The organism is Haladaptatus sp. QDMS2 (assembly GCF_029338295.1).
Classification (GTDB): Archaea; Halobacteriota; Halobacteria; order Halobacteriales; family Halococcaceae; genus QDMS2.
The window spans coordinates 2858770-2915234 of record NZ_CP119791.1; the positions used below are offsets into that span (position 1 = coordinate 2858770).

The following is a 56465-nucleotide window of genomic DNA, read 5'->3' on the forward strand; positions in this document are numbered from 1 at the left end:
CGTCGTCCAGGGGATAGAGCAGTACGAAGATGGTATCATCCTCCACGACACGGGCGACCTCGTGGACGATTTCGGCATCAAAGACGACCTCGGGAACGACAAGAGTTTCCTCTTCGAGATGACCTTCGAGGGCGACGAACCGACGAAAATCCGGCTCGTCCCACTCCACATCGACGACGGCGTCCGTCCGCCGACCGACGACGAGGCCGAGTGGCTGAGAGAGACGATGCACGACCGCGCTGAACCGTTCGATACGACCTATGAACGGGCTGGCGATGGTCTCGTGGTCCATCTCTGAGCCGACATCGTAACCGCCGGCTTCACGGCCCTTCACAACCCTCTCATTTCGCCTGGAAACCGACGGTAGAGAGGCCAATCGAGAGCCACTTTCTGCGAACGAAACGCACCACTTTCGGGTACATAGTCATGTATAGTCACGCTGACGGCACCCCACGGTCGCCACTCTGACCCGTCTATTTCGTGTGGAAACACGAATAGGGAAGCCCAATTGGAAACGAAATATCGCTCGCGAAACAGACCTTTCCTGCGTCGTTGGCGATTCGGCTTTCAGCCTATATGCGCTGATTCGGGCACGCTCTGGGACTGAAACGCCGGGTATCGAATCCGATTCGAACTGCGTTCTGTGCCGACTCGACGTCTATATAGTTCAGATACTGGTTGTTCATCAATCAGTAAATATTGCCAGTGAGTGACACCGATTACCATTGTTCCTGATACTATCTCTTCATATATCCGACACAGTACGGGTACCGCACCGTTTCTATAGCGGCTAACATAATTATCCGTCAATCTATAGCGAAGAACAACTAGTCAGCATGATTGAATAAGTTTTTCATGCAGAGTGACCAAGGAGGTGGTATGGTAGACAGTGACCAGACAAAAGGTTCGAACACAAGCCGCCGCACGTTCATGCAGGTGGCTGGTGCAGCAGGACTCGCCGCGCTCGCCGGTTGTACCGGTGGCGATGGCGGGGACGGTGGCAACAACGGGACCGACGGTGGCAACGGTGATGGCGGCGGCGACACCCGTCTCTCGTGGCACGCAGGCGGTACGGGTGGGACGTACTTCCCACTCTCCAACGAGTTCAAGAACATCATCGAGGACAACACCGACTTCACGGTAAACGTCCAGTCCACCGGCGCGTCCGTCGAAAACGTCGGGTCGCTCGCGAACGGCAACGCCGATTTCGCGCTCATCCAGAACGACGTCGCGTTCTTCGCGAAGAACGGGACGGGTATCGACGTCTTCCAGGACAACCCAATCGAAAACCTCCGTGGTGTCGCGACGCTCTACCCGGAGACCATCCACGTCATCACGCAGGCGAACTCCGGTATTAGCGCCCTCGCCGACCTCGAAGGCAAAGTCGTGAACACCGGCGACCTCGGGTCGGGGACGCAGGTCAACGCGCTGACCATCCTCGAAACCGTCGGCATCACGACGGACGACTTCGAAGAGCAGAACACCGGGTTCTCCCAGGCGTCCGACCAACTCAAAAACGGCGACATCGACGCCGCGTTCGTCGTCGGTGGCTGGCCGGTCGGTGCCGTCGCGGACATCGCGACGACCAACGACATCTCGATCGTCCCAATCGACGGCGATACCCGCGCGAGCATCAAGGAAGCCGGTTCCTGGTTCGCAGACGACACCATCCCTGCCGGGACGTACGACGGTATCGACGAAGACACTCCAACCGTCTCCGTGCAGGCGATGATTGCCACGGCAGCGGAGGTCGAAGCCGACACCGTCGAACAGATTACGGCCGCAATCTTCGACAACACCGACGCGCTGACCATCAAGAAGGACTTCATCACCAAAGACACCGCCCAGGACGGCATGTCCATCGAACTCCACGAGGGGGCAGCGGCGTACTTCGGTGCGTAACCGAGGTCGAAACGCCTACGTAAGCACCCGACTATTTATCATTCACAAAGGCTGCAAATGGTAGAGCGCAGGTCGCTCCGTATCGTGGCGGTCGTGTTGGTCCTCTTGGTTCTTCTTTCGGGAGGAGCGGCGGCCGTGCCGGTCGGCACAGAACTCGTCGTCGAGGACGCAGACACCGGGCAGGTGTACTATTCGATTCCCGTCGAGAACGGGACTGCCTTTAGCATCGAGTACACCCACAGTGTCGAGAAAACCCGCGTCCTCGACGCCTACGTCGTCGATGGCGACCGAATCGTCATGACCCACATGGAGTTCGAATCCTATGGGTGGGGACTTCCCGCCCGGGCGGACGTCCGTCAGGAAAATGGCGTGTTCGTCTTCGAACCCGAGTGGGCCGACGATGAACTTTATGTCAAGGCGGGACGAATAGCAGGTCATCGTCTGAATGTCAACAGTCATACGTATGACCTCGTTGCACCGTCTGACGCGAGCTCGGTGAAAATCACAGTCGAGAAACGATCTGCGCTGGCAGTCGCGGTAGATTCCCTGAAACTATGACAGAAAATCCAACCCCCGGAACTGCGACGCCTCCGGATGACGACGACGTCATCTCGGAAGAAGAGCAGCAGGAACTCCTGCAGAAGCTCGAACGGCGTCGCACCGTCAGAGGCACAGCAGCGATACTCGTATCGGCCGTGGCCATCCTCTTTTCCGCATTCCAGATGTGGATTGCCGCACGCGGATTCGCGTTCGCCATCCCACTCCCCTTCGTCGGTGAAATCAACCTCGGAGCACTCCAATTGCTCACGGTGAACGCCGTCCACGTGACGTTCGCTCTCGTGCTGGCGTTCTTGCTATTCCCGCCGTCGACAGGCGAGGGATTCCTCTCGAATCGATTTGCCAAGATAGAACGCGCCGTCATTCGCTCGTCGGGTGACGGCAGTCCGCTCGCCCGTGTCGTCTCTCGCACTGGTGGTTTCTTCCACTGGTTTGCGGTAGACGACACGCGCGACCGAATCACTCCTCTCGACCTCCTGATGATTATCTTCGCACTGCTGGCAGGTCTTTACCACCTGACGCAGTTCGACGAAATCCGTCGAATGCGCGCACTCGGCCTCAATTCTGGTCGAACCATCGGTGACGTGCTTCCCTTCCTCGAAGGCCCTGCGCAGGCACTCGGCGCGATTGGGATTCCGTTCGACTCGATGTCCATCGCGTTCATCCTCGGTGTCATCGGCGTCCTGCTCGTTTTAGACGCGACTCGACGGGCACTCGGCATTTACTTGATGCTCATCGTATCCGCGTTCATCGTCTACGCCCGCTTCGGGTTCCTCATCCCGCAGAACGCAGAGCTCATCGGTATCCTGTCTATCGAGCAACTCGGCTGGGACGTCATCATCCAGAACCTCTGGTACAACACCGAAAACGGTGTGTTCGGGATTCCAGTCACCGTCTCTGTGCAGTTCATCTACATCTTCATCCTGTTTGGGGCGTTCCTCGAGATGTCCGGGGCGGGCCAGTGGTTCATCGACCTCGCGTACTCCGCAACTGGGACGCGAAAAGGTGGCCCTGCGAAGGCGTCCATCCTGGCGTCCGGGTTCATGGGAACCATCAGCGGGTCGTCGATTGCAAACACGGTGACGACCGGTGCGTTCACCATCCCGCTGATGAAGCGCTCCGGGTATCGTTCTGAATTCGCCGGTGCAGTCGAAGCGTCCGCGTCCTCCGGCGGCCAGATTCTCCCGCCGGTCATGGGTGCGGCGGCGTTCCTCATCGTCGAGTACACGCTGACGCCGTTCGCGGACGTCATCGTTGCCGCCGCCATCCCGGCTATCGTGTTCTTCTTCGGCGTCTGGGTGATGGTCCACCTCGAAGCCTCGCGCGTGGACATCGGTGGCTTAGACCCATCCGAAATCGTGAACACCCGAAAGCACATGGGACGTGGCTGGTTCTACCTCGTGCCGCTCGCACTGTTGCTCTACTACCTCATCATCGCGCGCCTCTCCGTGGCCCGCTCTGCGTGGTTCACGCTCGTCGCTATCATGGCGCTCGTCGCGTTTATCGCGGCGTACAACGAAAAGACGCGCATCCCGCTCATCGGCGTGATTCTCGCGCTCTTCGTCGCCGAATTCGCGGCGTACTTCGTCGCAGGCGTCGGCGTCACGTCCGCCATCACCGGCGCGGGTAGCGCCGGACTGCCAGCAACCGAGGCGTTCTCGGCCGCCGCCGGCGTCCTCGGCTGGATTATCATGGGCGTGAGCATCGCCACGTTACTCCTCCGCCCGCGCAACGAATCGCCGTTGCTCAACTACGACGACGAAATCGACGAAACTGCAGAACGCACCGCAGCGGGTCTCGGCCGGCCGTCGCTTGCGACCAATCAGGTGTACCGCTTCGGAACGTTCGTCCTCCGGTCGATGGACTCCGGGGCACGCACGGCGACGACCGTGGTCATCGCCGTCGCCGCTGCGGGTATCATCCCCGGCGTCATCAGCGCGACCGGTCTCGGACCGAACCTGACGCGCCTCATCCTGACCGTCGCCGGGAGTTCGCTCGTCTTGCTGTTGTTGCTCACCGCCGTCTCTTCGATTATCCTGGGGATGGGGATGCCGACCACCGTCACCTACATCATTCTGGTGTCGATGCTCGGGCCGGCAATCGCCGAATTCGGGATTCCGATTCTGGCAGCCCACCTGTTCATCCTCTACTTCGGCGTCATCGCGGACATCACGCCACCGGTGGCCGTGGCCGCGTACGCCGCATCCGGGATTGCAAAGTCCGACCAGTTCGAGACGGGTGTCCAAGCCTTCTCGCTCTCGCTGAACAAGGCCATCGTGCCGTTCGCGTTCGTCCTCACGCCAGGTATCCTGCTCATTCGCGGGGTCGGCACGGGTGAGGATGTTCGCGTCATCAACGCCGCGGACGTGCTCGACGTTGGCTGGTTCATCCCTGAAGTCGTCTTGCCGATTCTCGCCGTATTCGTCGGCGTCGTCGGTCTCGGCGCGACGGTCATCGGCTACCTCTACACCGACGTGAGCCGGATGAACCGCGGCTTGTTCGCCATCTCTGCGCTGTTACTCATGGCACCGGGAATGGTCACGGACATCGCCAACACACTGGCTGGCACGGGCGAACTCGAAACGGTACAACTCGCCCTCCGTGGCGTTGGTCTCGCATTGTTCGTCCTGCTCGTCGTCGCGAACCGCCGCGCTGCTGGTCCTCGCGCCGAGGGCACTGGGACGGTTGCCGACACCGACACGACGGCATAATCTCACTCCTCGATTTTTGCTCGCCCGCTCGTCGCACTTCGAATTCTGTCCTTGAGCGACGCCGACTGCGCGACGGGAATGCGGACCGAGAAAGAGACGTCAGCGTCGTAGGATGCGTCGAACTCCGCGCCGGTCGATTCGATGATGCCGCGCACGGTGCCCGAGTCGTCGTACTCGACGGTGACCGACACCTGTTCGTGTGGCACCTCTTCGACGATACCCGCAGCCGCAACAGCCTCCTTCGCAGCCTTCGAGTAGGCGCGAACGAGGCCACCGACGCCGAGGTTCGTCCCGCCGTAGTACCGCGTAATCACGACGGCGACGTTTTCGAGTTCCTCGTGAGTGAGCACCGACAGGGCAGGTTTACCCGCAGAGTTCGACGGTTCGCCGTCGTCGCTCGACCACTCGCGCAGCGGGTCGGCCCGCACGCGGTATGCGGGGACATTGTGCGTGGCGTCTGCGAACTCCTGCGAAATCTCGTCGATGAACTGCTCCGCCGCCTCGACGGAGGTCACGGGCAGGGCGTGGCCGATGAATTCGGACCCTCGCACGGTGAAGCGCGCCTCGCCGCGGCCGCGAATCGTTCGGTAGGGGTCCGGTGTCATTACTCGAAGGTTCGAGAGCCGCGCCTAAACAGGTTACGAGCGCCGAGAGAAACGAGGGCAGGGGCGCGCCCTCTTCGGGAGAGAATGTGGTTCGATGAGTGCCTCTGACTGCGACGGTGGGAAATGGGCGTAACGCCGCTACATCTCAGTCCGTCGCCATGTGAACCTTCACGGGGCCGCTAATCAATCCATCGACCGAAAGTACGATACGTTGACAGCTAGCCGTCGTGTACTGTCATTTGGTTACGTCGATGTCCTTGCCGATGCGGACGATGGCCTCCAGGTCGAAGCCACCGTCTTGGAGATTTTCGACCGCACCCTGATTTCGGTCCACGACCACGATGAGACGGGAGATGGTTGCGCCGAGGTCGTTTTCGACGAACTGTGCGGTCTCTAAGATGGTGCCGCCGGTCGTCGTCACGTCTTCGAGCAGGGCCACCTTGTCGCCCTCATCGATGGTACCTTCGACGCGGGTATCCGTGCCGTAGCCCTTCGCCTCCTTGCGGATGAACGCCCCGCGGATGCCCGTCTTCATCGTCACGGCGGCGACGAGCGGAACCGCACCCAGTTCCGGTCCCGCAATCACGTCGATGTCGCTGCCTTCGAGTCGCGCTGCGATTTCCTCGGCGATGGCTTCGAGCACCTTCGGCTGGGTCTCGAAGACGTACTTGTCCACGTAGTACGACGAGGTTTCGCCGCTCGCGAGTTCGAACTCTCCGTACTTCACGGCGCCACACTCCTCGATGAGCGAAGCAATGTCAGCCATTGGCCAATCGACTGCGAGAGGCGGCAAAAACGTTGTCTATTCCAGTTCGATTTTTCGGACGAACGGCAGGCGCCGAATCTCGTTTATCAAGTCCCCCGGTAACTCGTCGTCCATGATGATGTAGAGGCGCGGTTCGTCGGTGAACTCGGGGTCCTCGCTGATGGTCTGGCGAATCGAGATGCCGTTGTCCGCGAGGAGGCCCGTGACCTTCGCGACGATGCCCGGTTCGTCAGCGTCAGCGACTTCGACGGTCAGCACGGTCAAATCGAGCACCGGCGCGAGGTCGCGCAGACTCGGAATCGCCGAGATGTTCTGGAAGATGCGCTTTAACTCCTCGTCCGCGAGAATCGCGTCCGTCGTCGCGTCCACGACACGCCGGTCCACGTCGATTTCGCGGGCGATGCCCGTATTCGGAATCTCGATGCCGCCCGACACCACGCGTCCCTGTTCGTTCACCGAAAAGCCGCGTTCGAGCAGGAGGCGGATGACGGCCTGCTGGCTCGGGCTTCCCTCGAACTTCTGCATGATTTCGTCGAACATTCAGAGCGCTCCCTTCGTGCTCGGGGTGTCCGTCCGGCGCTCGTCGATTCGGGTGGCGTCGTCGAGACTCCGGGCGAGACACTTGAACAGCGCCTCCACTTCGTGGTGGGCGTTGTCGCCCTTGACGCTCGCGTGGAGCGTGAGGCCGGCGTTCATCGCGAGCGACATGGCAAAGTGCTCTGCCATGTGACTCGTGAAGTCACCGATGTGGTCCTGCGAGAAGTCGCCCTCGAACTCGAAGTACGGGCGTCCGGAGATGTCCACGACGACCGAGGCGACGGCCTCGTCCAGTGGCACTTTGCGGTCGGCGTAGCGGACGATTCCGCGCTTGTCCCCGAGTGCCTCCGTGAAGGCCTCTCCGAGGGTGATGGCCACGTCCTCGACCGTGTGGTGGTCGTCGATTTCTACGTCCCCGTCACAGCGCACCGTCAGGTCGAACAGGCCGTGGGTGGCGAATGCGTCGAGCATGTGGTCGAAAAAGCCGATGCCCGTGTCCACGACGGACTCGCCCTCGCCGTCTACGTCGAGGATGACTTCGATGTCCGTCTCGGCCGTCTCGCGGGTCACGGCCGCCGAGCGCTCACTCATAGGATATGAGAGAGGGGCCACCTACATGGTGGTTCCGCTTGTGGGAATTTAGTCGAGGGCCGCCTGCGCTTCTTCGAGCGAGAATCGCCCCTCGTACAGCGCACTCCCGACCACGACGGCGTCAGCACCCCCATCGCGCAGGGCCACGACGTCCTCGATGGTCGCCACGCCCCCACTCGCCACAATCGGAATCTCGACTGCTTCCGCAAGCCGTTTCACCGGCTCTGTCTGCACGCCCTCAAGCCGCCCTTCTACGTCCACGTCAGTAAAGAGAATCGCGCCAGCACCCAACTCCTCGTAGCGTTTGGCCGCCTCCGCGGGGTCGAGGCCCGTGCCCTCGGTCCATCCCGACACCACGACTTCGCCGCCTTTCGCGTCGAGCGAGACCATCACGCTGCCCGGATAGCGTTCGCTAATCTCCTCGACAATCTCCGGGTTCTCGATGGCCGCCGTCCCGAGAATCACCCGATTGACGCCCCGCGAGAGCAGGTCGAAGGCGTCTTCTGCGGTGCGAATCCCGCCGCCCAGTTGCACGTCCACGTCCACGGCGTCGAGGATGGCTTCCACGGCGTTCGCGTTCTGCCGTTCGCCCTCGAACGCGCCGTCTAAGTCCACGAGGTGGAGCGTCGTCGCGCCCGCCGCAATCCACTTCTGGGCTGCCTCTACCGGGTCGCCATAGGTCTTTTCGGTGCCGCGCTCGCCGCCGACGAGTTGGACGACTTGCCCGTCTTGCATATCGACCGCCGGAATCACCCGAAACTCGGGAAATGCGCTCATTGCCCGCAGTTGGTGGCGACTTCGCCTAAAGGACTCGGCTTCGGCAGGTACTGCTCAGTCGATTGGCTCGTCGGGTTCGACGAGCAGCAGCGGGTTGCCGTAGAGGTCCTCGATGACTGCTTCCAGCCCGAACCGGCGCTCGACCGGTCGCTGGCGGATTGTCACGTTGCCCTTCGCGAGTCGCTCGACCGTGCCCCGGCAGTCGTGGACGGTGTAGGCCCACGGCGTGCCGTTCCCGATTTGTTGGCGCATTCGCGCGGCCGTCTCCGGCCCGTGAAAGTTGTCGTTCGGTTGTTCGAGTGCGATTGCGACCTCCTGCTGTGCCCATGGTGTGACCGTCACCCAGCGGACGCCCGGTGCGACTTCCACGTCCTCGCGCGGGACGAACCCGAGCGTGTTAGTGTAGAAGTCGAGCGCGTCGTCCTGGTCTTCGACGTAGACCGTGACGAACGCGAGCCGTTCTATCATGCGAGCGCTAGCGACTTCGCCGATATAGATGCGTTGGCCGATTCGGAGGCCGACACCGTTTAACCGACTCGTCCCGTGGTTCGGGACGTGTTCAGCGCGCTGCTCATCGTCGGCTTGCTCGTCGCCGCCTTCGTCGGATTCAACATCGGGGGCTCCTCTACGGGCGTGGCCTTCGGCCCGGCCGTCGGCAGCCGCGTCGTCTCGAAACTCGCCGCCGCCGGGCTGATGACGGGCTTTGCCCTGCTCGGGGGCTGGACCGTCGGGCGCAACGTCGTGGAGACGATGGGCGGGCAAATCGTCCCCCAGGACTACTTCACCCTCGCTGCGAGCGTCGCCATCTTGTTCTTCATCGGCCTCGCGCTCCTCATCTCGAACCTCTTTGGCGTGCCCGCTTCCACCTCGATGACCGCCGTCGGAGCTATCGCCGGCCTCGGCGTCGCCACCGGAAGCATCGACTGGGCGGTGATGGGCCGCATCGTGAGTTGGTGGCTCGTCTCCCCCATCCTCGCTTTCTGGGTGTGTGCGGTCATCGGCCGCTACCTCTACCCGTATCTCGACCACTGGTTCGCCTTAGACCGCAGTGACGGGGCGTTCATCGAACTCGACCGCTCCGGTACGTTCCCCTGGCCCCGCCTCGGCGAGAACGTGAGCAGGCGAAATCTCATCGGCGGTCTGCTCGTCATCGCCATCGGCTGTTACATGGCCTTCTCTGCGGGCGCGTCGAACGTCGCGAACGCCATCGCGCCGCTGTACGGCAATGGCGCTATCACGATGAATCAGGGCATCCTGCTCGCGGGCGCGGCCATCGGTCTCGGTGCGTTCACCATCGCCCGGCGCACCCTCGACACGGTCGGCAACGACCTCACGGACCTCCCGATTCTCGCCGCGCTCATCGTCGAAGTCGTGAGCGCGAGTCTCATCACCGGCCTCTCGTATCTCGGCATTCCGGCCAGTCTGGCCGTGAGCGCGACGATGTGCATCATCGGCCTCGGCTGGGGGCGAGCGACCCGGACGGTGACGATTTCGAAGGTGGCGAGTGCGGCGGTTCGCGGCACGTCGAAGACGCCTACCGCCGAGGACGGCGGCGTCTCGGTGAACGCCCTCGCGGCGCGTCGTGAACGCCGTTCGGTTCCACGAATCGGAGAGGAACAACCCGGCGAAATCTCCGCGAGCGAGCTGTTCGACCCCCAGGCGACGGGGAAGGTGATGATGCTCTGGCTGTTGACGCCGACGCTCGCTGGCGTCGCCTCTTACCTGCTGTTCCGGTTCGCGCCGTTCGTCTGAGGCGAACGTTCCCGATTTTTGATGACCGCCGAAACAGCAAGGTCTAACAAGCAGGCCACCCAACCGAGGCTTGATGCCCACGGTAGAATACCTCAATTACGAAGTACTGGACGACCAGGGCTGGGACATTGACGACGACGATCTCTTCGAGAACGCCGCAGACGCCGGTCTCGACGCAGAGGACTACGGCACCCTCGACGTAAACGAAGGCGAGTACGTCCTCGAGGCTGCTGAGGCCCAGGGCTACGACTGGCCATTCTCGTGCCGCGCTGGTGCCTGTGCAAACTGCGCAGCAATCATCATGGAAGGCGAAATCGAGATGGACATGCAGCAGATTCTCTCCGACGAAGAAGTCGAAGAGAAAGGCGTCCGCCTGACCTGCATCGGCAGCCCAGCTGCTGACGACATCAAAATCGTCTACAACGCAAAGCACCTCGACTACCTGCAGAACCGCGTCATTTAAACGCCCCTCTGCAACCTTTTCGCGACGCTGCTGCCGTGAGCGCCAGCTACCCCACCTCGCTGACCGGAACTGCTAACTCGTTTCAGTGAGCGTTTCCTGTCAGTGTTTGCTTCGACTCCAGACCTCCTGCGACTTCTCATCATCCCGATTCTCGGGTGGGCGGCGTGGCGCGACATCAAGACGCGCCGGGTGCCAAACGAGACGTGGATTCCGCTCGCGATTCTCGCGGTCTCGCTGTTCGCGTGGGACGCCTCCGTCGCTTACACGGCCAGCGAATTCGCCCGCCAACTGTTCACGATTCGGGCCGGACTCAGCGTCGGCATCGTCATCCCACTCAGCTACCTGTTCTGGCGCATTGGCGGCTTTGGCGGCGCGGACGCGAAGGCGCTGTTCGTTATCGCCGTGTTGTTCCCGACGTTCCCCGTCTACCGCATCGCCGACACCGTACTCCCGTCCGTCTGGACGCCACTCGGCGTGTTCTCGCTCACGATTCTCACGAACGCCGTCCTCATCGGTATCGCCTACCCAGTCGTCCTGACGCTCAGCAACGCCCTCTCCGGGGACATCTCGAAGGTGATGTTCGTCGGCAAGCGCATCACTTGGGACGAGGTCACGCGCTCGTACGGTCGCATTCTCGAAACCTCGTCGGGATTCACCCGCGGTGGCCTCGACATCGACGCCCTTCGGATGTACCTGCGCTATCGCGGCCTCACCCTCGAAGAACTCAGAGCGAACCCGAACGCCTTCCGCGACCCGGCGACGCTCCCCGCGGAACCGAATCATCCGGGTGACGGCGCGCTCGCAGACGGCGGTGTCGAACTCGAACAGTCGCCGAAACCCGACCCGGCAGACCCCGCCGCCGCCGACCCCTGGGGCGCACAGGCCTTCCTCGACGACATCGACCACTGGGCGTATGGAACCACGCCACAGCAACTCCGCGAAGGGCTCGACTTGCTCGTCACCGCAGAGAACGTCTGGATTTCGCCTGGCATCCCGTTCATCGTCCCGCTGTTCGTCGGCCTGCTCGTCGCGCTCTCCTACGGCGACGTGCTGTTCGCCATCCTCGAAGCGATTGGCCTCGCGTGAAAAGACTCAAAGCCACCTCCTCCCTTCTCCCGACTATGACGATTGCCCTCGCGTTCGACGAACAGGACCTGCTGCCGGCCATCGCGCAGGACGACGAGACGGGCGAAGTGCTGATGCTCGCCTACGTCACCGAAGAAGCAGTCGAGCAGACCAAAGAGACGGGCCTCGCCCACTACTACTCGCGCTCTCGTGACGAACTCTGGAAGAAAGGAGGAACCAGTGGTCACGTCCAGCACGTCTCGGAAATTCGCGTCGATTGCGACGGCGACACCCTCCTCTACCTCGTCCAGCAGGAGGGCGGCGGCGCGTGCCACACGGGCTACCGGTCGTGTTTCTACCGGACGATAGACGGCGAGGTGGTCGACGAAAAAGCGTTCGACCCGGACGACGTGTACTGACTACTCCTCTTCTGCTTCGCTCGTGGCTTCCAGTTTTGCCTCCACGAGCGCCTCGTACATTCCGTCGACGAGTTCCTGGGCGCGGTGTTTGCCGTGGGCCTCGGCGTAGATGCGGATGAGCGGTTCGGTCCCACTCGGGCGGACGAGCACCCACGCGTCGCCGTGGTCGAGGCGGAAGCCGTCGATGGTCGAGAGTTCCGCGGACGCCTTCTCTGCGTGCTGTTCTGCGGCAAATAACATCGCGTCGTACTCGGCGTCGGTGTCGTAGTGAATCTTCGTCCGGATGTTCTCGTACCCCTCGAACTGCTTGACCACCTCGCTCGCCTGTCGGTCTGCGAGGAGTTCGAGGAACTTCGCGGCGGTGTAGGCCCCGTCGCGGGCGAGGCGGTAGTCGGGGAACAGTACCCCACCGTTGCCCTCCCCGGCGATTGGGACGTGGACGTCCCCGCGCTGGAGTTCCTCGATGCGGGTGATGATGTTCGTACTTCCCACAGGCGTGAGTTCGAGCGATGCGCCCACCTCGGCGGTCAAGTCGACGAGGCGCTGGGAGACGTTCACCGCGGAGACGGTGGCGTCCTCGGGTTTGAGTTCGGCCGCAGCAAGAGCGGCGAGCGTCGCGTCACCCTCGATGTAGCGCCCGTTCTCGTCGTAGAAGATGGCCCGGTCTGCGTCGCCGTCGTGGGCGATGCCGATGTCGGCGTCCGCCGCCCGGACGAGTCGCCCGAGGTCAGCGAGGTTCTCTGGAATCGGTTCGGGGTCTCGACCCGGGAAGTGGCCGTCCGGTTGGGCGTTGACCGTCACGACGTCGCAGCCGAGTTCGCGGAAGAAGTCGGGGCTGGTGAGCGACCCTGCGCCGTGGCCGGGGTCGAGGGCGACGGTCAGGTTCGCGTCGGCGATTTTCTCGCGGTCGACGGCTTCGAGGAGTTCTTCGACGTACGCTTTCCGTGCCCCCTCGACGATGCGGGTGTTTCCCGTCTCGTCCCACGGGATTTTGTCGAACTTCTCACCGAGGATGGTGCCTTCGACGCGTTCGAGCTGGTGTTTCGAGAGTTCGACGCCGTCGTCGCCGACGAGTTTGATGCCGTTGTACTCGGGCGGGTTGTGGCTCGCCGTAATCATGAGCGCAGGGATGCACTCGCGTTCTGCGTATGCCTGGAGGCCCGGCGTTGGGATGACGCCGATGCGGTCTACGTCTGCGCCCGTACTCGCGAGGCCGCTCGCGGCGGCGTCGGCCAGCATTCGCCCGGTGGTTCGTGTGTCGCGCCCGACCGCGACGCGGTCTGCGTTCCAGACCGTTCCAGCGGCCGCCGCGACGCGCAGGGCGAACGACGGCGTGAGTTCGATGTTCGCCACACCGCGGGTGCCACTCGACCCGAATACTTTCATTAACAGAAATGTAGCGCGGGTTGATTGAAAGCCTTCCGACGTTCTCCGGCGGGTGTGTGGCAGTCTCGGGCAGGATTGCTGGATTTGTTGAGTATGGGTTCCAGGTATGAGCAGTATGCTGGTATATATGTTTGGTCATTAATATTCAAAATTGGTTTAATAAAACTATCTAAATCCAAACCAAAAACAATCTATATAATTTGGTTAATTCAATCATCAACTGGCGTATTAAGTCCTAAACGCCCATCTTCGTGAATATCAACCAAAATGAACCCCCCAGTGACCTGTTCTCCGCTTGGCCCTCCTGGTCCGAGTCCAAGCCATGTACTTGCGTTTATTCCTATCTCTAATTGAACTACTATATGGAATGCACCTGTTTCGGAGATGAAGGTTGATTTACGCACTCGGCCGCCTGCTGCCACGTCAAATTCATCCGTTCGATCCCAAATTGATGGAGCTTCGGGTGGCTGGGTGTCATCTCTGAAGGGGGCATCATTGTCGTCTTCACTCGTTTTTGAGACAGTTACTGTGACTGTATGCGGTTGGTCGTGGTCGTTCGCAATGACCAGCGTTCCTGATTGGATTGGATCTTGGTCAAGGGTGCATCCGCTCAATGGCACAGTTATTGTGGTAATCGCTCCAAAAATAAACGCCCGTCTACGAAGTTGAACCCTGGCAATTTTATGTTCTATTCTGTCATACGTTTTATGGAATTGTCCATTGGGGGAAGTCATTAGTAAGCAAAGAGTTTCCTCAATGAGTTCCAATAAATCCACCGTAAAAAATTAGCTTCTTCCTTTTTAGTCGTCCGCGCTCACCGACTCATTCCTCCCACTCCCTAATGCCTCACCAACCGTACCCCTCGTCTGCTTCAAGATGCCCCGGAACGCCTTCCGGCGGGTGAAGAACAGAAGCGCGCCGATGACGATGTAGAGCACCGAGTAGGCGAGAAGGAGTTCGTAGCTCGAAATCGCGAGCGAGATGTACTCGCGGATGAGCAGGAACTCGATGACGACCTGCGAGACGAACAGCGTGAGCAGGACGACCGCTTCGCGGGCGGAGATTTCGAAGTTCACCAGAATCGAGATGGCGAAGAAGGACTGGGCTGCGGTGAGCCAGATTTCGCCGGATTGCTTCTGGTCGAACGGGAGCGCACCGTAGGTGCCAAGTGCGATGGAGTAGACCACCACGAGCGTCCCGATGAGGAGCGTCCACTGGTTGAGTTTCGAGGAGATGAGCGCGTTGAATCCGGCGGTCGAGCGCGCCTTGTTCACCAGGTAGGCGACGACGATGAGTTCCGGCGACTCGGAGGCCAGCGGCGCGACCCACTGAATCATGAAGAACGACGGAATGCCAACATTCTTGCCGAGTTCTTCGAGGCCATGTGCGAAGGGTTCGACGGCGGTGAAAATCATCAGTCCGGAGAAGGCGAACAGCGCGATGACGGTGGCAATCCGCTTGCCTTTTGGAAATCGCTGGAGGTAGGCGGGAACGCCCACGTTGTGTTCTTCGTGTTCGATGTCGCCCTTGAGAATGATGGCGATGTAGGCGACGTAGAGGCCGACGAGGAACAGCATGTCGAGGATGTCGATGCCGCCACCGAGTGGGACGAGGAACGCCCACAGCGTGGCGACGAGCAAGAAGACGATCTCGAGACCGATATCGCGGTCGAGTTTGACCACGTCTGCGAGGAAACCAGTCCGTCGCTCGACGGAGGAGTCTTTCGACGACCCGGAACGATAGAGGGTGAACAGCGTGATGCCGGCCCAGCCGATGCCGATGAGGATGCGGTTCGCGCCGGTCATGTTCGCGATGGCGAGGTTACCGGCTTCGACGCCGCGTTCTGTGCCGGCGAAGACCCCTGCGTTCCAGGCGTAGAGTGCGTCAACCGCATATTCGGGTGCAACGGCGAGCACCGCCAAAACAGCGATGGCGAACGCTCGCGGCACGTCCTTCTCTGCGGTCTCTGCCCCCCACGCGAGCAAGAACGACGCGCCGAGAACGGCGAGACCGCTCACGACGACCGTCGCGCCCGTCGAGAGCGACGGCACGAGGCCAAGCCACACGGCAATCCACGGCAGCGTCAGCACGACCGTTGCCGCGATTGCGCCGAGCGATTTTTGTCTCATCTGTCGATTCGCCCCTCCGTCAAGTGGCCCGTCGATACGCGGGCCGGTGATAGGTCGTCCATGTGTACGAACTGCTCGTTCACGTAGGCAAACGAGGGACGGATATTTAATTCACAAGCTATCGTCTCATGCGCGGAATTCTCGGGGTAGACGGCGTGAAGGGCACGAAAACGCGTTCGAGCGGGTCTGTGGGAATTCAACTCGCAGACCGGCTGAAGACGCCGAAATCGGCTCTTTCGGGGTTAGATAGCTCTCGCTCGCCACCGTGACGGTCAGTCGAGGAACTCGACGGTCGCGCTGGCGGCGTTCTTTTTGACGCTCTCGATGCCGCGCTCGACGCCCTGTTTGGTCTGGTAGCCTTCGCCGCTGTCTGCGATGATGTTGCCGTTCGAGGCGACGAGTCGCCAGCGCCACTGGTCTGCGTTGTCCTGGAACACTTCGAACGTTGCGCGCGTTGCCATATTTGACACCTCGCACGACCGGTACAAAGAACGCGTGGATTGTCCCGAAAGCTTATCACATCAGTGATTTGACCAGAACCATGTCCCTCCGCGAACGAATCGGTGCGCTGCAGGTTCCTGTCGCCTTGCTGGCGGTGATGAGTCTCGTGAGCATCCTCGGCGAGATGCACACGCTGGTGACCGGCCCCGACCAGGGGTTTCCCGGTGGCCTCGCATTACTCCTCGCCTACGCCATCGCGTGGGTGAGTTTCGTCGCTCTCGCGTTCATCTTCGCAGTTCCGACCACGCACCCATGGGCAATCCAGTTTTCGCGGCCCCAGCGATTGCTGTTTCTCACGTCGGGAATTGCGTCGATTGCGAGTCTCCTCCTTCCGTTCTCGATGTTCACCATCGCCCTCGCGCTCGGTCTCTCCGACCTCTCGCTCGTCGGGAACGCGTGGCTGCTCGCGATGGTCGTCGCTGTGGGAACGTTTGTTGGCGGCCTGTGTTGGCGGTTGGGGGAGGCAGTCTGGCGCGTCGCTCGCCCTGCCTGACCGCTGTCATTTTTGTCCGGCACGGGTCGCCTTTCTATCCCGCAACACTTTCACCTGCCCCGTTCCGTGTGTCAGCCATGCAAAGCCTCGAGGAAAAACGAGTGTTCGGCGAAAAGACGGGAAAGACCGTCGTCCTCGCGGCCACCGACGTTGGCGTCGCGGCCGTCTCGATTGCGGGAGCACAGGTCGGCCAGACTGAACTGCTCGTCCAGTGTGCGGCACGGGACGTCGCGGCGAACGACGAACAGGTCGCCGTCGCCACCGAAGAGGATGTGCTTGTCCACGACGGCGAGGAATTCGTGGAGACGGGTTTCGGCCCGGCGACGGCCGTCGAGTTCAACGACGGCGTCTTGCTCGCGGGCGGGCCAGCGGGTACCCTTGCTCGCTATGCCACCGACTGGTCTGCGATTACGAGCCTTTCAGGGCGGGTGAATGCCATCTCCGGCAACCTCGTGGCTACCGACGACGGCGTCTGTCAGGTCACCACCGCGGACTGCATCGAGGCGGGTCTCGAATCTGTCCGCGACGTGAGTACGGCGGGGACGCCCCACGCAGCCACCGCCGACGGACTCTACTACCTCGGCAACGGCTGGATGCAGGCACTGGAGGGCGACTTTACGATGGTCGCCACCGCCGAGGACGGCCGGGCACACGCCGCCACCGCGGACAAGTTCTACGCTGCCGACGAGGAGTGGGACGCAGTCTCACTCCCGACCTCCGGACAGGTGGCCGACGCCGCCTACGACGCGGCCACCTACGCGGCGACGGTAGACGGCACGTTCCTCGCGGATGCGGGCGAGAGCTGGCGGACTCACCCGCTTGGACTGCGTGACGTGCACGCACTCTGCGTGCTGTAGTGGGACCGAAAATGGGTTTACACCCTGCGTACACCGTTCTCATATGATTGTAAGTGGGTCCGCGTCGCAGGCGCTCGCGGCGGCACTCGCCGCCGAGACGGGCCACGACCTTGCGATGGCCGCGACCGAACACTTCCCGGACGGCGAACTGCTCGCGTCCGTCGGCGACTTCGACGACGACCACGCCATCGTCATCTCCTCGACCGTCTCGAGCGACGCGCACGTCGAACTCCTCCAGCTCCAAGACGCCGCCCGCGAGGCCGGCGCCGAGGAGATTACGACCGTCATTCCCTACATGGGCTACGGCCGCCAGGACCGGTCGTTCAAGCGGGGCGAACCCGTCTCCGCACGGGCGATGGCGCGGGCAATCTCCACCGGAACCGATGGGGTCGTGACGGTGAATCCTCACGAAGAACTGCTCTGTGACTTCTTCTCCGTCCCTTGCGCGTCGGTGGACGCCGCCCACCGCCTCGCGACGCCCCTTCCCGACGACCTCACCGACCCCCTCTTTCTCGCGCCCGACGAGGGAGCCATCGACCTAGCGGGAACCGTCCGCGACGCCTACGGCGCGGGCGACACCGACTTCTTCGTGAAAAAGCGTCTCTCGGGCAGCGAAGTGGAAATCACGCCGAGCGACGCTGAAGTCTCTGGGCGCGACGTGGTGCTCGTCGACGACATCATCGCCACCGGCTCGACGATGAGCGAGTCCATCCAGATTCTCCAGGGGCGTGAGCCAAACCGGGTGTTCGTCACCTGCATCCACCCGATGCTCGCGAGCAACGCCCAGACGAAACTCGCTCGTGCGGGCGTGGAAGCCATCTACGGCACCGACACAATCGAACGTGCGGTGAGCGCGGTGAGTGTGGCCCCGGCGATTGCCGAGGCACTTGAAAACTGAGTTTTTGGCGCTGTTGAAATCTTAGAAGTTTGCCAGCATTGGCTTGCTGAGCATCTCTCATGGTGATCATGTCAGTCGATTCAGGACAACGAATTACAGTCCGCTTTCGGATAGAAATATAATTCAGTTTACATTTATCTTCCACCGTGGCGTCGATAACGAAGAGGAGAGATGACCAGAACCGATACAGTCGACCGAAGAAGTGAGACTCAACAGCCCGGTGGTGTGTTGCGCCGTACCGTGTTGAAGGCCAGTGCCCTGACCATCGCAGCACTCGGGACGAGTGTCCCCGTTGCCGCCGATCCGATGAATCACGACGGCGAACCGGGAGATGACCGCAAGGTCGACAGCCCCGTGGGATTCTACGTCGAAGTCCTCGCCGGGCACTCGACATTCCTCGACGGGGTCGCCGCGAAGTTTCAGATGAAGTACGACGGTGAAGGCGGAACCGTCGTTTCCAATTTGTCACGGGACGCGTCGACGACTGTCGTCGCCAAAGTGACGTGGGACCCAGAAGGGACCTCCGGATGGCACACCCACCCTGGACCAGTAATCGTCAGCGTCGTTGAAGGCGAACTCGAACTCGTCAACGAACGGGACTGTATCGTTCGGTCCTACTCGGCGGGCGAGGCCTTCATCGACCCCGGGCAGGGAAACGTCCATATCGCGTCGAATCCGAGCCATAGCCACAGTGCCGTGGCATACGCGACGTTCCTCGGTGTGCCCGACGGCGCGCCGCCGACGGTGTTCGTTCCACCGGTGAACTGCGAATTCCCGCTCCATCGGACGGCAAAACTGGCCGAGGTAATCGACCCGAAAACATAGGCCTGTTGATAATTGTTATGATTCACCGGCACCTATTGGTGTACCCTATGACCTCCGACGAAGAGCAGGAACACGAACTCACGCCGGATCGGGCTTTCGCTGTACTCGGCCACGAGACGCGACTCGCCATCCTGTTCGAACTCTGGAAACAACGCCGTCCCGACGAACACGTTCCGCAGCACCCGATAGCGTTCTCAGAGTTGCGAAAGTCCCTCGGGATGCGGGACGGCTCGCAGTTCAACTACCACCTCAAGCCTCTTCTGGGCCGGTTCGTTCACCAATCAGCGGATGGGTACATCCTCCGACGGGAGGGTGAGCGCGTGGTCAGCGCGATCCTCGCTGGGGCATTCACCGACGAAGTCGTGTTCGAGACGGTCCCGAACGACAAGCCGTGCGAAATCTGTGGGGGACAGACCGTCTTCGAGTGCAACACCGACCTGACCCGTGGATACTTTGCGATCAGGTGCACCGAGTGCGAGGGAGCGTTCGGTGGCACTGGGTTCGATGGGGCATTGAGCCTGACCGATTCGCTCTCGCCGGTCGGCACCCGCAGCCGGGACCCAGAGGAGTTCTACCGGGCACTGGATGTCAGGGTGAAACACCAAATCATGTCCGCAGTGGAGGGGGTCTGTCCCGACTGCACCGGAACCACGAGCGCGACGCCCCATGTCTGTGAGGACCACCATGTCGAACCGGGCCGTCGCTGTGAGTCGTGTGACACCATCTTCGAGGTTCAGTACGTCATCGTGTGTGATGTCTGTCAACAGATGTTCGGTATTCCGAGCAACCGGTGTCTACTCACCGAACCGAGAGTGCTCGTGTTTCTCGACGATCATGGCTACGACCCCTGGTACGACTGGCTCCTGATCGAACTGGAATTGGTCCAACGCCAGACGGTTCGCTCCGAAGACCCGTTCGAATTGGAGATGGTCCTCGAGGCCGACGGGGACCGACTGGTGGCGACCCTCGACGAGAAGGGGGCTGTTTCAACCCTCAACCGGGTGCCTCGATAGGCGTGTAGAATGTCGTGAGGAGCCGCCCGCTTGATGCTATTCCCTGTCTGCCTTAGCCGGACGAGAGGTCCGGTGTGACCGACTTGCGCCTTCTATTCACCAGGGCCGCAACAACCTATACGTAGAACGAGATCTTCGACAGAAGAGGGGTTTTCTGTATTAGGCTGCCTTCTCGATTGCGAGCGTCATCGTGACGCCTTCGACGTCCCATTCCTTGCGGTGGCCATCTTCGACCGCACCGACGTCGGTGGCCCGAACCTCGGATGCGATGAGTTCCTCGTGCGCCGAGACGAGATCAGCCACGCGCTCGTCTGCGATGTCGTAGGCGAGGCGGATGGAGGCGTCTAAGTCGAGGTCCAGATCTTTGCGCATCTCCTGGACGCGGCGGATGACCTCGCGAGCGTAGCCCTCGCTCTCGATGTCCTCGGTGAGCGTGGTGTCCACGTAGACGGTGCCCTGTGCGCCACCTTCGAGCGAGAACGAGGCAGCACTCGTCCCCTCCGGCGTCTTCGTGACGAAAGTGACCATGTCCTCCTCCAGTTCGATGTCCTCGCCGAGTTGCTCGCTCACGGCGTCTTCGAGCGCGGAGAGCGACGGCGCTTCGATGCGGGCCTCGTTGAGCGCGTTCATGACTTTCCCGGCGTCACCGCCGAAGGCGGGGCCGAGCAGGCTCATGTCGGCTTCTGCGCTGTAGTAGAGTTCGCCCCACGAGTCCTCGGGGTCGATGACCTCGATGGTGCGGGCGTTGAGCCGGTCTGCGACGAGTGTGGCCTGCGACCGGACGGCCGCTGCCACCCGGTCATCTGTGGCGTCGACGACGATGCGCGTGACCGGCCAGCGGAGTTTGCGCTCTGCCTGTTGGCGGGCGTTCGACCCGGCTTCCTCGACGGCGCGGACGACCGTCATCTCCCACTCTAACTGCTCGTTGTGGAGTGCCCGGTCGTACTCAGGCCAGTCGCACATGTGGACCGTGTCGTAGCCTGCGTCACCGGTGAGGTTCTGGTAGATTTCCTCGGTGATGAACGGTGCGAACGGCGCGAGCAGCGCGACGACTTCCGAGAGGACGTGGTAGAACGTCGTGTACGCGGACGTCTTGGAGTCGGATTCGGCCTCCTCCCACATGCGCTCGCGGACGACCTGGATGTAGAATCGTGAGACGTCCTCAACGACGAAGTCGACGAGCGTCCCGACGGCGCGGTCGTAGCGGAAGTCGTCCATCGACGCGGTCATGGACTGCTTGACCGTCTGGAGTCGCGAGAGCAGCCAGCGGTCTTCCTGGTCGAGGGTCACGTCGTCTACGGTCTGGGCTTCGGGGTCGAAGCCGTCCATGCGCATGTACGGCAGCGGGAACCGGAAGACGTTCCAGAGGATGTTGAGGTGGCGCTGCATGGTCGCCATCTCGTCCCACGAGAAGCGCATGTCCTCACCCTGTGGGTTCACCGAGAGGAGAAACAGACGCATCGCGTCCGAACCGTGCTTGTCGATTGCCTCGTGGGGTTCGACGACGTTGCCAACTGATTTGGACATCTTGCGACCGTCCTTGTCGTTCGCGAAGCCGTGCATGAGAACCTCCTTGTACGGAATCTCGCCGAGTGCGGCGGTGCCCATGCCCAGTTGCGACCAGAACCACCCGCGCGTCTGGTCGTGGGCCTCGATGATGAGGTCTGCCGGCCAGAGTTCGTCGAATCGCTCTGTCTCCGATGGGTAGTCGAGCGTGCCCCACGAGGCGACCGAGGAGTCGAGCCACACGTCGAACACGTCGGGGACGCGGTGGGCGTCCGCGCCACACTCCGCACACGACATGGTGAGTGGGTCGACGGCCGGGCGGTGGAGGTCCACCTTGTTCGGGTCGACGTCCTCGTGGACGCGTGCGGCGAGTTCCTCGCGCGTGCCGACGACGTTCAGGTGGCCACAGGAGGCGTCGTCGCACATCCAGATTGGGATGGGGATGCCCCAGTAACGCTGCCGGGAGACGTTCCAGTCGCGGGCGTTCTCGACCCAGTCGCGGAAGCGGTTGTCGCGTGCCCAGTCTGGATGCCACTCGGAATTCTCGATGTTGTCGAGGAGTTCGTCTTTGATGTCGCTGACCGTGATGAACCACTGGTCGGTGGCGAGGAAGACGATGTCCGTGTCACAGCGCCAACAGTGGCCGTAGCGGTGGCGGTGTCGACCCGAGGCGAGGAGCAGGTCCTTCGCCTCTAGGTCGGCGATGACGTTCTCGTTCGCGTCGCGGACGAACTGGCCTTCGTACTTGCCACCCTGTTCGGTGAACGTTCCGTCACCGGCGACGGGGCAGAAGATGTCGAGACCGAGTTCTGTCCCGCGCTCGAAGTCCTCTTGCCCGTGGCCGGGTGCGGAGTGGACGAGGCCCGTGCGGTCTGCTTCGACGTAGTCCGCGGTGTAGACCTGTCCGGCACCCTCGAATGCGGCGTGGTCTGGCACTTCGTCTGCGAGCGGGTGGTCGTACTCCCAACCGACCATGTCCGCGCCCGTGACTTCTTCGAGGATTTCGAAGTCGTCGTAGCGCCCCTCTTTGAGCGCGCCTTCGACGCACGGTTCGGCGAGGTAGAGTACCTCGCTCTCACCGTCTTTCGTCGCCTTCACGGCCTGATAGGTCATGTCCTCGCCGACCGCGACGAACGTGTTCGCCGGGATGGTCCACGGGGTGGTCGTCCAGATGACGAGCGAGCCCTCGCGGTCGCGGAGCGGGAACTTCACGTAGATAGATGGCGACTCGATTTCGTCGTATTCGACCTCGGCATCGGCGATGGCCGTCTCACAGCGTGGACACTGGTTGATGGAGCGTTTGCCGAGTTCGACGAGGCCGCGCTCGTGGGCCTGCTTGAAGCCCCACCACGCGGCTTCCATGTATTCGGGGGAGACGGTTCGGTAGGGGTTTTCCCAGTCCATCCAGACGCCGAAGGACTTGAAGTCAGACTGGAGGCCCTCCAGGTTGTCGTCGGCGAACTGCTTGCACTCGTCGATGAAGTTCTCGATGCCGAACGCCTCGATGTCCTTCTTGTTCTCGAAGCCGAGTTTCTCCTCGACTTTCGTCTCGATGGGGAGGCCGTGCATGTCGTAGCCCGGACGGTCGGTGACGTTCCACCCCTGCATCCGCTTGTAGCGGATGGTCGCGTCTTTCAGCGTCTTGTTCCAGGTGGTGCCCATGTGGGCGGCCCCGGAGGTGTACGGGGGGCCGTCGACGAAGAAGAACGTCTCGGCCTCCTGTCGGTGTTGTTTCGTCTGCTCGTAGGCGTCGACGTCGTCCCAGTAGTCGAACACCCGCTCCTCTACGGCGTCGGGGTCGTACTGGTCGTCGACGTCAGCAAACCTGCTCATACAGTGGTGAACCCTCTCAGGGATTAAAGGAGAATCGGTTAGACTGTCGGTTCAATTGTCGCTCGTGCCGAGGGCGAACAGTGCGGGCAGCAACTTTCCGCGGCCGATGAGAACGATGCCGAAGTAGCCGAGGACGACGCCCATGAACGCGAACCAGAGGCCCATCGTCAGGTCGCCCGTGGCAATCGTTTCGAAGCCGGTGAGTTCGGCGGCCACACTCAGTGTGGTGAGTGCGCCAGCGCCCACGGCGTACACGAGCACCGCGAACAGCTCCGCGCCGAGGTCGACGAGTAGTTCTCTCATACTCCCACTCATTTGACCGCTCGTTATCTACTTTTCGTGATACTGTGTCACACTCGGTCGCAGAACATTTTAGCTATCCGCCGGGAAACGACGTGTCATGGGACGCTACGGAAACATCGACTACGCTGCGGTGACGAAACTGGGCTTTCTGTTGAGCCTCGGCCTGTTCGCAATCGGCGCGGGCGGTGAACTCATCGGGCACGCGCTGTACTCGTCGCTGCCCGCCTGGGAGGAAACGCTCTTTTTCGACCTCGAAGTGATCGGCGTCCTCGGGGCGCTGCTCGTGCCGCTGTTTTTCGGTATCATCCTCCCTTTGACGGAGTGACTCTGCCACCGCGACTATCAGAAATCACAAATATTCCAGATACATTGATATTCTCTTGTGTTGTTATTCAGCTGGGGAAATGAAGACTGAGATGGGGATTGGGGGACTTACTGAACAGAGCGCAGCACAGGCGAAGCACGCGAACAGACACCGAGAGCGCACGCTGGAACTCGTCGAATTTCTCGGCGGGCGGGCCGGCGACGCGCTGTGCTGGGTCGCGTACTACGATGCCACCGTCTACGAGTTACTCTATACGCGGACCGACCTCGAAGGGTCCGTAGACGACGGCGATGTGACCGGTATCATCTCTCACTTACGATTCGAAGCACCGCTTTCAGAGGAATCTATCTTCCCGTACGAGTCGCTGCGGGCGACCGTCCGGCTCTTCGACGACGCAGTCGTGATACACATGCCACAGGGTTGTGCCTGTGGCGTCGTCGTCTCGCTCGACCAGAGCGCGGCACGAAACCTCAAATCGTTCATCACCGACTGCGAAGTCTACCTGTAGCCCGCTTCGTTAAGCCGTCACCGCCGCAACACTGCGGATATGGTGCCGTTTCCTGACCCGACGACGCGCAATGAACTCGTTGCCGACTGTCGCCGCTGTCCGGCCCTGGTCGAGGCACGCGAGTGCATCGCCTGGGGGAACGGGCCGCTCGACGCGACGCTCGTCGTTATCGGCGAAGCGCCCGCTGCGGGCGACTCGACCGCGGACACGTGGAAGGGTGGAAACTGGACGGGCATGGCCTACACGTCTCGCCACTCTGGGCGAACGGTTCGCCGGCTCATGGCAGACCTCGGGTACGGACCCGAAGACTGCTACTACACAAACGCGGCCAAGTGCTACCCGAAAGACGGGGAGTCGAACCGCGCACCTCGAGACACCGAGCTTGCGAACTGTCGCTCGCATCTCGTAGACGAACTCTCGGCCATCCGTCCGCACGCCGTCCTCACGACCGGGAAACACGCGACGCGGTCCGTCCTCGCGATGGAATCCATCGCACTCGACGGCTTCCTCGACGCGGTCCTCACACCCATCGACTGTCCAACCCTGGAAGTCACCCTTCTGCCGCTGTTACATCCGTCCTACCAGGCGGTCTGGCTCTCGCGACTCGATTTCACCTACGAGTCGTATCTGGAGGCGATTCGGACGCAGTTAGACGGGTTCGAAGCCTAACTCGTCGGCCACGTATTTTATATGAAATTCTTCCTATATGACAAGTGGGCCGATGTACAAGGACAATGCGAAGGAGTTGGTGTCGTTTCTCGAGCAAAGAGTAGGCGGGTCGCTCCGGGCCGTTGCCTTCTACTCGTCTGACACGATTGAACTGTTACACCTCCGCGACGACCTCGACCGCGAGCGAATCCGACGGTCTGTGGAACCCGGACTCGAAATCCTCCGACAAGAGTCTCAGCTCGAGGGCATCGGTGCCCTCCCCTTCGAGGACCTGAACGCAACTGTGCACTTGTTCGGCCAAGGTGTCCTCCTTCACTTCCCACAGGGGGTGGATCACGGCACTGTCGTGACCCTCGATAGCGGGGTGGCGCGTCAACTCAACGGATTCGTCAAAGAGTGCGCGGCGTATCTGAAATAGTCATGCGCCAGCGCCTGCTGTCGATTATCTGTCGGGCATGACTATTCCACCCTTTTTGTTTTCATCGTCCACGAGAATTGTCAAAAGGGGCTATGTCATTTCGACACGCGAAAGATCTCGTGCCGTTTCTGAAACGGAAGGCGAGAGAAAGTCTTCGAGGGGTCGTGTACTACGATGCGGAGGGGTCGCAGTTTCTGTATTTCAGAGACGACGTCGACAGAACCAAACTCGAACAGAGATACCCACACGCGATGCGTCGGTTGCGCGAGGAGTCGACCGAATCGGAGGTTTACAACTATCCGTTTTCGAATCTCCACGCCACAATTCGACTGTTCGAAGAGGCGACGCTCGTCCACCTCATCCAGGGTGAACAGACGGGGACCGTGTTCTCGCTCGAACCCGAGAGCACGCAGGTAGTCCGTGGCTTCGTCCACGAGTGTCTCGACCGCCTCAAACACACCAACTTTTCTTTCGGCCCTGCGTCTCGTCGACAATGTCCGTCGACCGCGACGCGCTGGCCAGACTCCGTGACCAGTCCGTCACGCACACCCGCCGGTTCATCGTTGAGCGCCGCCACACGACGAATGTCTTCGGCGAGCAGGACGACCCAGCCGGGAAACCCGCCGCCGCCGACGCTTCCCCCGAGGAAGCAGTGCGCGTCCTGGGGTCGCCGTTCGTCGTCTCCTTCGCCGAGTTCACCGGCCGCGAATCGCTCCGAGGCCACCTCCCCGAGGGGACCGGGACGGTCGGCGAGTACGTCGGTCTCGACCACCGCAGCGCCGCACCGCTCGGGGCGACCGTCACCGTCGAAACCCTACTTACCGGCGTGGAGGGGCCGAAACTCTCCCTCGAAGCCACCGTCTCGCACGACGGACGACTCGTCGGTGAGGTGGCTCTCGTGTTTCGCGTCGTCGACCGGGCGCGCTTTCGCGCCGCCCTCTGATTTTATGCAGTGTGGCAACACACCTCTCAGTATGTACGACGACGAGACACTCGGCGCGGTTCGCGCTCAGCTCGAACGGGTCGCAGCGTACGACTTCTACGGAGCGAAGTTCGACAAAGCGGGCATCGACCCCGCGGCGATAGACTCGTGGGAGGATTTTCGCGACGTTCCGTTCACGACCGCCGACGAACTCGAAGCCGACTTCGAGGCGAATCCACCGGAGGGCTCCTGCTACCCCGGCGAGTCGATGATTTGCTTCACCCCGATGGGCGACGACCTCAAGCCGGTCTTCGACACGCAACCGGATTTAGAACACATGGCGGCGGTGAACGCGACCGTCTTCGAACGCGCCAGCATCAGGCGCGGTGACCGGGTGCTCAACACGTTCGGCTACCACCTATTCGGGACAGGCCTGCTCATCCATCGCGGCTTAGAACAACTCGGCGCGGAGGTCATCCCGCTCGGCCCCGGCGATTCCGAGCAGGCGGCGAGCGTCATCGACGAATTCGACGTCGACGCCCTCATCGGGAATCCAAGCTACGCGCTGAAAATCGGTGCTGCGGGCGGGCACGTGAACCGCTTTGTCGGCGCGGGCGAACCGTTCACCTCGATTCCCGGCCTCCGCGAGGAAGTGAAGGAAGCACTCGGCTGTGAGACGGCGTGTGACTACTTCGGGTCGCGTCAGATTCTCCCGGTCGCCGCCGAGACCACCGCCGAGGACGGCCTGTACGTCACCACCGACTACGCGCTCGTCGAGGTCGTAGACCCGGACACGGGCGAAGTGGTCGGCCCCGGAAACCGCGGCGAACTCGTCGTCACGCACGTCAAAAAGGAGGGTGCACCGCTCGTCCGCTACCGCACCGGCGACCTCGCGGACGTGGGCGTGCGCGACGGCCGCGTCGTCCTGCCGAACGGCGTGATTGGGCGAACCGACGGCCGCCTGAAAGTGAAAGGCGTGAAGCTCTATCCCGAGGCTGTCGGCCTCGTCCTCGCTGGATTCGACGGTCTCACGGGCAACTACCGACTCACCGTCTCCCGGCCCGACGCGACCGACCACCTCGCCATCGTCTGCGAGGGGGAGGCAGACCGCGAGGAACTGCGGGACGCCCTCGCAGAGCGTCTGCTCATCAAACCGAACGAGGTCGAACTCGTCGCAGAACTCGAAGACGGTCCCTCGGTCGTGGACGAACGCTACTGAGCGACCGTCCACACCGCGAACCGTGCGACCCAGCCGCTACCCGTTCATCGTCAGACCGCCCGACACAGAGAGCACCTGTCCGGTGACGAATCCCGCGTCGTCAGAGGCGAAGTAGGCCACCGCCGCGGCCACGTCTTCGGGTTCGGTCATTCGCCCGAGGGGAATCTGTTTGGCCATGCTGCCGAGAATCTTTTCTGCGAGTTCTGACTCCTCGCGCATCGCTCGCGTCAGGGGCGTGTCCGCGGGACCCGGCGCGACGACGTTGCAGGTAATCCCGTCACGGGCGAGTTCCCGGGCGAGCGTCTTCGTGAACCCGATGACGCCGCCTTTTGCCCCCGAGTAGACGGCCTCGCCGGAACTGCCGACCCGGCCTGCGTCCGAGGCGATGTTGACGATGCGCCCACCCTCGTCGCGGTCGGTCATAATTTCCGCTGCCGCTCGCGAGCAGTAGAGTTGCCCCTTCAGGTTGATGTCGATGATGCGGTCCCAGACGCCGGGGTCCTGTTTGAGGAACCACTCCATGCGGTCCCACCCGGCGTTGTTCACGAGCACGTCGAGGCGACCTGTCTCCTCGACCGTCGCCGCCATCGCGGCCCGCACGTCTTCTAAGTCGGTCACATCTGCAACGGCGGCGAACGCCTCGTCGCCACCTTCCCGAATCGCCGCGACTGTCTCTGCGGCCCGGTCTGCGTCGATGTCGTTTACCGCCACGGTCGCCCCTTCCTCGGCGAGTCGCGTTGCGATAGCCGCGCCGATACCCCCGCCGCTGCCGGTGACGAACGCCGTCTTTCCTGCGAGTCCGCGCATGGCCGAATCGACTCCCGCAGAGGAGTTATACTATTGGGGTGTGTTTCCACGGAACATGTCCTACGAGCGAATCGTCCACGAGACCCTCGCGGCAGACGACCGAATCGCCGCCGTCCGCCTCGACAACCCGGACCGACACAACGTCTTGGACGAGCGGATGGTGCTCGAACTCTACGACGCCTTCGACCGGGCCGACCAGGATGCCGCTGTGCAGGGCATCCTCCTGACTTCGACGAGCGACACGTTTTGCGCCGGGGCTGATTTGGGCGAACTCAACGGCCTCACGTTCGAGGAAGGCGCGCGCTGGCTCACCACCTACTTCGAGGCAATCGACATGCTTCGGGACACGGGCAAACCCGCCGTCGCCGCCATCGAGGGCACCTGCGTCGCCGGCGGCAACGAACTCGTGATGGGGTGTGACCTCATCGTCGCCGGTGAGTCTGCCCGCTTTGGCCAGCCAGAGGTCGGCGTCGGCTCGACTGCCGCGGGGGGTGGGGTCCAACTGCTCCCGCTCATCGTCGGCGAGAAGCGCGCCCGGGAGATGCTTCTGACTGGCTCCCTGCTCTCTGCAGTCGAAGCAGAACGTATCGGCCTCATCAATCGGACGGTCGAGGACGGAACCGCCGAGGACGCGGCCGTCGAACTGCTCCAGACCATCGTGGACACGAAGAGTCCACAGGCCTACCGTACCATCAAGACCATCCTCAAGCCGTGGACGAACTTCGGCCTGCTCGCAGAGGAGATGGCCCGCGACATGACCGCGAACGTCTGGGCCTCAGCAGAGTTCACAGAGCGCGCCGACGCCTTCCTGAAGCGCGAGGAACTGAAACCCCGCGAGTTCACCGGCACCCAACCCCGGACGCGAGACTGACTGCGACGCAAACACTCTTCTCACTGCTCTGTGGAGGATTACTGTTGATGACAGCTCTGACTTCGGTTTTCGAAACCTTAGCCACCCGGGAAGCGCGTGACTCGTCTCCACTCTACGAATCACTCGCACATTCTGTCGCCGCCGACCCCAAACTCCTCGCCCTCGCCGGACACTCACCTGCCGACCAACCAGCACCGAACCTGCTGTTCGCCGCCGTCCAGTATCTCTTGTTCAACCGGCCCGACCACCCGCTCGCGGCGTACTTTTCGAGCATCGTCGACGACCCAGCATCGCCCGCCGAGGAAGCTGACCAACTGTTCAGAGAATTCTGCCTGGAGAATCGAGCGACACTCGTCGCCCTCCTCGGGTCACGCCGGGTGCAGACGAACGTTCTCGGCCGCAGTTCGATTCTCCTCCCCGTGTTCGAACACGTCTCCCACCGAACCGACCAAACCCCGCTCGGCCTCGTCGAAATCGGCTGTAGCGCCGGCCTGAACCTGCTCTGGGACCGCTACGGCTACGAGTACGGCGGGCAGTGGCGAGTGGGCGACCCAGCCGCTCCGCTCCAGTTGTCCTGCGACGTCCGAAACGACGGCGTCCCACCACTCCCAGAATCGCTTCCTGCGGTCGGGTCGCGTCTCGGTATCAACCTCAACACGCTCTCGGTGGAGAACGAAGCGGACGTCAAGTGGCTCCGTGCGCTCATCTGGCCGGAACATGAGTCCCGTCGCGAACGAATCGAGGCCGCCGTCTCTGTGGCTCGCGAGTCACCACCGGAACTCGTCGAAGGCGACGCGCTCGCCGACCTGAAAACGCTCTGCAACCGCGTCCCAGAAGACGAACACCTCTGCATATACAACACGCACGTCCTCTACCAGTTCACCGAAGAACAGCAAGCTGACTTCGCGGCCCTCGTCGCCGACATCGGCCAGTCACGAGACCTGTTCTGGGCGAACTGGGAGTGGCACGGCGAGACGCCCGAAGTCCGGTACGTTGCGTACGAAAATGGCGAGAAATCGGCTGGCACGCTCGCGGCCTACGAGGCGCACGGTCGGTGGATCGACTGGCACGAATAGGCTGACGACGCTGGGCCTATACGCTTTTCACGGTACGTCGAGTCGGCCGAGACGATGGACTTCGAGACCTGTGAGGCACGCTACGAACAGGAGGAGTACTACTGGGGAACCGAGCCGAACGACCTGGCTCGCAAAACTGCGTCCCTCGTTTCGACAGCGAACACGACGCCCACGGTCATCGACATCGGAGCAGGCGAAGGCCGTGACGTGGTGTACTTCGCAAAACAGGGCTTCGACGCCTACGCTACAGACGTCTCCCCGAACGGCCTCGAAAAGGCGCGTCAACTGGCTGCCGCCCACGGTGTGGCTATCGAGACGCTCGAAGCCGACGCGAACGAACTGGCACTCCCAGAACCCGTCGACGTGGTCTATTCGTGTGGCGCGATTCAGTACATCCAGCCAGAAAATCGCGACGCACAGTTCCAGCACTTCCAGGAGATGACGAATCCCGGTGGCATCCACACGATGTTCGCGTTCGTAGACCACCCAGCCGTTCCGACGGCTCCCGACTGGACCGAGAACGAATATTTCTACGAACAGGGTGAATTGGAATCGTACTACTCGTCGTGGAACGTTCTCGAACGCGACACCCTCATCTTCGAGAACGAATCGGGCGGTGAATCCCACCAACACGCCGCAGAAATCGTCATCGCGAAGAACCCGACGGCGTAACGCTTACCCGAGGAACCGCTCTGCGGCCCCCCGGAACAACTGGTCGAATGCCTCGTCAGAGAGGTCGCGTTCGAGCAACAGCGCCCGTTCGTCGTCGTAGGGATACGGGATGTTCGGGTAATCAGAGCCGTACATAATCGACCCGGCGAGGTCCTCGATCACCGAATCGGGAATCGTCGCCGGGTCGAAGTCCATGAATCGCTGGGCCCCAGCGGACATCGCGAACGTCGTGTCGAGGAACACCTGTTCGTTCTCGCGGGCGCACTCGATGAACGCCTCGTGTTCGTAGGTTCCCATGTGGGCACAGCACGCCCGCACCTCGGGATAGTTCTCCACGAACTGGGCGAACTGGTCGTAACCGACGTGTGGGTTGTCGTGGAACATCGGCGCGGTACCGGCGTGGAACATGATGGGCCGGTCGTACTCGGCGGCCAACTCGAAGGCGGGGTCGAGGCGCGGGTCGGCGGGGCCACAGCCCTGGACCGGGCACTGGAATTTGAGGCCGCGTGCGCCGTTCTCGAACGCCCGTCTGACCACCGCGTCCACCTCGTCGTCGCCGTGGACGGTTGCAAAGGGCACGGCCATCTCGGAGTCGGCACACCGGGCGAGCACCCAGTCGTTGAGGTCGTCAGCGATGCCAGGCTTGTGGGCGTAAGGCAGGGCGATGTATCGGGAGACGCCTGCCTCCGTGAGTTCTGCCTCCATCGACTCGCGGTCGGTCGGGTGGTCGAACTCCCACGCGGCGGCGTCGTGGAGCGCATCGCGGATGGCAGCCATCAGCGTGTCCGGCATCAGGTGGACGTGGCAGTCGGTTGCTGGTGCGAAGGTCATGGCGAGAGTTTGTACGTGCCGACCCCGGTGGCACAGAGCGTGTCTCCGGCGCGAATCTCGATGTCGGCGACGCCAATCGACCCGCCCTTTCGGCGGAGCCTCGCGTTCCCGACGAGCGTCTCTTCGCCGGCGTGGCTGAGGTAATCGACGCGCATGTCGATGGTCGGCGTGTACCGGCCCAGATTTCCGACGAACAGCGCCGCGCCGGTCAGGTCCACGAGCGCCGAGAGGACGCCGCCGTGGATGGCGGGCACGTCGGGGTTGCCGACGAGGTCCTCGTCGAACGGAATGCGCGTCGTGGCCGTGTCTTCGGTAACCTCGACGATTTCGATGCCGTGGGATTTGTGGAACGGCAAAATATCGAGAAGAGAGCGGGCGGTTTGCGTCCGGTCCATGGGGTCAGTTGTGGCCATCCGCTAATAGGCGTATGGCCACTTCCTGAGATATTCCTTGAGCTGGCCGAGCGCAGCCAGCACCCCCTTTGGCTCGACGGCCAGCACGATGATGATGACCGCGCCGAAGATGACGGGAATCAGCGCCGTCGCGTCGCCGGCGTACGCCGTGAAGAAGTTCCGCAGGTAATCGAGCAGGAACGACACGACGGCCACGCCGAGCAGCGCGCCCCAGACCCGTCCGAGGCCGCCAAACAGCAACATGACGTAGTGTTCCAGCGTCAGCTCGATGGTGAAGAAGCCGGGGTCCAAGAAGCCAATCCAGATGGCGTAGAGGCCCCCGGAGAAGCCAATCATGAACCCGCCGATGGCGAACGCGAGCAGTTTGTTCTGGAACACGTTGATGCCCAGCACGGCGGCCGCGAGGTCGTTCTCGTGGACCGCACGGAACGACCGGCCGATGCCCGTCCGACTCAGGTTGAGCGAGAGCATCGCAAAGAGAAGCATCGAGACGAGCGCGACGAAGTAGATGTCCGTCCGCGAACTCACCGAGACGAACCCGCCGATGAGGCCGACGTCCACGGGAATCGACTGCTGGACGCCGCCGTGGATAAACGTCGCCTTGTCGTTCAGGAAGAACCACTCGGCGATGAACTGCAGGGCGAGCGTCGAAATGGCGATGTAGAAGCCCTTGACGCGGAAGGCGGGCAGGCCGAAGGCCACCGCGACGCCCGCGGCGACGAGGCCGCCAATGACCATCGAGGGCAGCAGTCCCGCCCCCGTCCCGAGCATCCGCGAGGTGCTGTACGCGCCGATCGCCATGAACGCCCCCTGCGCGAGGACGATTTCCCCGGCGTAGCCGAGGATGACGTTCAGGCCGAGCACCGCGATGGCGAAGATGTAAATCTTCGACAGCAGCGACACCGTCCCGCCGCCCAGCACGAACGGGAGCAAGAACGGAATCGGCAGGGCGAGTGCCAGCGCGATGCGCTGGGTTCGCCAGCGGAACAGGCCCATCCGTGACCCGTAGTCCGTGAAGTACTCACCGCAGGGCATGGGACACCTCCGCGATGGAAACGAGCGACCGGTTGAGTGAAGTGCAGAACATGGTCAAATCCTCTCGATGCGTTCGGTGCCGAACAGGCCGTAGGGTAACACGACGATGATGAACAGCAGGAAGATGAGCGGCAGGACGGGGCCAAAGCCCGGCCCCACGATTGGCTCGACGTAGAACGTCCCCAGCTCCTGGAGGAGGCCAACGACGATTGCGCCGATGAACGCTCCCGGCACGCTGTCCAACCCGCCGAACACGACGGCGACGAAGATGATGATGCCGGTGGTTTCGATGTTGAACCCGGCCCCACCGTTGGCCATCGCGAGCAGGATGCCGCCGATTGCGGTGATGGCAATCGACAGCGTCCACGCGATGATGATGGTGCGCTCGATGGAGACGCCGAGGGCCATCGCGGCCTGCTGGTCTGACGCCGCCGCCCGGAGAATCGACCCCGTGACGGTGTAACGGAAGAACAGCATGAGCGCGATGACGACGGCCAGCGAGAGCACGACGCCGATGGCGAACGGTCCGCTTATCTCCGCGCCGAGCGGGAGCGGAACGTTCCAGTCGGGTAGAATCGAGGCGGGATACGCCCGGAAGTTCGGCCCGACGAGGAAGCGGATGAACCCGCTGAAGATGCCACCCAGCGCGAGGGTGACGATGATGACCGACAGCACGGGTTCGCCGATGAAAAAGCGGAAGATGGCGCGTTCTAACAGGATGCCGAGCAAGATGCCGACCAGAATGGTCGCCACTAGCGCGCCAATGCCGCCAAGTCCGGCCACCGACCCCGATGGGACGAACCAGACGATGCTCGGCGCGGCGAAGATAGCGACGAAGTACGCGCCGACGAGCGCCAACTGCCCCTGGGCGAAGTTGAGCACGCCGGTCACCTTGTAGATGAGCGAAAACCCCATCGCGATGAGCGCGTAGATTGCGCCGATACCGATGCCCGCGACGATGGTCGCGAAGAGGTTGCCAGCGTCAACCATCAATTTTCACCTCCGTCGGTGGCGACGGCTTCGCCGGGTGATTCGAGGTCGATAATCGCCATTTCGCCGTGTTCGCGCGTCTCGCGGCCGTCCTGATACGTGATGGTGATGTCGATTTCGCATGCTTCTTTGTCGCTGTAGATGTCCTCGACGAGCGAGGCGTAGCGTTCGCCGACGACTTTGCGGCGAATCTTCCCCGTCCGCGTGAGTTCGCCGTCGTCGGGGTCGAACTCCTTGAACAGGACGATGAACTTTCGAATCTCGTTGCCTTCGAGGCGTTCGTTGGTCTCTTCGACCACCTCGGTGATGAGGTCGAGCACCTCGGGTTTCTGGGTCAGGTCGCGATAGCCGGTGTACTGGATGTCGCGCTGGTCTGCCCACTCCGCGACGTTGTCGTAGCGGATGTTGAGCACCGCAGCGAGGTAGTCGCGGCTGTCGCCGACGACCATCGCCTCCTTGATGTACGGGTTGAATTTCAGCTTCGTCTCGACGCTGATGGGTGCGATTGCCGTTCCGTCGGCGAGTTCGAGCACGTCGTCCATCCGGTCGAACACCTTCACGTGACCGTCCTCGGTGATGTCGCCGAAGTCGTCGGTGTGGAGCCAGCCGTCCTCGATGGCCGAAGCCGTCTTCTCGGGCTGGTTGTAGTAGCCGGAGGTGACCACGGGGCCGCGAACCACGAGTTCGCCACCCGGCGTGAGGCCTACTTCCACGTTCGGGAACACCTGCCCGACGGTGTCGGGTTGGATGTCGCCGTCGCGGTGCATCGTCACGAACCCACAGACCTCGGACTGGCCCCAGATTTGCTTGAGGCGCACCCCGAGGGCGTGGTAGTACTGGAAGTGTTCTTCGCCGAGCGGGCCGCCGCCGGTGTAGACGTTCTTCGCGCGCTTCAGCCCGATTTTGTCGAGAATCGGGCGGTAGACCAGCCAGTAGGCGAGCCAGTTTTTCGCCCGCAGCGTCGCGGGTGGGTCCTGGTCTGCCTTCTCGCCGGTGACGTACTCGGCGTAGGCCCGACCCCAGTCCATCGCCTTCTCGTAGGACCACCGCTTGAGGCGGGTCGTGTTCTCGATTTTCGCCTTGATGTCCGCGACCCACGCCTCGTAGGTGCGCGGCGAGGAGAAGATGATTTCCGGGCCGATTTCTCGCAGGTCTTCGCGCTCGGTATCGGGCTGTTCGGGGAAGTTCGCCGTCCAGCCGCCGACGAACGCGGCGGCGATGAGAATCATCTGCTCGCCGACCCACGCCATCGGCAGGTACGAGAAGTAGTCCGATTCCTTCGGAAGCGGGTCGATTTCGATGGCCGCGTTCGCGAGGTTGACGAAGTTGAAGTGCGACAGTTGCACCCGCTTTGGCGTGCCCGTCGTTCCACTCGTTGGCGAGAGCATCGCCGGCGACTGTGGGTTCACGGCGCGAATTCGCTCTTCGAGGTAGTCCCCATCGACCTCGCCGCTCTCCAGTCGTTCGCGGCCACGTGCCTCCACGTCGGCGTAGCTGACGATTTGTGGGTCGTCCTGCTCGTAGCGGAACATCCCGCGTTCGTCGCGGTAGATGATGGTCTCTAAGCCTGGGGCGTCGTCCGCGACGGAGAGCACCTTGTCCACCATCTCCTGGTCCTCCGCGAAGACGATGCGCGGGGAAAGGAGTTCGAGTTGCTTCCCGATTTCTTCGGGCAGCATGTCCTGGTAGTTCGGCGCGGCCATCCCGCCGAGGGACATCGCGCCGAGCCACGCCCACAGCTGGTGGGGGCGGTTGTAGCCAATCGTGAACAGTACGTCACCGTCGCCGAATCCGTACTCCTCCAGGCCGAGGGCGAACCACCGGACGCGGTCGTAGTAGGCCGTCCAGGTGAACTCTTGCCAGATGCCGAACTGCTTCCAGCGAAGTGCGACGTCGTCGCCGTGTTTCGCGACGTGGTCTATCAGAATCTCGGGCAGCGACCGGTCGGAAACGATGTCGATGTCGCCCTCGGGGGCGTTCGCCACGCGGTCTACGGTCACGCCGGTTGCCATCTCGTCCTGGGCCATCAGTCGACCCCCGTGTACACTTCCGCGACGAGTGGGTCCGCGGTAACTGCCTCGGGTGGCCCACGGGCGATAACCGCGCCCTCTTGTAAGACGATCATTCGGTCTGAGACGTCCGTGACGACTTCGAGGTCGTGTTCGATCATAACGACGGTCAGGCCTCGCTCCTCGTAGAGGTCGGTCAGGAACCGCACCATGTCGTACTTTTCCTCGAACGTGAGACCGCTCATGGCTTCGTCCAGAAGGATGACGTCGGGGTCGAGCGCGAGCGCCCGCGCGAGGTCGACACGGCGGCGAATCCCGAGCGGGAGGCTCGAAATCGGGCTATGGCGGTACTCCCAGAGTTCGAGATAGTCGATTATCTCCTCGACCTCTCGCATATTTTTCTCCTCTATGTCTCTGCCACCCCAGTAGAACAACATCGCCTCCAGCAGGTTCGGGCGACGGCTGATGGACTTGACCGTGATGATGTTCTCGATAACGTCCTCGCTCTCGAACAGTTCGAGACCCTGGAAGGTGCGCCCGAGACCGTTTCGCGCCCGCTGGTGGGACTTCATGGTCGTCACGTCCTGCCCGCCGAGGAACACCTGGCCGCCGGGGTCGGGTTCGTAAAAGCCGTTGATGACGTTGAGCAGGCTCGTTTTGCCAGCCCCGTTCGGGCCGACGATGGAGACCCACTCGCCTTTTTGGATGGAAATCGAAACGTCGTCGACGGCCGTCACCGCGCCGAAGGTTTTGGTGATGTTCTTACAGCCGAGGGCGGCTTCCTCCGGTGGAACCGGCGGCTCGCCCCGCACGTCGAAGGTCGATTGGCTCACAGTTCACCTCTCATCAGGTCCACCGTTTGCGGATCTTGTAGTGGCGAATGTCGGTGTAGCGCCCTTCTTCACGACTCGTTCCGAGGTAGAACTCCTTGATTTCCTCGCGATTCTTGAGCTTGTCCGCGGGGTCGTGGAGTTCGATTTGCCCGTTTTCCATGACGTAGCCGTAGTCTGCGATGTCGAGTGTGCGTTTGGCGTTCTGGTCTGCGATAATCATCGTGATATCCTCCTTGTGGTTGATTTCGACGAGTGTCTCGAAGATGTCGCGCACCAGTTTCGGCGCGAGACCGAGCGACGGTTCGTCGAGCAACAAGAGCCGCGGCCGGTGGAGCAGGGCGCGTGCGATGACGAGCATCTGCTGTTCGCCGCCGGAGGCGTACCCCGCCTTCAGATTCATGATATCGTTGAGTTGCGGGAAGTAGGAGAACGCGAGTTCGTAGTCCTCCTCGCTGAAGTTGAGGCGACGGCCCTGTCGGTAGAGGCCACACCGGAGGTTCTCCTCGACCGTCAGGTCGCGAAACGACCGTCTGCCTTCGAGAATGTGGGTCACGCCGCGAGAGACCATCTCGTTCGTCCCGAAGTTGGTGACGTCCTCGCCGTCGAAGTAGATGCGACCGCGAGACACCTCGCCGCGTTCGGTCCGGCCGATGCCGGAAATCATCTTGAGGATGGTACTTTTGCCCGCGCCGTTGGGGCCGAGCAGGGCGATGATATCGCCCTCGTTGGCCGCCATCGACACTCCCTGTACTGCGAGGAAGTGGCGGTCGTAGACGATTTCTGCGTTGTCGAGTTCGACAACCGGTGGGGTTTCTGGCTGGTCGCCCACTCCCGATTCAGTCGTCTGTGACTCGCTCTGGGTCATGATTAGAGCCCGATCCAGTCGTCGCGGCGGGGGAGTTCTGCCTTCGAGTCGAACTTCATCTCGCCACCTTCGACCTGGTAGATGCGGCCCGTCATGGTCGGGCGGCGGTCAGCCTCTTCGTAGCTGAACGGTTCTGCGAGGCCGAACACGTCCCAGTCTTGGGTTTCGAACAGTCCTTCGCGAATGTTCGCACCCGCCGAGGGGTCTAAGTCGAGGTTGTTTGCCTCTTGGATGCCCTTGAGCGCAAGCATCGCGTGGATGACCCCGCGGACGTAGTTCAGGTTCGCCACGCTCGGGTCGTTCATGTCACGACCCTCGCGCTCGAAGGAGGCTTCGATGGCAGCCTTGCCGTCGCCGCTTCCCTCCATGACCTCGCCGAACGTTTTGAACCCACTCACGTAGCGCACGCCCTCGAAGGTCTCCGGGGATTCCTGGACGCGCAGTTCGTCTACGGTGTAGGTCAGCCCCATGACGTTGACCTCGGGGTAGACGTCCTGTCGGTCCTTCAGCAACACCTGCATCGGCGCGGCCGTGTTCTGGTGGATGAGGTAGTCGATGCTGTCGTCTCTCGCCTTGCGCAGCTGGCTCGTCGCGGAGTTGGCAGTGAGCGGCAGGTCGATGTCGTCGCCAACTTCGAGGCCGAGTTCCTCGGCGTAGGCCTTCCCGCCCTCGACGGGAGCCTTCCCGAACGGGTTGTTCGAGAAGATGAAGGCGATCTTGCCTGGATCGTTGTCCGCAATCCACTTGAGGTGGGCGCGGGCCTGACTCGTGTAGTCGAGGTTACCGAAGAAGTTGTACGGCGCTTCCTCCGTGAGCAGATTCGCCGAGTACGATGCAGAAATGTAGACGATTTCGTCGCGGGCGACTCGTTGGGACAGGGCCTCCGTGTCGGCGGTCCCCCAGCCAATGATGATTGGCGGCAGGTCTCCAGAGGTAAACTCGTCGTAATTCTGTTGGGCCTGTGCCACGTCGTAGGCGTAGTCCACCCCGTTGTGGTTGATTTGCTGTTCGAGCAATCCTTCCTCGTTTATCCATTTGAAGGCGTCGCGGGACCCGAGTGCCGTCGGACGGCCCACGTCTGAGGTCGCCCCACTCTGGTCGTAGAGGCCGGGAATGGTGAGTGCGTTCGCGCCGCCGTCGCCACCACCGTTGCCACCCGTACAACCGGCGACGGTGACAAGGCCGGCCGCCGCTGCGGCCTGCATGAACCGTCGTCGGGTCTGATAGCTGTCAGATTGGTCTTGTGGGTCGGTAGTCTGTCTCATGTGACCATTCATCATTATTACTCCTGAAGAATGTTGGAATGTGTTGTTTTATACATTTCGGTCATCCAACCCCTTCCAGTTCCGTGGATTTTAAATTCTGCCAAACTGATTGACGGATTTACAATTTGGCTACGGAAATCTCGTGATTCGTTAGTTGCACGCCGGTGTGCGTCCACGGGAAACTTTCTTCAAAGCGCCGCGCGACACACTCTACGATGGACGACGATTGCATTTTCTGTAAGATTATTGATGGTGAAATTCCGAGTCGAACCGTCTACGAGGACGACCAAGTGCTGGCGTTCCTCGACGTGAACCCGCTCACGCGCGGTCACACGCTAGTCATCCCGAAATCCCACCACCAGACGGTCGCAGATCTCCCCGAAGACGTCGGCGAGGCGGTGTTCACCACGCTCTACCGACTCACGCCCGCCGTGGAATCGGCCGTCTCCGCAGACGGGTCGAACATCGGTATCAACAACGGTACGGCCGCCGGTCAGGAAGTCCAGCACGTCCACGCCCACATCGTTCCGCGCTTCGAAGGCGACGGCGGCGGTGCTATCCACTCCATCGTCAGAACGATGCCCGACCTGACCGACGACGAGTTCGACGACATCGCGGCGGACATTCGGGCAAACGCCGACTGAGCCTCCCCGCCTTTTTTGTACGATAGCCTGAATAGTTCAAAATATGGATACGAAGCCACAGTCGCTCGCCCTCGCCGGCGTCACCGGCGGGGCTGGAACGACGCGACTCACAGCCGAACTCGGGGCGACACTCGCCCGAGCAGGCCGTGACGTCGCGCTCGTCGATGCCGCCTACGCCACGCAGGGCCTCTCGAGATTCGTCGGCGGGGCGCTCGAAACCGACATCACGGACGTCGTCTCGGGTGAGGCGACCGTTCAGGAAGCCCTCAGCGACCTCCCGCTCGACCTGTCCGGTCGCCTCGCGGTGGCACCCGCACACGCCACCTTCGAGCAACTCGCCCGGGCGAAATCCGCGGCCGCCGCAGAACGCCTCGCCGACACCATCGGCGACCTGACTCGGGGGTTCGACGTCGTCATCGCCGATACGCCGCCGCTGGCCGCGAATCAGGCCGTCGCCGCCGCCACCGCCGCGGACGCCGTCGCGCTCGTCGCCCCCGCCACCCAGCGAGGCCTCGACGCCGTCCCAACCATTCGCGGCCGCCTGCAGGACGTGGGCGCGACCGACGATCACCTCATCGCGAACCGTGCCGATGGCTCCCTGTTCGCGAGCGAAACCGACCTTGCGGTGCCCGTCTGCGAAGACCAGGAGGTCGAAACACCGACGTGTGCGACCGCAACGACTGGCACGTTCGCCCCGGCCGTCGCTGCCGTCACCGAGGGCATTTTCGACACCAACCTCGGCCTCGACTTCGAGGAACCGGGCTTCCTCAAAAAGTACACCCGGTCGCGCTAGAAGAACTCGTCGCCGTCGCTCATCGTCTCGGCGAGGCACTCACGTTAGTCGAAACCGTTGCCCCGCAGTACACGTCACAGCGGTGTAGTCACGGTGAGTGTGGGTTTACTCACGAGGACAATCGGAATGGTGACGAGTTCAAGTGTCTGAAGTGCGGGAAGGAGTTGCACGCGGATTACAGTGGTTCGAGGAGAAAGCCCACGACTTCAGTCGTGGGAGGAAGTCAGAACGCTGCGCGGAATGTGGCGTGGCGACTTGTCCAAAACTGGCTCAAGTCTGGTTCTGGACGGGTCACCAGTCAACTGGCCTTGAAGTCAGGAACGGTGAACGCTAACGGCGATTTCAACGCCTCCGCCTAAGTGCGGTAGAGCGGGAGTTCACTGACAAGCCCCGACCCTTGAGGTCGGGGTTGTTGACCGTGCGCTCGACAGATGTTTCGCAATGTCTGGCGGGCTACAGTCGAGTAGGTCACGACGAGTAGCACGCTACTCGTTTCAGAAATGATTAGTGTTAAATTTATCGTCAGGCTACCGGGTGCGGACGGTTCGCTCGCCGTCTTCGGTGAGCGACACGTCCCCGTCGAACAGTGAGCGAATCATCGAGAGCGTCTGGTCGTCGTGTGCCCCCGGATTGATGTGGAAGTGGGCGATGGCGTCCGCGGCGAACAACCGACCCGTGAGCACGTGTAAGAATTCGTATGCCTTCTCCGGGTCTACGTACTGTAGGAGCGTCGTGAGCGAATCGAAGCAGACGACGATTTGGGCGTCCTGGTCGGCCCACCGCGTGAGCACTTCGCTGATTTTGATGCCGAGGCCGGTGAGGTCGCCGGCGCTCGCCACTGTCTGTATCGGGCCCTGTGGGTTCTCGCCGGCCGTACTTGCCGCCGCGGCCGAACGGACGCTGTCGCCGACGTTGATGATGGCGAGATCGTTTGGTCGTCCCGCCCCATGGCGGTGCCACTGGGTGAGGCAGCTATCGGGTGAGCGAGAATAGGCAACCCAGAGGACGTTCGTCTCTGCCGGGTTCTGCGGCGTCAATAGCTCCATGCACGCGTCGTCTGCCGCCGGTTCCATGGGCGGTGCGCACAGCAGCGTGCTCGTCGCCGTCACCAGATCGTCGTGGAGTGAGTTTCCCCGTGTATCCTTTTGGCTCACACTCGTTCACTCTACCATACGCGGGAACAGATAAAATCGTTGTGGTGATTCAGAGAGTCTTTATTTCTGATTCATATCATGCAGGATCAACGGGCTCGACGGTAAACGAAGCCGGATTTCCGTGCAGCTCGACGATTTGCTGTCGCGCTTCCTTTCGGGAGGTTGCCACGACGATGAGGCCGTCTACCGTGCCGTCGCCGCTCGCGTGATAGGGGCGAGCGCATCATCCGCGAACTCGGTCGCGTAGGTCTGGAGGACGCCGCGAACGCGCCGCTCCATGCTCGCGAGGTCCGTCTCACCCTGCTCAAAGGTAGCCAGCGCGTCCTCAATGTTCCGCAGGGCAGAAATCCGGTCCATCTACGTCGTCCGAAGGTGGTCGGTGCGCGGTTCGTACACCTCGCCTTTCTGTTTGAGCTTCTCGATTTCGTGTTCGGCCTTCGAGTGGTCCATCCCGATTTCCTCCGCCCGGTCTAACACCACGTCGATTGGCGCACCGTCCTCGTATTCGTCTTCGATTTCCTTGATGAGGTTCTTGATGTTCTTCACGCGGTCGCGCTGGGTCTTCGAGCGGCCCGTCTCGACCACGTCGGCGTCGAACTGCCCGGTCTCCGGGTCGACCCCGATGTCCTGGAGACACGACCGGACGAGTTCGATGACCCGCTCTGCGTCCTCTGTTTCGACGGTGTCAGAGAGGCGAACCCGCGCGCTCGCCTCAGAGAGCCGGACGAGCCCCTCGAGTTTACGGGCGGTCACGGGAACCGGGGCGTCCTCGTCTGCACCCTTCGACCGCAGGTCCACGTAGAAGTCACGGATGGCCTGTTTGGCCTCGTCACTCATCGTCGGATAACACGTGCGTTTGGAGAACGCGATGTACTTGCGGAGCAACTCGGCGTCGATGACGGGCGCCACCTCCTCGGTCACCTCGTTTACCTGCTGTTCGGTGAAGTTAGAGGAGTTCGTGTGCGTGCGGTGGGTGTGCAACTCGCCTGCGTAGTTCGTCCGCAGGATGTGCTCTGCGAGTTCTGTGTCCTTCTCCGCGTCCGGCTTGTCCGTCACCGTGAAGATGAGGTCGAACCGGGAGATGAGCGCCGGTTCGAGTTCGATTTGCTCCCCGATTGGCTCGTACGGGTCGAACCGGCCGTACTTCGGGTTCGCCGCACCGAGCAGCGAACACCGCGATTTGAGCGTCGCGTTGATGCCTGCCTTGGAAACCGAAATTGAGTTGTGGAGCACAACTCCCTGACTGACGAACGTATTGGTTGGCTCAACAGTCACGTCGTACACCCACGCTGTTTCGTACTCACCGGCGTTCGGAACGACCTCTACATCCGTGACACGATAGTACCGGAGTTCACATCCCGCTTCTAGTTCGCAAATTCGCTGTTCAGCTTCTTCGAGAGCTTGTTGCACAGTTGCGTGTGCACGGTTCGTCAGTTGTTCACGCGTTTGCTCGTCATAGCCACCCGCCTCTGCGTAGTGAACAGTGCTCGTCGTCACGCCGTCCAATCGTTCGGCGAGTTGACGGCCGGACCAGTTGATTGTCGTCCGAATCGTAGCGAGAGTAGTTGCGTTTTCGAGTTCTTGTTCGACCACTTTTACGCGATCGCGAATCTCTGCAATCTCCTCCTGCACGGTTTCCACCCGAATGCCGAATCCTTCATCGAGCGTCGGACGGAACTTCCCGGTGAGATTGAGACCGACGAGTTTCCGAAGGCTGCGAATCTCTCGTGCCACGTCTGTTGGCAAGACGTCATGGTGTCTCGGAGTGGCGTCGCTTCGGTCTGCAAACGCGACAGCATCGTCGTATCGGTCGTCTGTTGGTTCGACTACCGCATCGACGAATTGCCGGATTGAATCGCCCATCACGTACACTTTCCACGAATTTTCGGCGATATCGTGGTGGATACGGGAGCCAACGCCTATCTTCGCAAGCGCATCCGCGTAGTCTTCTGCGAGCCCTTCTGACGCCGTCGAAAATGACATGGCTTCACTTTCGACCCCACCGTCACCGGCGAATACACCGACCAGGAACCGGCGAATGTGTTCCTCTGACGCTCCGAGCACCTTCGCTGGAATTCGCTTGTCGCGGGCCGTGTGCATGAACTCGGGGAAGTTCGCCTCAAACCACCGGTACAGTTTGGTTGAAACCCACCGCTTTGTCACTGTTCCTGCGGCATTCACTGCGTCGGTACTTTCGATCGCAAACGTGCTTCGTGCGAGTGTCGCTGCCCGTTCGAGTAATCGTTGATCCTGATTTGAGAATCCGATTTCGTGGCTGGAGCCAGCATACGAGTGCCCCTCGGCAACAAGGAGTCCAAGAAGCTCCGCGAGGTCTGGCGTAAGTGACTCGGGAAGTCGTACATCTTTCTCATTCCCCTGTACTGGCTCGTCAACTAGCGTGACACCAGCCGCAGAGTTTGGGAGTTTTCGTGGTGCTGGGACGAAATCACCGGCCGAAATGTCTTGCGCTTCGACCGTCTCAACGTCACTTCCTGCGACGAACATTGGATGTTCCGGCGTAACCATCACCTCTCGTCCGTTCGAAAACCGCACTCTCACGAACTCGTCGGGTGCCTCGTGGCGGCTGACTCGGTCAACAGGGTGTTTCGTCGTCTTATTCGACTCGAAATCAACAGAATGGACTTGCGTATCGTCGACCGAAATAATCTCACAGTTAATTCCATCGACGACTGCATCTGGATTGGCTGCCATCTTGGAATCAACAAACTCGCCGATTTTCACGCGTCGTCCATCAGCAAGCAAAATCTCTGAATTTGGGTGATATGACTGCTGTTCCAGCGCTTCGTGCATCGCAGAGCGGTCTTCCGATCGCATCTTATCGAGTTCGTCCACTGCAGCAATTCCTTTGTCTGCGAGGACGAGCGCACCTGCTTCGAGCGTCCACTGCTGGCCGTCACCGAAGTCGTCGCGCACCGCAGCGGCGGTGTTGTGCGTCACCACACCGTTCCCGATGAAGTTGTGCGTTTCAGGAACTGTGAGGTCAAACACTTCTTTCGTACCTACATCTGCCGCTTCGACGACGCGGTCCCAGCAGAGACTGGCGTCAACGACTTCGCGGACAAGGGGTTCTGCGTGTCCGAGGTCAACGTCTTCGAGTATCGCTCTGGCGCGCTCACGGCCTGGATTGTCCCCGCGTGTCACGTTGGTGTGGTACGCACCACCAGCGCCGTCAGTAGCGACGAGTGCCGACCCCACTGGAATCGTCTCTCCGCGTCTTGTCGCGCCGTTGGTGATCTTTTCGAGCGACGCTTGCTTTGGTGTGACCTCGAAACCGATGGTCGCGGCGTAGCGGTCGATATTCGAACCGTATATCTCGACGAAATGCTGCACGTGCTTGGACTCAATAGTCTGGCCATCGGCTAACGTATACGTTCCACGTCGATCGCGTTCCCGTCGTCGTGCGCGGACGCCATAGGTCTCTAGCATCAGCTGAACCTGTTCGGCCAACCCTTCGCTGATCGTTGAGAGAAGGATACTGGACCCACCGTTTTCACGGACTGAGACGGCTCCGTCCGCGTCCATCAGTCCTCGAAGGAATGCGTTGGCGTGCTCTGCTGTCGTGAGCTCAGGTGCCAGTTCGAGGTTGGCTTTTGGCGTCTCCATCCCAGCATTGGCGAAAAGGCGTGCAATCGTTGCGCTGTTAACCCTTATACACGAAACACGGCCTTCCTGTCGTTCGATGCTTGGGTGCTTATCGAACTTCTCGGCGAAGATAGTTGCTGCCCGCTTTAGTACCTCCTCATCGCTATTAGAGAGCCGAATTAATCCCCGATTCCCGCGCCGGCGGTCCAGAGAGATATCACCGTCGCCAAAGACGAGTCCAAGAAGATACATGAGTTCCTCGTCGAACGTTTTTGGCACGGTGATGCTGTCACCATGTCGAATCATGAGGCGATCGAATGTGATATCTTCACGAGTCATCCCAACCGCATCGAGCATCGTGTCGAGTTTTGAAAGAGGGACGTGTCGGTTTCTGAGGGAGTCATAGATGAAGTCCTCTGAGAGGCCCAGTGTTGTCGCTGCTCCACGAAGGTGGCCAAACTCTGTGCAGAGGGCCGCACGAATCGTCTCAACTGATTCGTCGGTCAACTTCACTTTCTCGGTGGTGAGTTCGAGGAGTTTCCGAACCGGGATCTCGGTTCGCTCGAAGTCCCTGTACTTTGGAATCGCGACGTAATCTCCCGGCCCAATATCTGAAATCTTGACCCACTCCATACCGTGTTCGCCGCACGTCAAGAGTGGCGTGTTCTCGGATGCAGTAAGCGACTTTCCGTGGGCGGTTTCGATGCGTCTGCAGGGCTTTTCTGGCATCCGCCAGACGTGCGATGAAGCGCGTTCATCTACCACACCGGTTCTGCGGTCGAACGTTTGTAAACCAATAGCTTTCAGTGCGCTCGTCTCTTCTGTCACCGGTTCAGGGTGTTCGTCAATCGCAAGATTCCGAATCTCCTGGAATCCGTTTTCGGTGTGGATTCGCGTGTCACCAGTCACACAGAGACCCGCAGAGGACGAACCCTTGCCCGAGGTGTAGACCGACCGCGGTGCGATGTTTCGAATGTACTGGAGCATCGCGGAGTTGTGCGACACAATGTTGTTCGTCAGGTAGTTGTGAGTCCCCTCAATTTCCAGGTCGTACACCCATTCATAATCTGGTTCAGCAATTTCGATGGACTCGATTTGTTCCCACCGGATGTCTCCCTCGACAAGTTGCTTGAGCGCGTGTATCTCATCAGCGACTGCTATTCCGTCTTCAATTCGCTCGTTTATCACTGCACGCGCTCCGGACACATAGCCGCCGTCTGCGATGACTTCGTTTCGCTCGTGAAGGCTCACTGTCCGCTGTGAAACGCCAACGTCGTCAGCAATTGCCTGCTGTGAGATGTTCAGATCGGTGCGTGCTGTTTTGAGGCTCTCCCATTCCGGTTGGAGATTCTGCTTGAGCGCGTAGAGTTCATCTAATCGGCTTTCGAACGCCGTAATGACTGACCGGAGCGCCTCACGGGAGGGGTTTCTGTCACCGCGTTCGTAGTGCTGGTAGGTTGACCGAGGAACACCGCAGTCGAACTGTGACAGTGCTAATGCGGTACGTATCTCCTGTAGCTGCTCTCCAATATCCGGAATCACATCGACGTTGGTATTCTCTGGTACGTCGGCAAATGCCTGTGATGCAACGGTTTTTCGCTCGGTTACGAATCCAACTTGTTCAACATACTCACTGAAGTCCGAACCACTGATTCGGAGCCGGAAACTCTCGTTGTGTCGTGGTTTCAAGTGAGCGCCAATACCGATCGACGCGAGCAACGACTTCACGCCCTCTAACAGCTTACGACTCATCGAACTGACCGTAATCTCTCGCTGCGTGGTTGAAACGTGGCCTTCGGCCTCAACATAGGCTTTCAGGAACGCTGCTTTCACTTCCGGACTTGTGCTGAACAGCGCCTGTGGAACGTGCTGTTCTGCAGATCGGTTGAGGATGGCAGGCTCCAGATTTTCGAGGAAGCTTACAAACTCACTAGCTGAACAGACAACTTCTCGCGCCTGTTCATCTGGGCGTCCTTCGCGTTCAGACCACGTCAGTCCTAATCGCTCGAACCCGTCGGCGACGTCGTCGAGAATCTCGCGGTCGTTGTTCGTGATGGTGACCGAGCCGCTGTGCTCGTCATTTCGGTACACGTGACCCTCTGCGATGATGTAGCCAATGAGCCGCGCAAGTGACGGCGTCCAGGTTTCTGGGAGGGACAGACGAACGGCATTGTTCGCTCTCGACCGTCGATAGTCGACGGAAAGTGTATCGTCCCACGTGGTTGGTATGTGCCGAGGTGTCGCGATAAATTGCCCTTCGGAGAGCGTTTCTGCCTTGCGAGCCGAGAATCTGCCATCCGACTGCACAAACAATGGGTGGGACGGAGTCACCTCTATCTCGCTTCCGCTCGCGGTTTGGATGCGATACATCCGATCAGGTGCTTCGCGCTTCCAGACTTTCGTGGCTCGCTTTTGCGTCAGGGTTCCGTCTAAATCGACCGAAGGGACTGGGAAATCAACCGCTTGGTACACACCGTCGTCAATTGGTTTCGGATCCGTGAGATTTGACTCGACCAGCTCTCGAATCGTTACCTCTGTGCCGTCTGCGAGCGTGACTTTTGTATCGCCTTTGACGCACTTCCCGGTCCCTGGGTCACCGATGAGGAGCATGTGCAGGTCGCCACGAATCCGCGACCCGTCGGGGAGGTGTTTGGTCACGCCAGAGAACAACTGGAGAATCATCGCTAACTTCTCCTGTTCGTACCCGAAGATGGAGGGTGCAATCGACCCCACCATCTTGTCGTAAATGTCGGGTTCCTGGGAGAGTTCGATGATGTCCTTTTTGTCCTCCTCGGTGATGTCCATCTCCTCGAACTGCTCGTCCTCGACGACGATGGAACTGCCCTCCATGAACACGTCGAACATCGGGGACTTCTCCTGGTTGTTGCCCTGTTGTTCGAGGTGGAGGACGCCCGTCACGCGGACGTGGTCACCGGCGGTCACCTTGCCCGTGATGTCGTCTTCGATGTGGATGTCGATGCTCTGAGGTGTCTCCCCGCCGCGAAGTCCCTCGGGGCTCTCTTGGACCCGGAGCTTCTGGGCGTCGATGAACTCAGACTGGTCGAAGTTGATGCGAAACGGCCCCTGTCGTTCACAGCCCTGACACTCGTGGGGTTCCTGGAAGTCGCCGCCGGCCTGCTGGATGAAGGTCAGCGTGCCACAGCGCAGGCATTCGAAGGCGGCTTCCTGAATCTTCGGTCGAACGTCGGTGGCCTTGCGGACGATGCCCTGCACCGCGATGAGTCGGCCGCGGTGTCGTGCCCGAATCTTCCGGATGTCCGTCGCCTCCGGCAGGTTCTTGACCCGGACGTGCGCCCGGCCTAGGCCGACGTCGACCGGCAGGTCGTACATCCGCAGCGCCTCCTCTGCGTACTGTTGGAGTTGCCCGGGTTGGGACTTGTAGTCGTCTGCGAGGTCCGGGTCGAACCGATAGAGATCCTGATAATCGATGTACAGCGACCGCTGTTCGTTTGGGTACTTCTGGGCGAGTTCCCCGATTGCGTCGCGGTAGTAGTTCCGGTAGAACTCTTCGAATCGCTCGATTAGCTCTGCGTTTTCCGCGTGCGCCATTCAAGGAAAATGTAATCCACCATCGGCTAAGTAGTTTGGCAAAGGGCAGACTGAAAGTGAATGCCACCCGGGCGAACCCCTAAATAGGAAGCCGACATCGCCTCACTCAGTGATTCGCTGATGCCCGGCCCCGTCTTTCTTCCCGGTGAGAACGTCTCCCTGCATACCGTCGCCCGCGACGACCTGCCGTTCATCCAGCGACACGCGAACGACCCCCGCGTCTGGCACTCGCTCGCCAAAGCGAACCCAGTGAACGAACTTCAGGAAGAGCAGTGGTACGAATCGTGGAGCAAAGGCGACGACGCCAAACTCCTGATTTGCGCGGACGGCGACCCCGTTGGCTTCGTCAGCCTCACGGATTTCGATACGGTTCACGGGTCGGGCCAACTCGGCTACTGGATCGCTCCCGACGAGTGGGGCAACGGCTACGCCACCGAGGCCGTTTCGCTCATCACCGACTACGGATTCGGCCACCGACGCCTCCACAAAATCATCGCTTACGTCTACGACTTCAACGAGGGGTCAAAGCGCGTCCTCGAAAAGCTCGGGTTCAGGCAGGAAGGCCTGCTCCGCGATGGCGGCTTCATCGACCACGAGTACATCGATTTACTGCTGTATGGGGTGCTCGAAGACGAGTGGCGAGCGCGCCAGGGCTGATCTTTAGAGATACCGCTCGACGAACGTCCGGTGCTCCGCGGCCCGCTCGTCTCGCTCCTCGCTTGACGCATCCTGATACCACAGCGGGAGGCAGGCCATCGCGCCCAGCCGAGTGGTGAGGCTGTAGACTGCCATTCGCTCTCGGGTCGCCTCGTCGAACGCCCACCCACTTCGCGCCTCGGTGTAGGCCGTCCTGAAGGTCTCGCGGAGGGTTGCCGTCTGCTCCGGTCCGTCTTCCTCCGGATGCAGCAGGTAGAATTCCGTCTGTGCGAGGTTGTACGCCGGCTCTGCCGCAGACAGATTCGCCCAGTCGAGAACCGCCTTCGTCGCGCCCGTCTCCGGATCGACGAGCAGGTTCCCAAGGCGGTAGTCCCAGTGGCAGTAGGTCGGTGCTTCGGGTTCCGACAGCGCGGGAATCGCGTCCCGGAGATACTCCCGTACGCCCGGCACGAGGTCGGCGAACCGCTCGGGTTTCTCCGCGAGGTCCGGGAAGAAACCGCCCTCGGCTAAGCTGTCGAGCGTTCCCTCACTGTCCGCCAGCACCTTTTCGCGCAAATCGTCGTAGCGAGGGTGTTCGTCAGTATCCAGGACGGCCAGTTCCTCATCCCGAACCCCGACTTTCCCCGCGCCATCGAGCGGGCCGAGCTCGTGGAGTTCCGCGAGATTTTGACCCGCCTCTCGGAGAATCTGCGTCCGGGCATCGAAGGAGAGTTGGCTCGCCTCGCCTTCGAAATTCTCCCCCTCGACGTATTCCATCAGATAGAACGGCGCGGGAAACCGCTCGTGGTCGTCACAGTAGCCGAAAACCTCCGGGACGGGAATGGTCGTCTTCAGTCCGACCAACGCGAGCAGTCGCGGTTCTGCCCGTGCAATGACGGGGTCCACGAAATCAGCCGTCGTCGCCTTGAGTACGACCACTCGTCGCTCGAAGGACGTTTTCACGTCGAGTTTCGCGACGAAATCCGTGCCGTGGGGGCTTCGTTCGACCGATTCGGCCTCCCAGTCCGACTTGAGGTTCTCGACCATCTCCTGCACTGCCGCGTCGGAAATTTCCGCAGAATCGTTGCCCGTCGCCGTCGTCATACGCTCACTTCTGATTGAACGTGTAGAAGTTTTGTGGTGATGGGTACGGAACCACCCGGATTTGAACTCGGTCGCAACGTTGCGAGTTGCTCTCTGCTCAAACTGGTTGCTGTCCATTTCTGCCTCCTCACGTGCGTTCGTCGCACAGAAATGGGACCACCCGGATTTGAACCCCAGTCGCTGTCGCTCCTTTGTTCAAATCCGCGGCTCGTCAGAAGGCTCTCGCTCGCCAATTTGCTCGCGAGAGAATTATGGGACCACCCGGATTTGAACCAGGGTCACAGCGTCCCAAACGCTGAAGGATACCAAGCTACCCCATGGTCCCGCATTACTGGCTTATCGGCAGCAGTTGTAAAGGGTTTCGTTCCGCGTCTGTCGGTTTGCTACCGACCTACACGCCCCAAATCATGTAAATGCCCACTGTCGTCACGACGGCGAACACCAGTTGCAGCGGCGTGCCTACCTTCACAAAGTCCATGAATTTGTAGCCACCCGGCCCGTAGACGAACAGGTTGGTCTGGTAGCCAACGGGCGTCATGAACGCCGTCGAGGCGGCGAACGTCACCGCGAGGACGAACGAGAAGGCGTTCGCGTCGATGTCGGCGGCGGCCTGAATCGCCACCGGAATCATGAGCACCACGCTCGCGTTGTTGCTGATGATGTTCGTGAGCAGAGCCGTTCCGATGTAGAACACGCCGAGCACGCCGATTGCTGGCAACACGTCCGCAGACATCACGATGAGGTTGGCGAGGAACTCTGCTGCGCCCGTGCGCTCCATCGCGATGCCGAGGGGAATCACGCCCGCGAGCAGGAAGATGACGTCCCACTGGACGGCTTCGTACACCTCTGGTGGGCGGAGACAGCCGGTTGCGACCATGGCAATCGCCCCGCCGAGTGCGGAGACGACGATGGGCACGACGTTGAGCGCGGCGAGCGCGACGACGCCGACGACGATGCCGACGGCGATTGGAATCTTCGACTCACGATAGTCAGGGCGTTCGACTTCCTGGGCGATGATGAAGTTTCGATTCCGGCTGAGGCGGTTGATGCTTTCGGTGGTCGCCTGCACGAGCAGCGTGTCACCCGCCCGAAGCGGGGAGTTGTCCATCCGCTGGCGGATGAGTTCCCCACCACGACGCACCGCGAGGACGGTGGCGTCGTAGCGCTGGCGGAAGTTCGCCGTCGAGAGCGACTGCCCGACGAGCGCAGAAGAGGGGGCGACGACCATCTCGACCAGGTTGCGCCCTTCGCCCATCTTCTCCAGTTCCTCGTCGGTGACCTTGACTTCGGGAAGCAGGTCGAGGCCCTCCGCGTCGAGAAGTTGGACGAGCGTCCGGCGGTCGGTACGCACCGCGAAAATGTCCCCCGCCTGAATCGTCTTCGGGCCGAGTGGTTCGAGGAAGACCGCATCGTTGCGAATCAGTTGAATCAGGTCCACGTCGAAGTCCGTCTCCTTGAGCGCTTCCTGGACGGTCTGGCCGATGATGGGCGAATCCTTGCGGACGACCACTTCGGTCAGGTACTCGGCCATCTGATACTCCTCAGTCAGGTCCTCTTCCGGCTTGATACGCTCTGGGAGGAGGAACCGGCCGACGACGAGCAGGTAGATGATGCCGACCACGGTCACGATGGCCCCGAGTTGCGTGAACTCGAACATCGTAAACGACCGCCCGAGCAGTCGCCCCGAGAGGTCAGACGCGAGGATGCTGGTCGAGGTTCCGATGAGCGTCAGCATCCCGCCGAACATCGAGGCGTAGGAGAGGGGAATCAGGAGTTTCGACGGCGAGGTACGTCCCTTGTGCGCGAGGTCGGTCACCATCGGCAGGAGAATCGCCACAGCTGCCGTGTTGTTGATGAACCCCGAGATGGGGCCGACGATGCCCATCGTCGCGAATAACTGTCTGCTCTCGCTTTCGCGTGTATATCGCCCCACCCACGTCCCGAGCATCTGGACCACGCCGGTTCGCTGAATGCCGTAGCTCAGAATGAACATCGCGAGGACGGTCACCGTCGCCGGACTGGCGAACCCGGAGATGCCGTCTTCGGGTGTGATGCCGGTCAGCGGCCCGAACACCATCAGCGCGACCATGATGCCGATGGCGGTGATATCGACTGGGACGGGTTCGGTTGCAAAGAGGAACAGCGCTACGAGGATGATGGCGAAAACCACCAGGGCTCCTGGGTCAAGCGCTGTTACTACCACAGCAGTATGTATTTTGCAACTGCCAAAAAGAGTGCGGTCGTCAGGATTCCTCGTCGCGCAACTCAATGTTCGCCACGATTTCGTACGGGTCGAGGCCCTTCCGAATGCCGTCTAACATGGCGAACGCCTCGGGCGGCGAGAGGAAGTGACGCGTCACCGCCCGCCCGAGGGGTGTCGGTTCGAACCCGTCGATGAACTCGTACTGGAGGAGTTTTCCGATTGCGTGTTTCGTCGAGAAATCGCCGAGCATCCGGTCATTCAGGCGCTTTGCGCCCTTCCCCGCAACGACGAGGTTCGCGAGCGTCTCCTCGATGGCGGCGTCCTCGTCGTACGGCGTCCGCACCGATTCCATCTCGTCTTTGAGCAGGGTGAAGGCCACCTCGTCCTCAGAGCGCTCCATACTGCCGTGGTAGGACCCGTCCGGCTCGACGAGCAGGTAGACGACACCCTTGTCGTGGTAGTCGGGGCGGCCCGCACGCCCGAGCATCTGGTGGAACTCCTGGACGGAGAGCCACTCGATACCCATCGCGAGCGAGTCGAAGATGACCTGCGAAGCCGGAAAGTCGACCCCAGCGGCCAGTGCGGCTGTCGTGACGACTGCCGCCAGTTCCTGCTCTGCGAACATCCTTTCGACCTTTTTCCGCCGCTTGTAGTCGAGGCCGGCGTGGTACGGCGCGGCGTTGTACTCGAGTTTTCGCGAAATCTCGTGACAGCGCCGGCGGGAGTTCGTGAAAATAATCGTCTGCCCTCGGTAGCCCTTCGAGGACTTGGTGTCGAAGGCACGTTTGACGAGTTTGTTTTCGATGCGCGGCTTCTCGGCCCCCGAGGCGAACGTGACGTGGCGCTCGATTGGCACGGGCCGCTCTTCGAACTCGATGAGCGTGGCTTCCAGCCGTTTTGCCAGCCACTTCGGGTTGCCGACGGTTGCAGAGAGGTAAATCCACTGCGCCCCCTTGTACGACTGCTTGCGTTTTGCGCGCTGCTCGCAGTAGTGTTTCAGCCGGGCGATGAGGCCGTCGAGGCGGTGGCCTCGCCCCTCGTCTTCGAGCATGTGCACCTCGTCGATGACGACGGTGCCGATGTCACCGAGGTCCTTGCCCGTCCGCAGCGCGTGGTCAATCCCCTCGTAGGTTCCCACAATTACGTCAGCGTTCGGGTCGAAGCGGTTGCCGTTGTCCTGGACTCGGCTCGCGCCGACTCGAATCGTGACTTTGCCGAGGTGGCCGTAGCGTTTCTTGAAGTCCTCGTGTTTCTGGTTCGCGAGGGCGACGAGGGGCACGAGAAACAGCATCTTCCCCTTGTTGTTCAGGTGGTTGTTGATGCCGGCCATCTCCCCGATGAGCGTCTTGCCCGTCGCCGTCGCGCTCACGACGAGTTGGTCGTTGCCGTCGAGCAGCCCATTTCTGACCGAGAGGCTCTGGACGGGGAGCAAGGTATCGAACCGGTCTGCGAGGAGGTCCTTGATGCCTGGGTGCATCTTGAGTTCGTCCGTCTTGACCGGGTTGACGTCCTCGACGGTGGCCGAAATCTCGTCGAATTTCGTCAGGTCGGGGTCTAAGTTCCCCTTGAGCAGGTTCGTGATGCGCTCTAAGTTCTGGACCGAAAGCAGGAGTTCTTCGAGGCGTTCGACCGCCGTCGCGGTCAGGTCGCCCTGGAAAGAGAGTTCCCGTTCGAGTTCGCGTTTCGCACAGTCGGTACAGATGTGCTCGCGGTCGGTTTCGATGGCCGTCTTGCTCGTGAGCGGCGAGTACCGTCCTTCACCAGCACAAATCCGACAGGTGCGCACGCGAGTGGCTTCGAGTTGGTAGCCGGCGAGCATCTCTCGGAGTTCTTCTGCTGCGTGCTGGGAGGTCTGCTCTGAGATGCGGATACGCGTGGCTCGCCGGGCGATCTCGACGAACTGGTCGGGACTGCGTGGCTCCTCGCTCGACCCGCGAATCACCCGAAAGCGGGCGGGTCGCGGACCGGCGTTCGTCTCTTTGAGTTCGAGCCGGGCGCGAAAGACCCGCTCTCCGTCCCGCATGACGGATACGAGGTAGTAGTCGCCAACCTCGTGGAGGAACAGCGTGTCGACCCGGGCGAGCTGCTGTGACACGTTCGCGAATACGCGGGCCGGGGTACTTAGGCCGCTCGCTACTCGACGAGTTCGATAGCGTTGTCACCGTTCGGAACCGCACAGAGGAACGACCCCTCTTCGTCGCTCTCGTTTAGGTACCAGTGGACCACGCCCGCGGGAATCAGTAGTGAGTCGCCCGCGGAGACGGTGTACTCCTCGTCGCCGATGCCGACGGTGTACTCTCCGGCGAGGACGTACTGTTCGTGTTCGACTTCGTTCGTGTGTTTCGGGACGGACGCACCGGGGTCGAGGACGAATCGTCGGATGGCGAAATGCGGAGCCCCTTGGTCCTCGCTCAGGAGGACGCCTTTTTGCATTCCCTCGGCCGCGCCGACGGGTTCGTACTCGATGTCTGCGGCGCGACGCACGAGGGGTACTGGCGTTTCGGTCATACGTCCTCTACCCAGCGCGTCGGGTTAAGATTTGGTCACGTCGCCCCACCAGCACATATCCCGACTGAAACGTGTAGCTTTCTGACAGAGCACGCGCTCTTAAGGCGATTGCGCGCTTACCATGGGGCATGCGTAGTTTCCAGATCGGGCGGCTCTTTGGCATCCCGATCAAACTCGACCTGACATTTCTGTTGGTCCTGCCAGTGTTCGCCTGGCTCATCGGAACGCAGGTCGGGCTGTGGGCGGGGACGTTGAACGACCTCTGGGGGACGGGTATCGACCCGGCGAATCTGAACGGCAGCCAGCGACCGCTCATTCTCGGCGCGGTCAGCGCCGTTGGCCTGTTTGTCGGCGTCGTCCTCCACGAACTTGGCCACTCGCTGGTCTCGATGCGGTTTGGCTACCCCATCGCCTCCATCAAACTCTGGCTGCTCGGCGGGGTGGCCCAGCTCACCGAGATGCCCGAAAACTGGAAGCAGGAACTCCTCATCGCCATCGCCGGCCCCATCGTCAGCATCGCGCAGGGAATCATCTTCTACCTCGTGCTCATCTCGATTCCCGGCTTCAGTGACCCCATCAAGTTCGTGATTGGCTACCTGGCGCTCACCAACTTCGCGCTCGCGGCGTTCAAC

53 protein-coding genes, 1 tRNA gene and 2 pseudogenes (2 of these 56 only partly in view) are annotated in these 56465 nt (G+C 61.4%); 27 read left to right on the top strand and 29 right to left on the bottom strand.

Going from position 1 to position 56465, the window contains the following annotated elements; genetic code table 11:
- The 4 genes from P1M51_RS15540 to P1M51_RS15555 all read left to right on the top strand — a co-directional run.
- Positions 1-298 carry the 3' end of a CapA family protein gene (locus P1M51_RS15540; RefSeq protein WP_276274683.1) on the top strand. 866 nt of this gene lie to the left of the window's left edge, so the window shows 298 of its 1164 coding nt (coding positions 867-1164); its start codon lies off the left edge, out of view; it ends in the stop codon at positions 296-298.
- A 581-nt stretch (positions 299-879) separates the two neighbouring features.
- Complete coding sequence (locus tag P1M51_RS15545) at positions 880-1902, top strand: TAXI family TRAP transporter solute-binding subunit (protein ID WP_276246080.1); 1023 nt, start codon at positions 880-882, stop codon at positions 1900-1902.
- Between the two features lie 57 nt (positions 1903-1959).
- Complete coding sequence (locus P1M51_RS15550) at positions 1960-2460, top strand: DUF1850 domain-containing protein (RefSeq protein WP_277504936.1); 501 nt, start codon at positions 1960-1962, stop codon at positions 2458-2460.
- Complete coding sequence (locus P1M51_RS15555) at positions 2457-5171, top strand: TRAP transporter fused permease subunit (RefSeq protein ID WP_276246082.1); 2715 nt, start codon at positions 2457-2459, stop codon at positions 5169-5171. The genes P1M51_RS15550 and P1M51_RS15555 overlap by 4 nt, the downstream gene beginning before the upstream one ends.
- Before the next feature lie 2 nt (positions 5172-5173).
- On the opposite strand, the gene P1M51_RS15560 is transcribed toward P1M51_RS15555, so the two are convergent.
- From P1M51_RS15560 to P1M51_RS15585, 6 genes are all read right to left on the bottom strand, one after another.
- Positions 5174-5776, bottom strand: coding sequence for a YigZ family protein (locus tag P1M51_RS15560; protein ID WP_276246083.1), 603 nt, complete (start codon positions 5774-5776; stop codon positions 5174-5176).
- Positions 5777-6011: 235 nt separating this feature from the next.
- Positions 6012-6542, bottom strand: a complete 531-nt coding sequence (gene pyrE, locus P1M51_RS15565) for an orotate phosphoribosyltransferase (protein WP_276246084.1) — start codon at positions 6540-6542, stop codon at positions 6012-6014.
- Positions 6543-6578: 36 nt separating this feature from the next.
- Positions 6579-7082 carry an ACT domain-containing protein gene (locus tag P1M51_RS15570; protein WP_276246085.1) on the bottom strand — a complete coding sequence of 168 codons (504 nt, stop codon included), beginning with the start codon at positions 7080-7082 and terminating at the stop codon, positions 6579-6581.
- Complete coding sequence (gene hisB / locus P1M51_RS15575; RefSeq protein ID WP_276246086.1) at positions 7083-7670, bottom strand: imidazoleglycerol-phosphate dehydratase HisB; 588 nt, start codon at positions 7668-7670, stop codon at positions 7083-7085. It abuts the gene before it with no gap.
- 48 nt (positions 7671-7718) lie between these two features.
- Positions 7719-8447, bottom strand: a complete 729-nt coding sequence (hisA, locus tag P1M51_RS15580; protein WP_276246087.1) for a 1-(5-phosphoribosyl)-5-[(5-phosphoribosylamino)methylideneamino]imidazole-4-carboxamide isomerase — start codon at positions 8445-8447, stop codon at positions 7719-7721.
- 54 nt (positions 8448-8501) lie between these two features.
- Positions 8502-8915, bottom strand: coding sequence for a VOC family protein (locus tag P1M51_RS15585; RefSeq protein ID WP_276246088.1), 414 nt, complete (start codon positions 8913-8915; stop codon positions 8502-8504).
- Positions 8916-9002: 87 nt separating this feature from the next.
- Here P1M51_RS15585 and P1M51_RS15590 point away from each other — a divergent pair, with 87 nt between their 5' ends.
- The 4 genes from P1M51_RS15590 (at position 9003) to hisI (ending at position 12146) form a co-directional block, all read left to right on the top strand.
- On the top strand, positions 9003-10199 hold the full coding sequence (locus P1M51_RS15590; RefSeq protein ID WP_276246089.1) for an inorganic phosphate transporter: 1197 nt from the start codon (positions 9003-9005) through the stop codon (positions 10197-10199).
- Between the two features lie 73 nt (positions 10200-10272).
- The gene (gene fer, locus P1M51_RS15595; protein ID WP_276246090.1) at positions 10273-10662 is read left to right on the top strand and encodes a ferredoxin Fer; all 390 of its coding nucleotides are present in this window, start codon (positions 10273-10275) and stop codon (positions 10660-10662) included.
- A 102-nt stretch (positions 10663-10764) separates the two neighbouring features.
- Positions 10765-11748 (top strand): A24 family peptidase, encoded by a 984-nt coding sequence (locus tag P1M51_RS15600; protein ID WP_276246091.1) that lies wholly within the window; start codon positions 10765-10767, stop codon positions 11746-11748.
- Positions 11749-11783: 35 nt separating this feature from the next.
- Positions 11784-12146 (top strand): phosphoribosyl-AMP cyclohydrolase, encoded by a 363-nt coding sequence (hisI, locus tag P1M51_RS15605; protein ID WP_276246092.1) that lies wholly within the window; start codon positions 11784-11786, stop codon positions 12144-12146.
- On the opposite strand, the gene glmM is transcribed toward hisI, so the two are convergent.
- The 4 genes from glmM to P1M51_RS15625 form a co-directional block, all read right to left on the bottom strand.
- The gene (gene glmM / locus P1M51_RS15610) at positions 12147-13532 is read right to left on the bottom strand and encodes a phosphoglucosamine mutase (RefSeq protein ID WP_276246093.1); all 1386 of its coding nucleotides are present in this window, start codon (positions 13530-13532) and stop codon (positions 12147-12149) included.
- 209 nt (positions 13533-13741) lie between these two features.
- Positions 13742-14299: a hypothetical protein gene (locus P1M51_RS15615; protein WP_276246094.1), complete on the bottom strand. Its 558-nt coding sequence runs from the start codon at positions 14297-14299 to the stop codon at positions 13742-13744.
- Positions 14300-14332: 33 nt separating this feature from the next.
- Positions 14333-15661, bottom strand: a complete 1329-nt coding sequence (locus P1M51_RS15620; RefSeq protein ID WP_276246095.1) for a sodium:calcium antiporter — start codon at positions 15659-15661, stop codon at positions 14333-14335.
- A gap of 272 nt (positions 15662-15933) precedes the next feature.
- Positions 15934-16122 (bottom strand): HVO_2922 family protein, encoded by a 189-nt coding sequence (locus tag P1M51_RS15625; protein WP_276246096.1) that lies wholly within the window; start codon positions 16120-16122, stop codon positions 15934-15936.
- A gap of 80 nt (positions 16123-16202) precedes the next feature.
- On the opposite strand from P1M51_RS15625, the gene P1M51_RS15630 reads away from it, so the two are divergent.
- The 5 genes from P1M51_RS15630 to P1M51_RS15650 all read left to right on the top strand — a co-directional run bounded on the left by P1M51_RS15630 (position 16203) and on the right by P1M51_RS15650 (position 20248).
- Entirely contained in the window at positions 16203-16655 is a 453-nt protein-coding gene (locus P1M51_RS15630; RefSeq protein ID WP_276246097.1) for a hypothetical protein, read from the top strand.
- A gap of 77 nt (positions 16656-16732) precedes the next feature.
- Positions 16733-17512 carry a hypothetical protein gene (locus P1M51_RS15635; RefSeq protein WP_276274684.1) on the top strand — a complete coding sequence of 260 codons (780 nt, stop codon included), beginning with the start codon at positions 16733-16735 and terminating at the stop codon, positions 17510-17512.
- Positions 17513-17555: 43 nt separating this feature from the next.
- Positions 17556-18410 carry a ribose-phosphate diphosphokinase gene (locus tag P1M51_RS15640; RefSeq protein WP_276274685.1) on the top strand — a complete coding sequence of 285 codons (855 nt, stop codon included), beginning with the start codon at positions 17556-17558 and terminating at the stop codon, positions 18408-18410.
- 225 nt (positions 18411-18635) lie between these two features.
- On the top strand, positions 18636-19235 hold the full coding sequence (locus P1M51_RS15645) for a cupin domain-containing protein (protein ID WP_276246100.1): 600 nt from the start codon (positions 18636-18638) through the stop codon (positions 19233-19235).
- Positions 19236-19282: 47 nt separating this feature from the next.
- Positions 19283-20248, top strand: coding sequence for a hypothetical protein (locus tag P1M51_RS15650; RefSeq protein WP_276274686.1), 966 nt, complete (start codon positions 19283-19285; stop codon positions 20246-20248).
- A 159-nt stretch (positions 20249-20407) separates the two neighbouring features.
- Here the strand turns inward: P1M51_RS15650 and ileS are convergent, their stop codons facing one another.
- Both ileS and P1M51_RS15660 read right to left on the bottom strand, forming a co-directional pair.
- Positions 20408-23587, bottom strand: a complete 3180-nt coding sequence (gene ileS, locus P1M51_RS15655) for an isoleucine--tRNA ligase (RefSeq protein WP_276274687.1) — start codon at positions 23585-23587, stop codon at positions 20408-20410.
- 51 nt (positions 23588-23638) lie between these two features.
- Complete coding sequence (locus tag P1M51_RS15660; RefSeq protein WP_276246103.1) at positions 23639-23890, bottom strand: hypothetical protein; 252 nt, start codon at positions 23888-23890, stop codon at positions 23639-23641.
- Between the two features lie 97 nt (positions 23891-23987).
- Here P1M51_RS15660 and P1M51_RS15665 point away from each other — a divergent pair, with 97 nt between their 5' ends.
- The 6 genes from P1M51_RS15665 to P1M51_RS15690 all read left to right on the top strand — a co-directional run bounded on the left by P1M51_RS15665 (position 23988) and on the right by P1M51_RS15690 (position 27951).
- Positions 23988-24215: a hypothetical protein gene (locus tag P1M51_RS15665; protein ID WP_276246104.1), complete on the top strand. Its 228-nt coding sequence runs from the start codon at positions 23988-23990 to the stop codon at positions 24213-24215.
- A gap of 79 nt (positions 24216-24294) precedes the next feature.
- Positions 24295-24723, top strand: a complete 429-nt coding sequence (locus tag P1M51_RS15670; protein WP_276246105.1) for a hypothetical protein — start codon at positions 24295-24297, stop codon at positions 24721-24723.
- A gap of 39 nt (positions 24724-24762) precedes the next feature.
- Entirely contained in the window at positions 24763-25392 is a 630-nt protein-coding gene (locus P1M51_RS15675) for a uracil-DNA glycosylase family protein (RefSeq protein WP_276246106.1), read from the top strand.
- A 37-nt stretch (positions 25393-25429) separates the two neighbouring features.
- A complete protein-coding gene (locus P1M51_RS15680; protein ID WP_276274688.1) occupies positions 25430-25810 on the top strand; it encodes a hypothetical protein in 381 nt (126 codons plus the stop codon).
- Between the two features lie 493 nt (positions 25811-26303).
- Positions 26304-26753: a thioesterase family protein gene (locus P1M51_RS15685; RefSeq protein WP_276246108.1), complete on the top strand. Its 450-nt coding sequence runs from the start codon at positions 26304-26306 to the stop codon at positions 26751-26753.
- 31 nt (positions 26754-26784) lie between these two features.
- A complete protein-coding gene (locus P1M51_RS15690; protein WP_276274689.1) occupies positions 26785-27951 on the top strand; it encodes a phenylacetate--CoA ligase family protein in 1167 nt (388 codons plus the stop codon).
- A 36-nt stretch (positions 27952-27987) separates the two neighbouring features.
- Here P1M51_RS15690 and P1M51_RS15695 read toward each other — a convergent pair whose 3' ends face one another.
- Complete coding sequence (locus tag P1M51_RS15695) at positions 27988-28758, bottom strand: SDR family NAD(P)-dependent oxidoreductase (protein ID WP_276246110.1); 771 nt, start codon at positions 28756-28758, stop codon at positions 27988-27990.
- A gap of 55 nt (positions 28759-28813) precedes the next feature.
- Between P1M51_RS15695 and P1M51_RS15700 the strand changes: the two genes are divergently transcribed.
- The 3 genes from P1M51_RS15700 to P1M51_RS15710 are packed head-to-tail and all read left to right on the top strand — an operon-like array spanning position 28814 to position 31377.
- Positions 28814-29629, top strand: coding sequence for an enoyl-CoA hydratase/isomerase family protein (locus tag P1M51_RS15700; protein WP_276274690.1), 816 nt, complete (start codon positions 28814-28816; stop codon positions 29627-29629).
- 47 nt (positions 29630-29676) lie between these two features.
- Entirely contained in the window at positions 29677-30705 is a 1029-nt protein-coding gene (locus P1M51_RS15705; RefSeq protein WP_276274691.1) for a DUF2332 domain-containing protein, read from the top strand.
- A gap of 54 nt (positions 30706-30759) precedes the next feature.
- Positions 30760-31377, top strand: a complete 618-nt coding sequence (locus P1M51_RS15710) for a cyclopropane-fatty-acyl-phospholipid synthase family protein (protein ID WP_276246113.1) — start codon at positions 30760-30762, stop codon at positions 31375-31377.
- Positions 31378-31380: 3 nt separating this feature from the next.
- On the opposite strand, the gene P1M51_RS15715 is transcribed toward P1M51_RS15710, so the two are convergent.
- The 8 genes from P1M51_RS15715 to P1M51_RS15750 are packed head-to-tail and all read right to left on the bottom strand — an operon-like array spanning position 31381 to position 39618.
- Positions 31381-32208: an amidohydrolase family protein gene (locus P1M51_RS15715; RefSeq protein ID WP_276246114.1), complete on the bottom strand. Its 828-nt coding sequence runs from the start codon at positions 32206-32208 to the stop codon at positions 31381-31383.
- Positions 32205-32603 carry a PaaI family thioesterase gene (locus P1M51_RS15720; protein ID WP_276246115.1) on the bottom strand — a complete coding sequence of 133 codons (399 nt, stop codon included), beginning with the start codon at positions 32601-32603 and terminating at the stop codon, positions 32205-32207. The genes P1M51_RS15715 and P1M51_RS15720 overlap by 4 nt, the downstream gene beginning before the upstream one ends.
- Positions 32604-32624: 21 nt before the next feature.
- Positions 32625-33656: a branched-chain amino acid ABC transporter permease gene (locus P1M51_RS15725; RefSeq protein ID WP_276246116.1), complete on the bottom strand. Its 1032-nt coding sequence runs from the start codon at positions 33654-33656 to the stop codon at positions 32625-32627.
- A 54-nt stretch (positions 33657-33710) separates the two neighbouring features.
- Positions 33711-34646, bottom strand: a complete 936-nt coding sequence (locus tag P1M51_RS15730) for a branched-chain amino acid ABC transporter permease (protein WP_276246117.1) — start codon at positions 34644-34646, stop codon at positions 33711-33713.
- The gene (locus P1M51_RS15735) at positions 34646-36673 is read right to left on the bottom strand and encodes an AMP-binding protein (RefSeq protein ID WP_276246118.1); all 2028 of its coding nucleotides are present in this window, start codon (positions 36671-36673) and stop codon (positions 34646-34648) included. The genes P1M51_RS15730 and P1M51_RS15735 overlap by 1 nt, the downstream gene beginning before the upstream one ends.
- The gene (locus tag P1M51_RS15740) at positions 36673-37488 is read right to left on the bottom strand and encodes an ABC transporter ATP-binding protein (protein WP_276246119.1); all 816 of its coding nucleotides are present in this window, start codon (positions 37486-37488) and stop codon (positions 36673-36675) included. Before P1M51_RS15740 ends, P1M51_RS15735 begins: the two co-directional genes overlap by 1 nt.
- A 13-nt stretch (positions 37489-37501) precedes the next feature.
- Positions 37502-38353: an ABC transporter ATP-binding protein gene (locus P1M51_RS15745; protein ID WP_276246120.1), complete on the bottom strand. Its 852-nt coding sequence runs from the start codon at positions 38351-38353 to the stop codon at positions 37502-37504.
- Between the two features lie 2 nt (positions 38354-38355).
- On the bottom strand, positions 38356-39618 hold the full coding sequence (locus P1M51_RS15750) for an ABC transporter substrate-binding protein (RefSeq protein WP_276246121.1): 1263 nt from the start codon (positions 39616-39618) through the stop codon (positions 38356-38358).
- Positions 39619-39833: 215 nt separating this feature from the next.
- On the opposite strand from P1M51_RS15750, the gene P1M51_RS15755 reads away from it, so the two are divergent.
- The 3 genes and pseudogenes from P1M51_RS15755 to P1M51_RS15765 all read left to right on the top strand — a co-directional run.
- Positions 39834-40262 (top strand): HIT family protein, encoded by a 429-nt coding sequence (locus P1M51_RS15755; protein WP_276246122.1) that lies wholly within the window; start codon positions 39834-39836, stop codon positions 40260-40262.
- A 43-nt stretch (positions 40263-40305) separates the two neighbouring features.
- Positions 40306-41055: an AAA family ATPase gene (locus P1M51_RS15760; RefSeq protein WP_276274692.1), complete on the top strand. Its 750-nt coding sequence runs from the start codon at positions 40306-40308 to the stop codon at positions 41053-41055.
- A 47-nt stretch (positions 41056-41102) separates the two neighbouring features.
- Positions 41103-41414 (top strand): annotated as a pseudogene (locus P1M51_RS15765) (zinc ribbon domain-containing protein); the annotation flags it as partial.
- 168 nt (positions 41415-41582) lie between these two features.
- Here P1M51_RS15765 and P1M51_RS15770 read toward each other — a convergent pair.
- From P1M51_RS15770 to P1M51_RS15780, 3 genes and pseudogenes are all read right to left on the bottom strand, one after another.
- Positions 41583-42209, bottom strand: a complete 627-nt coding sequence (locus P1M51_RS15770; RefSeq protein WP_276274693.1) for a hypothetical protein — start codon at positions 42207-42209, stop codon at positions 41583-41585.
- Between the two features lie 76 nt (positions 42210-42285).
- Positions 42286-42566, bottom strand: a pseudogene (locus P1M51_RS15775) (hypothetical protein).
- Complete coding sequence (locus tag P1M51_RS15780; RefSeq protein ID WP_276274694.1) at positions 42567-49382, bottom strand: LAGLIDADG family homing endonuclease; 6816 nt, start codon at positions 49380-49382, stop codon at positions 42567-42569.
- 120 nt (positions 49383-49502) lie between these two features.
- Here P1M51_RS15780 and P1M51_RS15785 point away from each other — a divergent pair, with 120 nt between their 5' ends.
- Entirely contained in the window at positions 49503-50039 is a 537-nt protein-coding gene (locus P1M51_RS15785; protein WP_276246126.1) for a GNAT family N-acetyltransferase, read from the top strand.
- A 3-nt stretch (positions 50040-50042) separates the two neighbouring features.
- On the opposite strand, the gene P1M51_RS15790 is transcribed toward P1M51_RS15785, so the two are convergent.
- The 5 genes from P1M51_RS15790 to P1M51_RS15810 form a co-directional block, all read right to left on the bottom strand.
- Positions 50043-51122 carry a phosphotransferase family protein gene (locus tag P1M51_RS15790; protein ID WP_276246127.1) on the bottom strand — a complete coding sequence of 360 codons (1080 nt, stop codon included), beginning with the start codon at positions 51120-51122 and terminating at the stop codon, positions 50043-50045.
- A 252-nt stretch (positions 51123-51374) separates the two neighbouring features.
- Positions 51375-51447 (bottom strand) — tRNA-Pro (locus P1M51_RS15795).
- A 66-nt stretch (positions 51448-51513) separates the two neighbouring features.
- Positions 51514-53325 carry an SLC13 family permease gene (locus tag P1M51_RS15800; protein WP_276274695.1) on the bottom strand — a complete coding sequence of 604 codons (1812 nt, stop codon included), beginning with the start codon at positions 53323-53325 and terminating at the stop codon, positions 51514-51516.
- 40 nt (positions 53326-53365) lie between these two features.
- Positions 53366-55420, bottom strand: coding sequence for a DEAD/DEAH box helicase (locus P1M51_RS15805; protein ID WP_276246129.1), 2055 nt, complete (start codon positions 55418-55420; stop codon positions 53366-53368).
- A 38-nt stretch (positions 55421-55458) separates the two neighbouring features.
- Positions 55459-55833 (bottom strand): cupin domain-containing protein, encoded by a 375-nt coding sequence (locus P1M51_RS15810; protein WP_276246130.1) that lies wholly within the window; start codon positions 55831-55833, stop codon positions 55459-55461.
- Positions 55834-55961: 128 nt separating this feature from the next.
- Between P1M51_RS15810 and P1M51_RS15815 the strand changes: the two genes are divergently transcribed.
- A protein-coding gene (locus P1M51_RS15815; RefSeq protein ID WP_276246131.1) for a CBS domain-containing protein crosses the window boundary here: on the top strand, positions 55962-56465 show its 5' portion. It continues 696 nt past the right edge of the window; 504 of the gene's 1200 nt are visible here — the first part of the coding sequence; it begins with the start codon at positions 55962-55964; the stop codon falls past the right edge of the window.

What these genes read in the sequence shown, in the direction of transcription:
- P1M51_RS15560 (WP_276246083.1), bottom strand. Translation starts at nt 5,776, where the DNA reads ATGACACCGGACCCCTACCGAACGATTCGCGGCCGCGGCGAGGCGCGC.
- P1M51_RS15690 (WP_276274689.1), top strand. Translation starts at nt 26,785, where the DNA reads ATGTACGACGACGAGACACTCGGCGCGGTTCGCGCTCAGCTCGAACGG.
- P1M51_RS15545 (WP_276246080.1), top strand. Translation starts at nt 880, where the DNA reads ATGGTAGACAGTGACCAGACAAAAGGTTCGAACACAAGCCGCCGCACG.
- P1M51_RS15620 (WP_276246095.1), bottom strand. Translation starts at nt 15,661, where the DNA reads ATGAGACAAAAATCGCTCGGCGCAATCGCGGCAACGGTCGTGCTGACG.
- P1M51_RS15755 (WP_276246122.1), top strand. Translation starts at nt 39,834, where the DNA reads ATGGACGACGATTGCATTTTCTGTAAGATTATTGATGGTGAAATTCCG.
- P1M51_RS15640 (WP_276274685.1), top strand. Translation starts at nt 17,556, where the DNA reads ATGATTGTAAGTGGGTCCGCGTCGCAGGCGCTCGCGGCGGCACTCGCC.
- P1M51_RS15625 (WP_276246096.1), bottom strand. Translation starts at nt 16,122, where the DNA reads ATGGCAACGCGCGCAACGTTCGAAGTGTTCCAGGACAACGCAGACCAG.
- P1M51_RS15585 (WP_276246088.1), bottom strand. Translation starts at nt 8,915, where the DNA reads ATGATAGAACGGCTCGCGTTCGTCACGGTCTACGTCGAAGACCAGGAC.
- P1M51_RS15720 (WP_276246115.1), bottom strand. Translation starts at nt 32,603, where the DNA reads ATGGACCGGACGCAAACCGCCCGCTCTCTTCTCGATATTTTGCCGTTC.
- pyrE (WP_276246084.1), bottom strand. Translation starts at nt 6,542, where the DNA reads ATGGCTGACATTGCTTCGCTCATCGAGGAGTGTGGCGCCGTGAAGTAC.
- P1M51_RS15695 (WP_276246110.1), bottom strand. Translation starts at nt 28,758, where the DNA reads ATGCGCGGACTCGCAGGAAAGACGGCGTTCGTCACCGGCAGCGGCGGG.
- fer (WP_276246090.1), top strand. Translation starts at nt 10,273, where the DNA reads ATGCCCACGGTAGAATACCTCAATTACGAAGTACTGGACGACCAGGGC.
- P1M51_RS15745 (WP_276246120.1), bottom strand. Translation starts at nt 38,353, where the DNA reads ATGACCCAGAGCGAGTCACAGACGACTGAATCGGGAGTGGGCGACCAG.
- P1M51_RS15705 (WP_276274691.1), top strand. Translation starts at nt 29,677, where the DNA reads ATGACAGCTCTGACTTCGGTTTTCGAAACCTTAGCCACCCGGGAAGCG.
- P1M51_RS15810 (WP_276246130.1), bottom strand. Translation starts at nt 55,833, where the DNA reads ATGACCGAAACGCCAGTACCCCTCGTGCGTCGCGCCGCAGACATCGAG.
- P1M51_RS15700 (WP_276274690.1), top strand. Translation starts at nt 28,814, where the DNA reads ATGTCCTACGAGCGAATCGTCCACGAGACCCTCGCGGCAGACGACCGA.
- P1M51_RS15785 (WP_276246126.1), top strand. Translation starts at nt 49,503, where the DNA reads ATGCCCGGCCCCGTCTTTCTTCCCGGTGAGAACGTCTCCCTGCATACC.
- P1M51_RS15665 (WP_276246104.1), top strand. Translation starts at nt 23,988, where the DNA reads ATGGGACGCTACGGAAACATCGACTACGCTGCGGTGACGAAACTGGGC.
- P1M51_RS15715 (WP_276246114.1), bottom strand. Translation starts at nt 32,208, where the DNA reads ATGACCTTCGCACCAGCAACCGACTGCCACGTCCACCTGATGCCGGAC.
- glmM (WP_276246093.1), bottom strand. Translation starts at nt 13,532, where the DNA reads ATGAAAGTATTCGGGTCGAGTGGCACCCGCGGTGTGGCGAACATCGAA.
- P1M51_RS15660 (WP_276246103.1), bottom strand. Translation starts at nt 23,890, where the DNA reads ATGAGAGAACTACTCGTCGACCTCGGCGCGGAGCTGTTCGCGGTGCTC.
- ileS (WP_276274687.1), bottom strand. Translation starts at nt 23,587, where the DNA reads ATGAGCAGGTTTGCTGACGTCGACGACCAGTACGACCCCGACGCCGTA.
- hisI (WP_276246092.1), top strand. Translation starts at nt 11,784, where the DNA reads ATGACGATTGCCCTCGCGTTCGACGAACAGGACCTGCTGCCGGCCATC.
- P1M51_RS15725 (WP_276246116.1), bottom strand. Translation starts at nt 33,656, where the DNA reads ATGCCCTGCGGTGAGTACTTCACGGACTACGGGTCACGGATGGGCCTG.
- P1M51_RS15685 (WP_276246108.1), top strand. Translation starts at nt 26,304, where the DNA reads ATGTCCGTCGACCGCGACGCGCTGGCCAGACTCCGTGACCAGTCCGTC.
- P1M51_RS15650 (WP_276274686.1), top strand. Translation starts at nt 19,283, where the DNA reads ATGACCTCCGACGAAGAGCAGGAACACGAACTCACGCCGGATCGGGCT.
- P1M51_RS15680 (WP_276274688.1), top strand. Translation starts at nt 25,430, where the DNA reads ATGACAAGTGGGCCGATGTACAAGGACAATGCGAAGGAGTTGGTGTCG.
- P1M51_RS15760 (WP_276274692.1), top strand. Translation starts at nt 40,306, where the DNA reads ATGGATACGAAGCCACAGTCGCTCGCCCTCGCCGGCGTCACCGGCGGG.
- P1M51_RS15780 (WP_276274694.1), bottom strand. Translation starts at nt 49,382, where the DNA reads ATGGCGCACGCGGAAAACGCAGAGCTAATCGAGCGATTCGAAGAGTTC.
- P1M51_RS15635 (WP_276274684.1), top strand. Translation starts at nt 16,733, where the DNA reads ATGCAAAGCCTCGAGGAAAAACGAGTGTTCGGCGAAAAGACGGGAAAG.
- hisA (WP_276246087.1), bottom strand. Translation starts at nt 8,447, where the DNA reads ATGAGCGCATTTCCCGAGTTTCGGGTGATTCCGGCGGTCGATATGCAA.
- P1M51_RS15630 (WP_276246097.1), top strand. Translation starts at nt 16,203, where the DNA reads ATGTCCCTCCGCGAACGAATCGGTGCGCTGCAGGTTCCTGTCGCCTTG.
- P1M51_RS15550 (WP_277504936.1), top strand. Translation starts at nt 1,960, where the DNA reads ATGGTAGAGCGCAGGTCGCTCCGTATCGTGGCGGTCGTGTTGGTCCTC.
- P1M51_RS15555 (WP_276246082.1), top strand. Translation starts at nt 2,457, where the DNA reads ATGACAGAAAATCCAACCCCCGGAACTGCGACGCCTCCGGATGACGAC.
- P1M51_RS15710 (WP_276246113.1), top strand. Translation starts at nt 30,760, where the DNA reads ATGGACTTCGAGACCTGTGAGGCACGCTACGAACAGGAGGAGTACTAC.
- hisB (WP_276246086.1), bottom strand. Translation starts at nt 7,670, where the DNA reads ATGAGTGAGCGCTCGGCGGCCGTGACCCGCGAGACGGCCGAGACGGAC.
- P1M51_RS15675 (WP_276246106.1), top strand. Translation starts at nt 24,763, where the DNA reads ATGGTGCCGTTTCCTGACCCGACGACGCGCAATGAACTCGTTGCCGAC.
- P1M51_RS15790 (WP_276246127.1), bottom strand. Translation starts at nt 51,122, where the DNA reads ATGACGACGGCGACGGGCAACGATTCTGCGGAAATTTCCGACGCGGCA.
- P1M51_RS15750 (WP_276246121.1), bottom strand. Translation starts at nt 39,618, where the DNA reads ATGAGACAGACTACCGACCCACAAGACCAATCTGACAGCTATCAGACC.
- P1M51_RS15730 (WP_276246117.1), bottom strand. Translation starts at nt 34,646, where the DNA reads ATGGTTGACGCTGGCAACCTCTTCGCGACCATCGTCGCGGGCATCGGT.
- P1M51_RS15735 (WP_276246118.1), bottom strand. Translation starts at nt 36,673, where the DNA reads ATGGCCCAGGACGAGATGGCAACCGGCGTGACCGTAGACCGCGTGGCG.
- P1M51_RS15570 (WP_276246085.1), bottom strand. Translation starts at nt 7,082, where the DNA reads ATGTTCGACGAAATCATGCAGAAGTTCGAGGGAAGCCCGAGCCAGCAG.
- P1M51_RS15670 (WP_276246105.1), top strand. Translation starts at nt 24,295, where the DNA reads ATGAAGACTGAGATGGGGATTGGGGGACTTACTGAACAGAGCGCAGCA.